Below are 56,785 nucleotides of genomic sequence, written 5' to 3'. Positions count from 1 at the left end.
CATGGCCTCGTTGGCCTGCGCGTTCCAGGTCTGCACCTCGGTCAACTGCGGCTCGGCGGAGCGCAGCTCCAACAGCATCCGAGCCTTGATCGCACGGTCGATGCCGTAGCCCTGGTGATCCTGCACCACGATCGTGTCGTACTGGTCGGCACGGGTCGGATGCTGAGCCGGCACGACCACCTCGGTCAGGCCGGCCACCTCACCGGTCTGCTCGTGCAGCGCGAGCACGATGTACGGCTTCATGCCCCGTCGGTGCAGGCAGTCGAGACTGTCCCGGAGCCGCTGCGGATCGTACGAGCTGGGTCGTAGCTCGCCGTCCTCGATGTCGCGGATCTCGGCCTTGGCCCGCGCGTACGCCTCGATCAGCTCGTCCGGCGGGCCGCCCGGGTGGAACTGGACGCGGTAGCCCGAACCGAGCCCGGTGGACATCTCCGCCAACTCGGCCCAGTCGACGCCGGAGAGGTCGAGGACGCTGCGGGTCTCGACGTACTCCCGGCTGAAGCCGAGCGATTCGTAGAAGGCGAGGGCAGGAGTGTCGCCGACCACCTCCACCCCGATCGACTCGAAGCCCTCCTGGTAGACGCGTCGGCCCGCCCGCAGGACGAGATCACGGCCCAGTCCACTGCGCCGCACGCTCGGGTGTACCAGGACCTCGAGCACGCCGATGTTGCCGAGCAGCAGCACGTGCACCTGACCGAGGATGGCTCCCGGGGTGCCGTCGGCAGCGGGATCCTCCTCGGCGATCCAGGAGATCCGCCGTTCGCCCGGCATCACCTCGGCGAGGTACTCCCGTAGGGAACTCTCCCGCCACGGCGGATCCTGCGGGAGATCGGCCGCCAGGACCGCGTTCAGCGTGTCCAGCAGCGACGCGATCTCGGCGGACGACGCGGTCCTGGGGTCCCACTCGCGCACCATCACCCGTCTAGCTTGCCGTTAACCGCAGCCGGGGGGAAGTGTCCAGTTCTCCAACGTACGCGGACGATCACTTCACGTGCGACTGGCCTGTCCGTACCGGTTGGCGGCGTCGAAGACATCCTGGGCGTACTTTCGGACGGCGTTGTACGACAGAATCGCGTTCCACCAGTCACCCGGAATGGTGAGGTTCCGGCCGCCCTTGCACAGGTACATGCCGGCGGCGAGCGCGGCGTCATGGATGTTGTGCGGGTCCTTGCGGCCGTCGTTGTCCGCGTCGGCGCCGATCTCCGCCCAGGTGGTCGGAATGAACTGCATCGGCCCGATCGCCCGGTCGTAGGTGGTGTCGCCGTCCAACTCGCCCCGGTCGGTGTCGGCGATCCGCATCCGGTTGCCCGCACCGTCCAGCGGTAGACCGATGATCTCCGGGACAGCCCGGCCGTCCGCGCCGAGCTGGGCGTTGTTGGCCTGGCCGTGGCGGGACTCGACCAGACCGATCGCGGCCAACGTGGTCCAGCTCAGGCCGCAGGCGCGATCGGTCTCGGCGAGCACCAGCTCGGCGTAGCCGTACGCCTGCATGGCGATCGGATCGATACCGACCTTGGCGCCGGTGTCGCGGGCCCAGCCGGCCAGGGCGTCGGACGGGCGTCCACCGACCGGCGCGGCGGTGCCCGGTGGGGTTGCGCCCGGCGGAAGGGTCGCGGTGGGTGGCGGGAACTGCCCCGGTGGCGGTACCGCGCCGGACGGCGGCAGGTCGCTGGGCAGCGCGTCGGGCACGCCGGCGGTGGCGTCGACCGCCACCGGACGCTGTGCACCAAGCGTGGCCGGCACCAGCAGCGCGCCGGCCGTGGCAGTCGCGGCGATCAGGGCCAGCAGGAACACGCCAGGCAGCGTCAACCGACCACTGGGCCGGCGCGACCAGTCGCGGGTCGCCCGGGCCGCGTCACGCGGCGCCGGCAGGCGTACGGCGTGCACGAAGCGGACCCGGCGACGCCGGGCTGCCGGTGCGCCGGACTCCGGAGTGGACTCCTCGACAGTGGTCTTCGGTGTCGACTCAGGAGCCGCAGGGCCCGTCGACGTGCCTGCGGCGTTGTCGACGGCCGCTGCCGGGTCCGACCCGGCGGTGGATGATTCCGGTGCCGCGTCGTCGGCCGGCTTGGGGGCCGCGTCGTCGGCGGGCTTGGGGGCCGCGTCCTTTGCGGGCTTGCCGGAACTGAGCCAGGGTCGGCGGGGCCGGGGCAGCCTGGTCGCCGGCCCGTCCGGGCCGGCACCGGAGTCGGCGCGCGGCGTGGCCGATCGGAGGGGCCGAAGGGTGCTGCGCTCTTCGCCGTCTGCCACCCGTCGAGTATCACCCATGTCCCCGCCGACGTCAGGTCCGGTCGTAGGCTGATGTCATGCCCCGGTACGAGTTCCGTTGCCGCGCCTGTGGCGCCACCTTCGAGGTCAACCGTCCGATGGCGCGAGCCGGTGAGCCGGCGCCCTGCCCGCAGGGGCACGCCGACACGGTGAAACTGCTCTCCACGGTCGCGGTAACCGGGCGCGGCGGAGGCGGATCCAGTGCCGCGTCCGCTGCCGCCGGTGGCGGCTGCTGTGGTGGCGGCTGCGGCTGCTGACCGCGCCGGCAACGGTCGTGGATGGGTGGTACGGGTGATGCCGGCCTTGCCCGGACGCAGGGTCCGATGGCACCTTGGGTCGGAGTCTCGGCCGACCGTTCTCACGATGCGTGATGATCCGGTCTCGGGAAGTATGGTGCCGAGACCAGGGGGGAGGTTCCACGCATGCCGCCACGGATCCACCTCCCGACCGGCTGGGTGACCTTTGTTTTCACCGACATTGAGGGCTCCACCCGGCTGGCACAGCTGCTCGGGTCGGGCTATCGGCCGGTGCTGGCCGAGCATCGACGGCTGCTGCGCGGCACGATCGCGGCGACCGAGGGGGCGGAGTTGCTGACCGAGGGCGACTCGTTCTTTCTGGCCTTCGACGACGCCAGCGCGGCCCTGACCGCCTGTCTGACCGCCCAGCGGGCGCTCGGTGAACACGACTGGCCGACCCCCGAGGCGACCCCCCGGGTCCGGATGGGACTGCACACCGGTTGGGCGGAGCCACGCGACGGCGAGTACGCCAGTCCGGAGGTGCACCGGGCAGCCCGCGTCGCCGCTGCGGCGCACGGCGGGCAGATTCTCTGCTCCGGCGCCACGGCGCGGCGGGCCCGTCCACTGCCGGCCGGCGCCTGCCTACTCGACCTCGGGCTGCACCGGCTGCGTGGCTTCGACGACCGGGAACGGCTCTTCCAACTCGTCGCACCCGGTCTGGAGCGGCAGTTCCCGCGACCGCGCACCGCCGACGCGGTGGCGCACAACCTGCCGATCCAGGTCACCACGTTCGTCGGTCGGCAGACCGAACGCGCCGAGCTGAGGCGACTCGTGGCCCGGCACCGGCTGGTCACCGTGCTGGGCGCGGGTGGCACCGGCAAGACGCGGCTGGCCGTGGAGTTCGCCATCGGCCTGGTGGACGAGTACCCGGACGGCGTCTGGTTCGTCGACATCGCCGCGGTCACCGATCCCGGGCTCGTCGCCTTCGCGGTCGCCGCCGTGCTCGGGCTGCGTCCGGAGCCGGGCCGCCCGATGGTCGACACGCTTGTGGAGTACGCCGCTGCCCGCCGGATGCTGATCGTGCTCGACACCTGCGACGCCCAGCCGGCGTCCTGCGCCGAGGCGGTATCCCGGTTGCTCGCCGGTGGCGGTGGGGTGCGGGTGCTGGCGACGAGCCGGGAACGGCTGGGGCTGCCGGGCGAGGTGGTGTGGCGGATCCCGCCGCTGTCCGTCGACCCGGCGCCCGACGGCACCGAGAGCGACGCGGTGGCGCTGCTGCTGGATCGTACGGCGGCGGCCCGGGGCGGGCGGCAACCCGACCCGTCCGAGTCGGCCGACATCCGGCGGGTGGTGCGCCGTCTGGACGGGTTGCCACTCGCCATCGAATTGGCCGCGGCTCGGCTGCGGGTGCTCTCGGTCGGTCAGCTCGCCGAGCGTCTCGACGACGTGCTCGGCACGCTCGACGCCGGCCGCGCGGATCCGCTGCCACCACCGGGCGATCCGGGCAACACCGGCAATCAGCGAGACACGGTCGATCTGGCCGCGGCGGCCACCGGCGTCGACCCCTCGGCCCCGGCGACCCGGGCGGCGGCCCGTTCAGCGGTCGAACGACACCTGACCATGCAGGCCACGGTGACCTGGTCCTACCGGACCCTCGGGCCACGAGCCGCGCGACTGCTGCGCTGGCTGGCGGTCTTCGCCGGCCCGGTCGACCTGGCGACGGTGGAATGGCTGCTCGACGACGATCCCCTCGATCCGCTGTCGGTGCTGGTCGACAAGTCCATGGTGTTGGCGGAGCCGTACGCGGCGGGCTGCACCTACCGGATGCTCGACCCGATCCGGGCGTACGCGGCGCGTCGGCTCGCCGAAGCCGGCGAGGAGCGGGCGGCCCGTGACCGGCACGTGGCCTGGTCAACGCACGCCCTGGAGCGGGCGCACCTCGGCCCGGACGGGCAACCGGTGACGCTGTCGCTGTACGCGCTGGATCCACTCGCCGGTGAGCTGCGTGCCGCGCTGCGCTGGTGCGCCACAGGTGGCAGTGCCCGGGTCGGCCTGCGGCTGGCCGGCGGGCTGGACCAGTGGTGGCGTGAGCGCGGACTGGCCCGGGAAGGGCGGCTCTGGCTGTTCCGGCTCTACGGCCGCCTGGCCGAGACCGGTGAGGTGATCCCGGAGGACGAGCTGGCGGCGGCCTACCACATGCATTCGCTGCACGCCGGTGGCGACGGCGAGTTCGGCGAGGAACTGCGCTACTCGCAGCGGGCCGAGGCGGCGGCCCGCCAGGCCGGGGACGCCGGTCTGCTGGCCCGGGTGCTCGCCGGCCGTGCCGCCCCTCTTGTCGATATGGGACAGTTCGCCGAGGCGGAGCGGGTCTGCCGGGAGGTCATCGACTGGGCGCAGGACCAGGGGGTCGAGTCGGAGGCGTTGTTCGCCGTCTTCCGCCTGGCCGAGTTGCTCTGGCGGCGGGGCGCGCTGAGCGAGGCGGCGGATCTGCTCGGTGCGGCTCGTCCGGTGGAGGCGTCCCGGCCGGTCGACCGGGGGCGCCGCTCGGTGGACATGCTGCTCGGCATGGTCGCGCTGGCGCGGGGTGACCTGGTGGCCGCGCACGAGCACCTGCTGGTGGCGCTTCGCTCGCGGATGAATCACGGCTTCCACGGTCGGGCCTGCGACACCTTGAACGCGGTCGCGGTGCGTTGCGCGGTCGGTGACCAGCCGCTGACCGGTGCCCGGCTCTTCGGCGCCGCCCAGGCGACCCGGGCGGGCCTGCGGTCGACGCCGGGCATCTTCGAGGCGTACTGGACGGAGCGGCAGGCGGCGCTGCGGCGGGTGTTGGACGACGCGGCCTTCGACGAGGCGTACAGCGAGGGCGCCGAACTGGGGCTGGACGAGGCGGTCGCGTTGGCGCTCGGTGTCGAGCATCCCGACCTGGCGGCCGATTCGGGACGGTTCGCCTCGGGAGCGGGCCGCTCCGCGTCGCCCCGGCCCAGCACGATCGACCGGCACACCGAGCACGCCTGAGACCCTCGGGAGTCCGCGCGCGGTTCCCGGCGGCCCTGAGCAGCGGGACGCCCGACGCCGGTCGCTGCCGGGCGTCCGTCACTGTTCGTCAGGCGCGGGCGCGGGCGCGGCGCTCGGCGTCGGCCTTCATCCGGGCGGCCCGGTCGATGTCGGACTGCTGGACGGCGGCCACCGACCCGAAGATGGCGACGGCCTGGTAGTAGGTCCACGCCAGGCTCAGGCAGGCCGGCCGGACGATGGAGTTGTAGGTGGCGCAGGACCGCTTCAGGTCCGCGTAGAAGGCGCTGTCGAGGCGCGGCTTGTTGGCACTGAACTGGCCGACCGCCTTGTAGTTGCGGTAGCCGAAGTCGTGGCGGGCGCAGGAGAGGCTGAACTTGAACCCGAGCGGGTTGTCCGGGCTGGACGAGCAGTAGTCGGTGGACCAGTCGAAGTTGTACTCGGACCAGGGCGCGCGATTCTGCCGGGCGGAGTACCAGGCGTTGTAGCTGCTGGCGCTGGTCTGGGTCCAGTTGGACAGGACCGACAACTTCTGCTGTGGAGTGACGGCCGCCGTGGCGGGGGAGGCCACGGCGAGAGCGGTGAGCAGCGCGAGTACGCCCGAGGTGAGGATGGTGGCGAGACGTCTGGGCATGGTGGTACCTCCGCGGGGGTGGGCGGTTGAGCGAGTTGTTACCGGCGAGTCATCGGAGTTCGATCAGTCTCGATCGATGGCCCGGCCTGCCGGTGTTTCCCGCGAGAAATATTGGTGACCTGTGCCCAAACAGACGAATGTCCTGGACACCAGCGGTGTCCAGGACACTTCGTCGAGCGGACTTGCCTAGTCGAAGAAGCGGGCCAGGTGGATGGCGCTGGGACCGTCGTCCTCCGGTCCCAGCGGGGTCAGGTCGGCGAAGATCGACGCGCCGTCGCTGCCGGCGTGCAGCGGATACCAGCGCGGGGTGCCGGGTGGTCTCATCACGCAGATGCCCTTGACGGTCTGCACGTCCAGCAGCCGCACGTGGGTCGGGTCGGCCACCGCGTTCACATGCCCCCACCACGGGCTCATCACATGCAGCACGCCCCCGGGGCGGAGCACCCGGTGACACTCGTCCAACAGGGGCAGGAAGTCGATCAGGTGCTCCAGGATGTGCACCGCGAACAGCACGTCGACCGAGTCGTCGGCCAGCGGCAGGGAGCCGGAGAGATCGGCGACCGCGTCCACCCCCTGGGCGGGGAAGATGTCCAGCCCCAGATTGCCCGGCCACTGCTTGGTGGCGCCGCAACCCAGGTCGACCACCACCGGGTCGTGCCCGCCGACCCGTACCCGGCACCAGACGCCGAAGACGCCGGCCAGCCGGCCGACCTGCTCGCGGACCAGTCGCAGCTGTGCCGGCTCGTCGACCTCGCCGGTCAGGTGGGCGATGCCCCGGTCGAAGCGGACCTCGACACCGAGCGGGCGCAGCCGCTCGTCGTGGCGGACCTGGTCCAGCCACGCCTCGCTGAGGAACCCGTCCACCGCCCGCAGCCGCTCGGCGGAGGACGGAGTGTGTGCCAACGCGACCATGGCGGCCACCTCCGGCCGGCCCGTTACCCGGATAGCTGCCCGGTATGCGCCGGTTGTCCCTGAAACTCGCGCCAGGTCAACGCGCGATGGGCCGTCGAGGACGCCCCGTACGCATCCGCTGCCGCGGTGCGGGCGCCGTCCGTGGTCGCTTCAGGTGGTAGCGGTGCAACTCGTTGTTCCCCGGCAGGGACGGGTCCTCGCTCATCGCGACCAACTCCCAGCCCTGGTCGCCGGCCCGGTTGAGGTGGGCCAGCGCGGTGTCGCCGTACGGCGTGACGTCGATCATGGAACCGTCGGGGCCGTACCAGGAGAAGATGACCTCGAACCCGAGGTCGTTGGTGGCGGCCTGGCGGCGGCGCACCAACAGGGCGTACTCCCACCTCAGCATGGGGTCATTGTCACCCCGCCGTCCGGATTCCGCCGGATCAAAACTCGGTGATCCGCCCGGCGTCCACCCGCAACCGCCGGTCGAGGCGTACCGCCTCCAGCATCCGCCGATCATGGGTCACCAGCAGCAGCGTGCCCGGGAAGCTGGCCAGTGCGGACTCCAGTTGCTCGATCGCCGGCAGATCAAGGTGGTTCGTCGGCTCGTCCAGCACCAGCAGATTGACCCCGCGCCCCTGCAACAGGGCCAACGCGGCCCGGGTCCGTTCGCCCGGGGAGAGCGTCGCGGCCGGTCGCAGCACGTGCTGCGCGCGCAGGCCGAACTTGGCCAGCAGAGTACGCGCGTCCGCCGGAGACACGTCCGGCGCCGCGGCCCGGAACGCGTCCAGCAGCGGCGCGTCACCCAGGAACAGTCCCCGGGCCTGGTCCACCTCGCCGACCACCACGCCCGGCCCCAGCGCGGCCTGGCCGGCGTCCAGCGGCAACCGGCCGAGCAGGGCAGCCAGCAGGGTCGACTTGCCGGAACCGTTCGCCCCGGTCACCGCCACCCGGTCCGCCCAGTCGATCTGGAGGTTCACCGGGCCGAGGACGAAATCCGCCCGGCGTACCACGGCCTCGCGGAGCGTGGCCACGACGGCGCCGGCGCGAGGCGCGGCGGCGATCTCCATCCGCAGCTCCCACTCCTTGCGTGGCTCCTCGACCACCTCCAGGCGTTCGATCAGCCGCTCGGTCTGCCGGGCCTTCGCCGCCTGCTTCTCGGACGCCTCGGACCGGACCTTGCGGCCGATCTTGTCGTTGTCGGTGGTCTTGCGCCGGGCGTTGCGGACCCCCTTCTCCATCCACGACCGCTGGGTATGCGCCCGTGCCTGGAGCGCGGCCCGGGTGTCGGCGTACTCCTCGAAGTCGGCGCGCGCCTGGCGGCGGGCCACCGCCCGCTCCTCCAGGTACGCCGCGTAGCCACCGCCGAAGTGGTTCACCTGCTGCTGGTGCAGGTCCAGCTCCAGCACCGAGGTCACCGTGCGGGCCAGGAACTCCCGGTCGTGGCTGACCAGCACGGTGCCGGCGCGCAGCCCGGTCACGAAGTTCTCCAGCCGGTCCAGCCCGGCCAGGTCGAGATCGTTCGTGGGCTCGTCGAGCAGGAAGACGTCGTACCGGCTGAGCAGCAGCGACGCCAGGCCGGCGCGGGCGGCCTGGCCGCCGGAGAGGCTGGTCATCTCCTGGTCGAGATCGACGGCGAGGCCGAGTTCGGCGGCCACCTCCTCGGCCCGCTCGTCCAGGTCGGCGCCGCCGAGCCCGAGCCAGCTCTCCAGCGCGGCGGCGTACGCGTCGTCCGAGCCCGGGGCGCCGGCGGTCAGCGCCTCCGTCGCCGCGTCGAGCGCAGCTTGCGCCCCGGTCACGCCGGTGCGGCGGGCCAGGAACGCCCGGATCGTCTCCCCGGGGCGGCGCTCCGGCTCCTGGGGCAGGTGCCCGACGCTCGCGCCGGGCGGGCTCACCGCGAGGCTGCCGGCCTCGACCGGCAACAGACCGGCGAGCGTACGCAGCAGCGTCGACTTGCCGGCCCCGTTGGCCCCGACCAGGCCGACCACGTCGCCGGGCGCGACCACGAGGTCCAGGCCGGTGAAGAGGGTGCGTTCCCCGTGCCCGGCGGCGAGGTCCCGGGCGATCAGCGTGGCGCTCACAAGCAGCCGAGCCTACCCGTCGTCGCGCGGCGGACCCTGCGACGAGGCAGACTCACGTGCGTGTTGACCACTCTGGCGATCGACTGCGGGGGCGGCGGGATCAAGGCGTCCGTCCTCGACGGCGCGGGCACTATGCGGGCTCAGCCGATGCGGGTGCCGACGCCGTACCCGCTGCCGCCGGACCTGTTCGTCCGCACGCTCGTGGAACTCGGCGGTCGGTTGCCGGCACCCGGTCGGGTGACGGTCGGTCTGCCTGGCATGATCCGGCACGGGGTGGTGGTGGCCACCCCGCACTACGTGACCCGTTCGGGCCCACGTAGCCGGGTCGACCCGGCGTTGCTCGCCGAGTGGTCCGGGTTCGACGCCCGCAGCGCGCTCTCGGCCGCGTTCGGCCTGCCGGCGCTGGTGCTCAACGACGCCGAGGTGCACGGTGCCGGGGTGGTCGCCGGCACCGGCTGCGAACTCGTGCTGACCCTCGGCACCGGGCTGGGCAGCGCCCTCTTCGACGGTGGGGTGCTCGCCCCGCACCTCGAACTGTCCCATGCCCCGGTGCGTTGGGGCACCACCTACGACACGTACGTCGGCGAGCCCGAGCGCCGCCGGCTGGGCGACGCGTTCTGGTCCCGACGGATCCGGCAGGTGGTGGAGGGGCTGCGTCCGGTGTTCCGCTGGGACCGGCTCTACCTCGGTGGCGGGAACTCGCGGCGGATCCGGCCCGAGCAGCTCAACCGGATGGGTGACGACGTGGTGGTGATCCCCAACAGCGCCGGCATAGTCGGCGGCGTCCGCGCCTGGGACCTCGCCACCGTGTAGGCAGGAGAAGCCACCGGGAACAGTCGCGGTACGGCCGGTGTTGTGCCAGCGTCGGAGCAGTGGTGCGACACGGAGGGGGTGGCGGCATGGATCTGCTGGCCGAGTACCGGCGGGCGACCCTGTTCTTCGAGGCGGGCGACCCCAGCAGCGCGGCCCGGCTGCTCGAACCGATCATCGAGGCGGAGCCGGACAACGCCTCCGTACGCCAGTTGCTGGCCCGGGCCTACTTCCTGTCGGCACAGCTCAACCGGGCCGAGGAGCAGCTGCGGGAGCTGGTCGACCGCAACCCCAGCGACCACTACGCCCACCACGTGCTGGGCCGGACGCTGGAGCGGCTCAACCGCTACCCCGACGCGCTGCGTCACCTGCGCATCGCGGCGGCCATGCACTCGTCCAACGACGACTACACGACGGCCCTGCGTCGGGTCGAGACCCGGGTCGGTGGCCGCTGATCCCGGACGCGTGTCGAGAGGGCAGCCCGACCGGGCTGCCCTCTCGACGTCTGGTGCCGACCGGCGACCCGCCTACCATGAGCCGCATGGCGGCCGAGCGGACGGTGGACGTGGCATGAAGCTGAAGCTGGACCTGCACGACATCTTCAACAAGGGCCACGACATCGACCGGGCGCTGCGCGGGATCATGGACGAGGCGGTGGCCAAGAAGGCCACCCTCGTCGAGATCATCCCGGGTAAGGGCTCCGGTCAGCTCAAGAAGCGGGTGCTGCGCTTCCTCGACCAGAAGGACGTCAAGCAGCTCTACCACCGGGTCGAGAAGGACTCCAAGAACTTCGGCCGCCTCTTCGTCCACTTCCGGTGGAAGTAGCTCCTCACAGTGGGTAGGTGCGGGCGACGGCGAGCATTTCGGAGGTGTGGGAGCCGGCGACGCCGACGTCCGGTGGGCGGGGGCGGAATCCGGGCAGCGCGTCGAGGCCGTCGCTGGCGTCCATCGCGCGCAGCGCGACCCGGTCCGCCTTCGGCGTGACGGTCAGCGTGACCTCGATCCCTTCGGGCGGTGGGGCGTGGAAGACCACCCCGAACCCCCAGCGGCCGTCGCGGGCCTCCACCGGGACCGGCCGGCCGGCGACTTCGGCCCGCCGCACTTCGGCGGTGTTCGTGTCGACGTGCAGGGTGGCCAGGCGTACCTGACGCTGTGGGGTGAGCCGGAGGGTCAGTGTGCGTTCGCCTGCGGCGGTGGTGTCGGTCAGCACGTCCAGCCGGGGCGCGGGCAGGTCCGCCGGCTGTGCCGGGCCGCCGAGCAACTCGTCGCCGCCGATTCCGGGGAACTCGTCGGCGACCTCGACCGGGCCGTCCACGTACTCGTCGGTCCAGGGCTGCGGATCGCTCTCGTGGCTGAGCCAGCGGGCCTGGCCGGTGCCGGCGTCCAGCGCGTACATCAGGTGGGTGGGTGCGGGATGCGTGGCGTCGAACCGGTCGACGGCGATGCCGACCCCGGCGAGGACCACCACGGCCAGCGCGGCGGCCCCGGCCGGCAGGGTACCGAGTCGGCGCGCCCGCAGCGCAGTCGTGCCCCGCTGACCGCCGGCCTGCGGGTGCAGCAGGTCGATCACGGGCAGCGCGGCGAGACCGAGCAGCACCGCGAATAGCGCCGCGACGCCGCCCATCGCCATGCCCAGCGCCGGGAAGAGCAGCACGACGGTGGGGAGCAGCAGGAGCACCGCGACCGCGGCCGCGACGGTCACCGCGATCACCGGTACCGGCCCGTCGAGGCGGGTGGCCAGCGCCACCAGCCCGCCGAGCGCCCCGGCCAGGGCGGGCAGGGTCGCCAGGTAGGCCCCGCCGGGCGCCAGGAACGCCAGCAGTACGCCGAGCAGCGCCAGCCAGCCGAGCCCGCCGATCGCCAGCGCGGCCGGGCCGATCCGCCGTCGGCTCAGCGCGTACCAGGCGAACACGACGGCGGCGGCGAGCGCCAACACGGCCAGCCGGTACCAGGTCGGCCGGTACGGGTCGAGCAGTTCGGCGTTGCCCGGCCGGAGCGCGACGATCACCGCCCAGAGGAACTGGGCGCCCAGCGGTGCCACCACGATCGGCACCAGGGCCAGGCCGAAGCCGGCGGCCAGCCGACCGGTGGTGACCCGGTTCCGGCGTCGCGCCAGCCAGCCGAGCACGACCACGCCGGCCAGCGCCAGGAGCGCCAACGGCAGCACCAGCCAGCCGGGATAGCGGGCGAGGCCGCCGGGCACGGGGAAGTAGGTGGCGTCGTGACCGGCGCGTAGGTCACCGAGGTCGATCCGACCGAACTCCTGGGCGACACCGAGGGTGTTGTCACCGTGGTGCTGAAGGCTGGCCCGGTCCATCGAGGCGGGGGTGTCCAGCGGCGTGTGGTAGATCGCACCGCCATCCAGGTACGCCGAGTTCAGCCCGAGGAACCCCTCGTCGAGGAAGGCGGTGAAGTCGGTGTCGTTGGGCAGCGCGCGGTACACCTCCACCGCGAATGAGGTGCCCACCGGGTGCGGTGCGGCCCGGCCGAAGACCTCGACCAGGCGCGCGTTCTCCGGCGACGTCTCGAACATGATCACCGGACCGGTGCGACCCCTTGCCTCCAGATTCAGCACCACGCCCTTGCCGACGGCGAGCGGATGCTCGGAGGCGAACGTCGAGGCTCCGCAGAGGCACGCCTCCTCGGCGTCGGTGAGCACGAGAACGATGTCGTTGCGGGGCGCCGAACCGTCGGTCAGCGCACGGGCCACCTCCAGGACGGTCGCGACCCCTGCGGCGTCGTCGTTGCCGCCCGGCCCGGTCTGCACCGCGTCGTAGTGGGCGACCAGGAACACCGTCCCGGTGGGGGCGGTGCCGGGCAGCCGCGCCACCACGTTGCGGACCCGGGCCAGGGTGGCGCCGCCCGCCGCGCCGCTGAGCTGCCCGGCCTCCTCGGCGACCGTGTCCTGCACCTGCGTCTCCCACCCGAGATCACGCAGCACGCCTTCCAGGTAGCCGCGGACCTCGTCGTTGGCTGGGCTGCCCGCGACGTGCGGCCGCCCGGCAACCTGCGTCACGTGCGGGTACGCTCGTGCCGCGCTGAACTCGCCGGTCGGCGTGTCGGCCGGGCGAGGTGCCGGAGGACGCAGGTCGAGCAGGGCGCTCGCGCCGACGGCGACGAGCGCGACGAGTGCCGCCAGCGCGGCGAGACAACGTCGACGTGGCCGGGTGAGGGCGCAGTCGGTGACGGGACTGGGGGGTGCGCCCACGGGTGGCTCCTTGCGAGGGGGTGGTCCTGGGGTGGACATCATCCTCCATGCCACCTGAGGGTGGCCCGTCGTGTTGTGTGCGAACGTTGTCTAATACAGGATCAGCAGGGCACTCGGAAGGAGCCCGACATCACCAGCGATCAGCCGCCAGTCGCGGCGGTGACCCGGCCGGTCCGGGGGACCGGTACGACCGGTCCCTCCGTCGTGTCGTGGCCGTATCCGCAGGGCGGGCTGGGTGGCAACCCGAACCTGCCGCCCGGGGAGCGGCTGAGCGTGCTGCTGGTGGAGGACGACGAGGGTGACGCCTTCCTGGTCGGCGAGTTGCTGGCCGAGACGAACTCCGGGATCGACCTGCTGGTGGCCACCAGCCTGAGCGAGGCCCGCCGACGGATCGCGGGGGTCGACTGCGTACTGCTCGACCTGGGGCTGCCCGACGCGCAGGGGCTGGACGGGCTGCGGCAGGTGCTGGAGATGTCCGGCAGCGCGGCCGTATGTGTGCTCACCGGCCGCACCGACGAGCATCTGGGCATCGTGGCGGTTGCCGAGGGGGCACAGGACTACCTGGTCAAGGGTCAGGTCGACGGGGTGCTGCTGACCCGGGCGCTGCGCTACGCGGTGGAGCGTAAACGGGCCGACGAGAACGCCCGCCGGCTGCGTGAGGTGGAGCTGCGCCAGGCCGAGTCGGCCCGGTTGGAGCGCGGCCTGCTGCCCCAGCCGCTGATGTCGACCGATCAGATCGCCGTACACACCTTCTACCGGCCCGGCCGGCACGCCGCCCTGATCGGCGGGGACTTCTACGACGTGGTGCAGACCCGTCCAGACCGGGTGGATCTGATCATCGGTGACGTCTGCGGACACGGCGTGGACGAGGCGGCCCTCGGCGTCGAACTGCGGGTGGCCTGGCGGGCGCTGATTCTCGCCGGAGTGCCGGACGACGAGGTGCTTCCCGCGCTGGAACAGGTGCTGATGAGCGAGCGCCGGCTGCAGGAGATCTTCGCGACCGTGGCGACGGCTCGGCTGGACCTGAAGGCCGGCCGGGCGACGGTGCGGCTGGCCGGCCATCCGCCACCGGTGCTGCTCGCCGGGGGGCAAGTGACGCCGGTGCCGGCGCCGGGTGGTCTGCTGCTCGGCGTGCGGCCACGCCGGCCCGTCGCCTTCGACCTGAAGTTCGACACCGAGGACTGGTCTCTGCTGATGTACACCGATGGTCTGATCGAGGGCCGGATGGGCGCGGGCGACGAACGGCTCGACGTGCCCGGCCTGACCCGCCTGCTGGCCGAGCCGGACAGTCGGGCGGTTGCGCTGTCCGATCTACCGGCCTGGCTGGTCGGGCGGGCCGAGCAGCTCAACGACGGCCCGTTCGCCGACGACGTGGCGATGCTGCTGATCACGCGGGGTGGTGGCCGGTGACCACCACGGGTGCCGGCTGGAACCTGCGCGGCCGGCTGGCCGTGCTCGTCGCGGTCGTCGGGTTGCTGTTGCTCGGGGTGGCCGTCGCGGAGGCGGTGGTCGCCACCCGCAACCGGGCGCACATCGACGCGCTGCTCAACCAGACCGGTCCGCTGCGGGTCCAGTCCCAGGAGTTGCTCGCGGTCCTGGTCGACCAGGAGACCGCGATCCGCGGGTACGCGCTGACCGGCGAGCGGGAGGATCTCGTCCCGTTCGACACCGGCCGGCAGCGCGAGCAGGAGCTGGCCGCCTCGATGGACCGGCTGTTGACCGGCTACCCGGAACTGCGCGACGAGTTCGACACGGTGCAGCAGCGGGCGGAGCAGTGGCGGCAGGCGGTCGCCCTGCCGGTCATCGGCGCCATCGAGGACGGTGGCGCCGTGGCTGGCCAGCAACTGCTCAACGACCGGTCGCGGCAGCAGTTCGACCAGATCCGGGTCGCCGTGGACGTGCTGCAGAACGGCATCCTCGAGCTTCGCGACGAGGCCGCCGCGAAGGTACGCAGCACCAGCAACCTGCTGGTGCTGCTGCTGGTCATCGCGGCGCTCGTGGTGGTCGTCGCCGGATTGGTGCTGATCACCTCGCTGGAGCGGATGGTGATCCGCCCGCTGACGAGCCTGGCCGGGCAGGTCCGGGAGGTCGCCGTCGGCGACTACGGCAACGGCATCACCGGCACCGGTCCGCCGGAGTTCCAGCGTCTCGGCGAGGACGTCGACGCCATGCGGCAGAAGATCGCCGCGGATCTGGCCGAGGTGCGGGAGGCGCGGGAGCGGATCGAGTGGGTCAACACCCAGTTGCAGAAGCAGGCCGAGGAGCTGACCCGGTCCAACCGTGACCTGGAACAGTTCGCCTACGTCGCCTCGCACGACCTGCAGGAGCCGCTGCGCAAGGTGGCGAGCTTCTGCCAGCTGCTCCAACGGCGCTACGCCGGGCGGCTCGACGAGCGGGCCGACCAGTACATCGCCTTCGCGGTCGACGGCGCGCAGCGGATGCAGCGGCTGATCAACGACCTGTTGGCCTTCTCCCGGATCGGGCGGCTCACCACGGGCTTCACCGAGGTCGACCTGAACCGCCTGATGGCGGAGGTGGCGGCACAGACCGAGCCGGCCCGGCAGTACGCCGACGCCGAGCTGACCTGGGGCGAGCTTCCGGTGATCCGCGGCGAGGATCCGCTGCTGACCAACCTGCTGGTCAACCTCGTCAGCAACTCGGTGAAGTTCCGTCGGGCGGATGTTCCGCCGAAGGTGCACGTCTCGGCCCGGCTGATCGGCGAGGATTGGGAGATCACCTGCCAGGACAACGGCATCGGGATCGAGCCGGAGTTCGCCGACAAGATCTTCGTCATCTTCCAGCGACTGCACGCCAAGGATGCCTATCCGGGCACCGGGATCGGGTTGGCGATCGTCAAGAAGATCGTGGAGTACCACGGCGGTCGGGTCTGGGTGGACACCGACGTGCCCGAGGGGACGGCGATCCGTTTCACCCTGCCCGCGCTGCCCGCCGACGTCGAGGACGCCAAGAGCACCACCGGTGCGGACGGGGACGCGGCGGACGGACCCGATCCGGCGGAGGTCGGAACGGACGCGGCGGTGGGTCGGGCCGATGACGAGGTCCCGGCGGGTGACGGTACCGTCGGCGCCGAGGCCGGCGGCGGATCGGAGCGCCCCTCGGCCGTCGCCGGCCTGTCACAGGCCGGCGATGAGGCAGGTGGCATGAAGGAGGCGGTGGGATGACCGCACCGGCGGACGGCAACAGCCCGATCGAGGTGCTTCTGATCGAGGACGACCCGGGCGACGTGTTGATGACCCAGGAAGCGTTCGAGGAGCACAAGCTGCGCAACCGGCTCAACGTCGTATCCGACGGTGCCGAGGCGCTGGCCTACCTGCGTCGCGAGGGCCAGTACGCGGACGCCGAGCTGCCGGACCTGATCCTGCTCGACCTGAACCTGCCCCGGCGGGACGGCCGGGAGGTGCTGGAGGAGATCAAGAACGACGAGCAGCTCTGCCGGATCCCGGTGGTGGTGCTGACCACCTCCCAGGCCGACGAGGACATCCTGCGCAGCTACCAGCTGCACGCGAACGCGTACGTGGCCAAGCCGGTCGACTTCGAGCAGTTCATCACGGTGGTTCGGCAGATCGACGAGTTCTTCGTCAGCGTGGTGAAGCTGCCGCCACGTGGTTGACACCCTGCTCGACGACGTCGCCGGGCTGCTGCGGGAGACTGCCGACCGCGTCGTGCTGCCCCTGTTCCGCCATCTCGACGCCGCCGACGTGAGCGAGAAGGCCCCCGGTGAGGTGGTCACCGTCGCTGACCGGCGGGCCGAGGAAATGATCAGCGCCCGGTTGCTCCGGCTGCGTCCCGGTTCGGTGGTGGTCGGCGAGGAGGCGGTGGCCGACGATCCCGACCTGCTGCGTCACCTGCGTGCCTCGGGGGACGTGTGGCTTGTCGACCCGGTCGACGGCACCGCGAACTTCGCCGCGGGCCGCCGCCCATTCGCGTTGATGGTCTCCCTGCTCACCGATGGTGAGCCGGCGGCCGCCTGGGTGTTCGACCCGCTGGCCGACGCGCTGGCGACCGGCCGTACCGGCGAGGGCACGTACCTGGACGGTCGGCCGTTGCGCTTGCCCGACGGGGCGCCGCCGACGGGTGAGCTGCGGGGCACCGCGATGACGAAGTTCCTGCCGGGGCCGTCCCGGCGCACGGTGGAGGCGGGCGGTGCGCGCCTCGGTGAGCTGCTGCCGGGGCAGCACTGCGCGGGTCGCGAGTATCTCGACGTGCTCACCGGCCGACAGCAGTTCGTGCTGTTCTGGCGGACCCTGCCCTGGGATCACGGCCCGGGCACCCTGCTGGTGCGGGCCGCAGGCGGCGTCGCCCGCCGGCTCGACGGCACGGACTACCACCCCGCCGACACCGAACACGGCCTGCTGATAGCCGCCAACCAAGACATCTGGACCAAGGTCCAAACCACCCTCCTCCCCACCTGACCCCCACCCCCACCTGACCCCCACCCCACTGCCGCGTTGATCATGAGGTTGACGGCAAGTTTGATCTCAGAAGCTGCCGCTAACCTCATGATCAACGCAGGGTGGCCGGGCTGGAGTGGGCGGAGGGTGAGCGGGCGGTCGCGGAGGGTCGAGGGTTGTCGGGGTTGTGGGGTCGGTGGGCTGGTCGGGAGGGCCGGTTCCGGTATCCTGACCGGCGGCCTTCCGCCAGCAGGCCGCCGACCGGCGCCGGCGGGGGTTGTCGCCGCGCATTGGTGTTCATCGGGGCCGGCGGCCGACGAAAGGATGCTTTCGTGCGCAGGTACATGCCCGTCCGGCGGTACGCCCACCGGCCGCTGATCGCCCTGCTCGCCGCCGTGGCGCTGCTGCTCGGGGTGGGTGCCGTGCCGGCGTACGCCGAGCCCAACGAGGGTGGCAGCAAGAAGCTGCGGGACGCCCTGGAGGCCACCGCCAAGGCGCACATCAACGCCAAACGCGAGCTGGACGGTTCCAAGAAACGGCAGAAGCAGATGGCCAAGGAGTTGTCCGCGATGGAGGGCCGGCTGGACGAGCTGACCTCCATGGTCGGCGAGGTGGCCGCGCAGTCCTACCGGGTCGGCCGGCTCAGCCCGGCAGCCGTACTACTGGACAGTGCGACGCCGGAGGCGTTCGTGCAGCGGGCAGCCAACCTCGACATTATGGCCCAGCGGGACGGTCGGCGGATCCGAGAGCTGACCGAGGCCCGGGAGCAGGCCCGGCAGACCAAGTTGGCGATCAATGCTGAGGTGCGCGAGCAGACCAAGCAGTTGGCCGTGATGGCGAGGAAGAAGAAGGAGGCCGAGGCGGCCCTGGCGGCGGTCAGCTCGGGTAGCGGCGGCGGGTTCAGCGGTGGCAGCTCCACCTCGGCGAGGCCGGCGCCGCGCAACTCCGACGGCTCCTGGCCCGGCGAGTCGTGCTCGGTGAACGACCCGACCACCTCGGGCTGCATCACGCCCCGCACCCTGCACGCGCTGAAGCAGACCCAGGCCGCCGGCTACAAACGGCACGTCTCCTGCTACCGCAGCGGCGGCTCCGGCGAGCACCCCAAGGGCCGGGCCTGCGACTTCTCCGCCGCCACGAACGGCTTCGAGGACCGCACGGCGACCGGTGGCGACAAGTCGTACGGTGACAGCCTGGCCGCCTGGCACGTCCGCAACGCCGAACGGCTCGGCGTGCTCTACGTCATCTGGTACCGCCAGATCTGGCACCCGGGCACCGGCTGGCGGGCGTACAGCGGTAGCGGCAGCCCGGCCGCCGACCACACGAACCACGTTCATCTCTCGATGTACTGACCCGCCGGCCCGGGGCCGCTGCGTACCATCGCCACGATGAACTCTCCAACGCCTGACGTGGCGGCCCCGGCCGCGCCCTCTCGGCCGGAGGTGCCCCGGGCCCTGCCCAACGGGCTCGCCGCGTTCCTGGTCTTCTACTCCAGCGGTGCCGTCCTGGTGCTGGAGACCGCCGCGTTGCGCCTGGTCGGACCGTACGTGGGGGTCACCCTTCAGGTGACCAGCTCGGTCATCGGCATCGCGTTGGCGGCGATCGCGTACGGCGCGTGGGCGGGCGGCTGGCTGGCCGACCGGCGCAACCCCCGTACGCTCCTGGCCCCGGCGCTGGTGCTCTCCGGCATCGCCACCGCGATCACCCTGCCGGCGGTGCGGTACGCCGGTGAGGTTTTGCGCGGCGGCGCGGCCAGCACGGTCCTGCTGCTGGTCGCGGTCGCCGTGTTCGCGCCCGCGATGCTGCTCTCGGCGGTCAGCCCACTGGTGATCAAACTTCAGCTCGCCGACCTGCGCCGCACCGGCCAGGTCGTCGGCCGGCTCTCCGGCATCGGCACCCTCGGTGCCGTCACGGCCACCCTGATCACCGGGTTCGTGCTGGTGGCCGCCCTGCCCAGCACCGTCATCCTGTTCGGGTTGGCCGCCTCCCTCGGCATCACCGGTATCGCGCTCGGGGTGTACCTGCACCGGCAGGACCGGGCCGCCCTGCCCGGCCCGGCCCGGGTAAAGGCCGCCCTGGCGGTGCTCGGCCTGGCCGGGGCCGGGCTGACCATGGTCGCCCCGAATCCCTGCGACGTCGAGACGGCCTACCACTGCGCCCGCGTCCAGGCGGATCCGGGGCGGTCCAGCGGGCGGACGCTGTTGCTCAACTCGGCCCAGCACTCGTACGTGGACCTTGCCGACCCGACCCACCTGGAGTACGCGTACACCCGGTGGATCGGGGCGGTGGCCGACGTGATCGCACCGGAGGGGCAGCGGCTCGACGCGCTGCACCTGGGCGGCGGCGGGTTCACCGTGCCGCGATACCTGACCGCCACCCGGCCCGGCACCGACAACCTGGTGTTCGAGATCGACGGCGGGCTGGTCGAGCTGGGGGAGCGGCGGCTCGGCGTACGCCAGGGACCGGACCTGCGGGCGGTGGTGGGCGACGCCCGGATGCTGGTGGCCGACGGGGCGACCGACAGCCGGGACTTCGTGGTGGGCGACGCCTTCGGGCACCTGGTGGTGCCCTGGCACCTGGCCACCAGGGAGATGGCCGCCGAGATCCGCCGGGTGACCCGCCCGGGAGGGGTGTACGTGCAGAACGTCATCGACTACCCGCCGCTGCGGTTCATCCGCAGCGAGGTGGCCACCGTTGCCGCCGAGTTCGGCCACGTCGCCCTGATCGCTCCGCCCGAGGCATTGGCCGGTGAGCGGGGTGCCAACTTCCTGATCGTCGCCTCTGACGTACCGCTGCCGCTGGCCGCGGTACGGGCCCGCCTCGACGATGTCAACGACCCGGCGAGCCTGATCAGCGGCGGTGACCTGACGGACTTCGTCGGCGACGCGCTGGTGCTCACCGACGACTATGCTCCGGTGGACCAACTGCTCGCCACCGCCTGATTGGGTGAGATCCGTGACCGAATCAGACCAGGAAGGTGTAGGCGGCTTCATGTCGGGCAACAACGCGAACCATGGGTGATGCGGTGAGCAGAGGCGCGCAACTGCTCGGTGAGCGGTACCGGCTCATCGAACAGCTCGGCGCGGGCGGCATGTCGGTGGTCTGGCGGGGCTACGACGAGGTGCTCGGCCGGCAGGTCGCGGTAAAGGTGCTCGCCTCCCGGCTGGCCAGCGACCGGGCGTTTCGGCACCGGATCCGGATCGAGGCTCAGGCCTCCGCCCGGCTCTGCCACCCCAACATCACGAACGTGTACGACTACGGCGAGTCCGTGCAGGTCGGGTTGACCGTGCCGTACGTGGTGATGGAACTGATCGACGGTGGTCCGCTGACCGCGCGGTTGGCCCGCGACGGACGTCTGCCGTGGCGGGAGGCGGTGACGGTGGCAGCCGAGGTCGCCTCCGCGCTGGCCACCGCGCACGCCAGGGGTGTGGTGCACCGCGACGTGACCCCTGGCAACGTGATGCTCACCGCGACCGGGGTGAAGGTGGTCGACTTCGGAATCTCGGCACTCGTCGGTGAGAGCGAGAAGGGGCCCGACGGCACCCTGCTCGGGACCCCGGCCTACCTCGCTCCGGAACGGCTCGACAACGGCCAGGTCAGCCCGGCCACCGACGTGTACGCGGTCGGCCTGCTGCTGTACCGGATGCTCACCGGTCGGCTGCCCTGGCAGGCCGACACCACCACCCAGATGCTGCGCGCCCACATGTACCGCGAGCCGGAACCGATGCCCGACCTGCCGGGCCTGCCTGGCGGCGTCGTCGACCTCGTCCAGCGCTGCCTGGCGAAGCGACCGGCGGATCGGCCGGGCACCGCCGAACTGGCCCGGGTCCTCGCCGAGGCGGCCGGCAAGGTGCCGACGGTGCCGGCGGGCACCGGTGTGGGTGACACCGACCCGTCGTCGCTGGCCGAAGCCGGAACCACGATCCTGCCCTGGTCCGCGGCGACCGATGCGCTGCCCCTGGCCGGCCTGCGCACCCGTCGCCGGCTGAACCGTCGGCGTCGGATCGAGGCGGTGACGGCCGCCGCCGGGCTGATGGCGGTCACGGCGGCGGTCTGGGGGGTCACGTCGCACAGCCCCGCCAGCGGCGGGATCGACCAGCCGACCCAGGCGCGCATCGGCGGCGAACAGGAGATTCCCTGCCAGGTGACGTACGCGCTGCGCAAGGATTCCGGCAAGGACTTCTCCGCGGAGCTGAGCCTGACCAACACCGGGGAGCGCGAGCTGCGCGACTGGACCATGAGTTTCGCGTTCCCCGGCGAGCAGCAGGTGACCGGCGCGACTCCCGCGCCGGTACGGCAACAGGGTCGGTCGGTGGCGGTGCAACCGGTCCCGCAGCGGCCGGCGCTGGCGCCAGGCGCCACCGAGAAGGTGAACCTGACCGGGCGGTACTCCGGGACGAACCCGCTGCCGGTGGAGTTCCGGGTCGGCACGGCGGTGTGCGGGGTACAGGTCTCCGGCGTTGCCGGCACCGCGCCCACCACCAAGCCTGCACCCACCAAGCCTGCACCCACCAAGCCGGCACGTACCAAGTCGGCTACGGCCAAGACGGTGAAGGCAACCGCCGGCAAGGCCGGGTCGGGCGGCTCCGAACCGAAGGCGAAGGAGCCCAAACCTGAGAAGGCCAAGCCGGACAAGGGCAAGGGCGGCGGGAAGCCGCAGCCGGGTAAACCCGGCAAGGGCCCCGGCCGGTGAGCTGATCGGTCAGGACAGCGTGGAGAAGCGCTGAACCTGTTCTATGGTCCCCTCCACGATGAGAATCGTGTCATCGGCGAGTTGCATGTCGTCCGAGAAGTACCGGTACCGCTGCTCGCTGGAGCGCTTGATGCCGATCACCCGTACGCCGTAGCGGTCCAGCAGTTGGATCTCGCTGGTCGGGCGACCCGCGAGCGACCGCGGAACGCGGATCCGGGCCACCGCGAAGGCCTCGTCGAACTCCACGAAGTCAATCATCCGACTGATGATCAGGTGGGCGAGTCGCTCGCCGGTCTCCGCCTCGGGGAAGATCACGCGGTGCGCCCCGACCGAGGAGAGGATCTTCGCGTGCTGCCCCGAGGTCGCCCGGGCCCAGATCTGCGGTATGCCCAGCTCCACCAGGGCGAGCACGGTGAGCACGCTGGCCTCGACGGAGGCGCCGATGGCCACCACCACCCGGGGGAGGTCGGTCAGGCCGAGCTGGCGCAGCGCGCCCTCGTCGGTGGCGTCGGCCTGCGCTACCTGGTCGAGCATCGACGACCACTTCTGCACCTGCTGGGCGTCCCGGTCGACGGCCACCACCTCGCGGCCGAGCGCGGAGAGCGATTCGGCCAGATGGCTGCCGAACCGGCCGAGGCCGATCACGGCGATGCCGCCCGGGTCCGATGTCCTATCCGACAATGGGTTGCTCCTCTGGGTAGCGGTAGAGCCGGCGTCGGGTGTTCAGCGCGATCGCCGAGCCGAAGGTGAGCGGCCCGACCCGGCCGACGTACATGAGCACGATCAGCAGCAACTGGCCACCGTCGGACACGGAGGACAGGACGCCCACCGAGAGCCCGGTGGTGCTGAACGCCGACGTGACCTCGAACAACGCGGCGTAGAACGGAAGCTTGTCGGTCATCGCGATCAGGGTGGCGGTCCCGCCGGCCACGATCGCGACGCTGAGCAGCGCGACGGTGAGGGCCTGCCGCTGGCTGGCGGTGGCGATCCGACGGTGACCGACCGTGACGTCCGGCTCGCCCCGGACCTCAGCCCAGATGACGAAGGCGAGCAGGAAGAAGGTGGAGACCTTGATACCGCCGGCCGTGCTGGCGCTGCCGCCACCGATGAACATCAGCCCGATCAGCAGGATGTGGCTCTCCTCCCGAAGCAGGTCGGTCGGCACCACCTCGAAGCCGCCGGTGCGGGACAACGCGATCTGCGCGAACGCGGCCACCACCTTGCCGGGTACGTCGTACTGGCCGACGGTCCACGGGTTGGCCCACTCGGCGGACAGGAACGCGACCGCACCGAAGGCGACAAGTGCCGCGCTGCCCCAGATGGTCAGCTTGGTGGCGGCCGCCCAGCGGGCCGGCTGCCGCCATCTCCGGACGGCCTCGAACATGGCCGGAAACCCGAGTCCGCCGATGATCGCGCCGAGGGCCAACGGCAGGCTGACCCACGGGTCACGGGAGAAGGCCAACAACCCATCGGGGTAGAGAGAGAATCCGCAGTTGTTGAAAGCCTGGATGGAGTGGAACGCGGCGGACCAGAGGGACCGCCAGAACGGCTGTTCGTAGCCCAGCCAGAGCCGGCCGGTGACGAGGACGGTCATCGCCACCTCGCAGGCGAAGACCGTGGTGGCGATGCGCAGCAGCAGCCGGCGCACGTCGCCGATCCCGTACTCCGCGGTCTCGGCCTGCACCAGCAGCCGGTTGTGCAGCCCGAGCCGCCGGGACACGGTGAGGATCACCAGCGCGGCACCGGTCAGGATGCCGAGCCCACCCAGCTGGGTGAGCACGGTGATGAGCACCAGCCCGGAGCCGGACCAGTAGCTCGGGGTGTCGGTGAGGGTCAGGCCGGTGACCGAGATGGCCGACGTCGCGGTGAACAGCGCGGTCATGAACGGAGTGTGCTGGTACTCGCTCGTCATCGGCCGCAGCATCAACAGCCCGGTGCCGATCAGGATCGCCACCAGGAAAACCAGCGGCACGAGCCGCACCGGGTGACGAAGAAACCGACGCACCAGACAATCTTCCGATTCTGCGCGGCTTCGCGGGCGTGAACCGACATCCCGACGCCCCTCGTCGCCGGCCTGCCTTGCTCTGCTTCACCGGACGCAACGGCGGAGGATTCACCGGATTGTCAGGCGCGGACCAACTGCCGGTCAGCCCGGGCGGGTCTGCTGAGGCGGTCCCCCCGACGAGTCAAGGAGACCGCGTTGCGACGTACCCTTTCCGCCCTCGGTGTGTCGGTGACCCTGCTCGCCGCCGCCCTGGCCACACCCATGGTCGCCACGGCCAAGCCGGACGGCACGGACCCGGCCCGCGTCGGCGACCAGCCCATCGTCATCGGTCACCGGGGCGCCAGCGGCTACCGGCCGGAGCACACGCTGGAGGCGTACCGGCTGGCGATCCGGATGGGTGCCGACTACATCGAACCGGATCTGGTGTCGACCGCCGACGGTGTGCTGGTCGCCCGGCACGAGAACGAGATCAGCGGTACCACCGACGTGGCGGCCAAGCCCGAGTTCGCCGATCGCCGGACCACGAAGACCATCGACGGGGCGTCGGTGACCGGCTGGTTCACCGAGGACTTCACCCTGGCCGAACTGCGGACGCTGCGGGCCAAGGAGCGGCTGCCCCAGGTACGAGTGACGAACACCGCGTTCGACGGCAGGTTCCAGGTGCCGACCTTCGAAGAGGTGATCGACCTGGCCCGGGTCGAGGGCCGGACGCGTGGCCGAGTGATCGGTGTCTACCCGGAGACCAAGCACCCGACGTACTTCGCCTCGATCGGCCTGCCGCTGGAGGAGCCGCTCGTCGAGACGCTGCGCCGGAACAAGTTGACCAAGCGGAACGCTCCGGTGATCGTCCAGTCCTTCGAGACGGCCAACCTGCGGCGGCTGGACCGGATGATCGACGTGCGGCTGGTACAGCTGCTCAACGCCGCCGGCCAGCCCTACGACTTCACCGCGGCCGGGGACACCCGCACGTACCGCGACCTCGCCGCCCCCGCCGGCCTGCGCTGGATCTCCCGGTACGCCGACGGCGTCGGGGTACACAAGGACCTGATCGTGCCGCGGAACTCCACCGGTGGCCTGCTCGCCCCGACCACCCTGATCAGGGATGCGCACCGGGAGAAACTGATCGTGCACGCCTGGACCTTCCGGGCGGAGAACCAGTTCCTCCCGGCCGACTTCCGGATCGGCACCGACCCGAACGCCCGCGGCGACATCCAGTCCGAGTACGAACTGTTCTACCGCCTCGGCCTCGACGGCGTCTTCACCGACCAACCCGACACCGCGGTCGCCGCCCGCGCCGCTCTCCCTCGGCACTGACCCCGACCGTCACACCACCCGCGCCGATCGGCCCGCCGTCCACCCCGGCCGGCGGGCCACACCCACACCCACACCCACACCCCGCCTGCCTGTCCCGCCTCCCGGCCTGCAACTTCGGGGACGTTGCTGTCCCCGCGACCACCACCATTCCCGGAGTGCTGCGGGGCACGGGATCGCCGGTCGCGGGCGTAGAGTCGGCGAGGCGGGTGGACAGGCTGCGGAGGACCGTCGGGTTGGGGTGCTGATGATCACGGATGCGACGTTGGTCCGCATCGGCCACGGGGTCGAGTTGCACCATCAACAGGGCCAGCGGGAGGCCGCCCGCGACGTGTTCGCGCAGGTGTGGGACGAAATCGGCGGGGAGCGGGGCGATCCGCTGCACGTCTGCGTCCTCGCGCACGCGATGGCCGACGTGCAGGACGACGTCCACCAGGAATTGGTCTGGGACCTGCGGGCGCTGGCCGCGGCCGAGCTGATCACCGACGCCGACGTCGCGCGGGCCGGGGTACCGATGTCGGTGGCGAGTCTGTATCCGTCGTTGCACCTCAACCTCGGTGAGTGCTACCGCAAACTCGGAGATCTCGAACGGGCCCGCGAGCATCTTCAGCATGCGCGGGCGGCAATCGGCGCGCTCGGCGACGATCCGTACGCGCAACTGATCAAGGGCGGCCTGGACCGGCTCGCGCGGCTGTTGTCAGGCGAGTAGGCGAGCGCTGTCGCAGACCTAACCGCCCGGGTCCGTCGTGCGCGGGATGCCGCAACTCGCGCCTGAGCTTCCGGTCAATGTTGGTCGCCCAGCGCGGGGCGGGAGGCCCGGGATGTACCCGGGTTGCCGGCGAGAACCGCCCACCCCGCGACCGGACTGCGTCAGCCGCGCAGGTCGCGTCGACGACGCAGCGTCAGAAGACTTACGCCGAGCACGATCGTGCCCAGACCCAGGGCAGTGATCATCAGGAGACCGTTGCCTCCGGAGCTGCCGGTGATCGGCAACTTCGAGCCGGTCGGTGTCACCGTCGGGCTTGCGGTGGGACTGCCGGTCGGTGTCGGTGTGGGGCTTGCGCTGGCGGCGCAGGTATGGGTGAGGACGAACTGTAGGCCCGGCTCGGCTTCCCCGGTCACCACTGCGGTGGCAGTGATCAGGGTCCGGCCTGCAGGCAGGATCACCCACGCCTTGCTGGTGCCGATCCGGACGATGGCGCTGTCCTCCGCGTCGGGGATGGTCACGTCGACCATGCCGTCGTCGGGCACGCTGAAGGTCGCGGTGACGGACACGAAGTCCCGCTGTACGGACGGCAGGTTGAACACCCAGACGTCCCGGTTCGGGTAGGGCCCGCCGCCGAGGTTCGGGTCGCACTCCTGCTCGAAGTCGGCCGCCGTGGTCGGGACGTTGCCCGGGTTGATGTCGATGGTGGTCTCCTCGACGGGCTGTACCGCCGCCGACCGTAGGGTTTGGGCGAGGGCCGGGCCCGAAGCCATTGCCAACACGATGCCCACCGCCACAATGACGGAGGCCCTCGAAACAGTTTCACGATCTTCCCCGTGGTGAAGAGTAGGTATTGCTGGACATGAGCCAGATTAGTGAGTAATGACAGTATTTGTCCGAAAAATCCCCTCTGGCCAGGATGTCGAGTCGTGGGTCTCGCCTACACACACGCCGGCGCGGATGTGCGCCACGGTGCCGAACCGCCGTTCGCGGGACCGCCTCGTTCCGTCTGAGGTGATGCCAGAGCCATTGCTGACGAGTTACTTGTGTGTTTCACCCACATAGCCCGTGGGTGACGTCACTTCTAGCGTGAGCCGACACATAAGGTTCCTCCCTCTGAGTCCTCACGTGGAGTCGCAATGACGGTCCGGACGACACGGCGGGTGTTCCTCTCCGCCGCCACGATGATGGCCGCGGCGATCGCCGCCACGGCCTGTGGCAGCCCCCAGGACACCGCCAACGGTGGCGGCGACAGCGCCGCGCCGGTGAAGGTTGGTCTGGTCTACTCCCAGTCGGGAGCGCTGGCCAGTTACGGAAAGCAGTACATCGAGGGGTTCAGGGCCGGCCTGGACTTCGCCACCGACGGCACCAACAAGGTGGGTGACCGCGCGATCGAGATCACCGAGGTCGATGACGCGGGTGATCCGGCGAAGGCGGTCTCCGCGGCCAAGGACCTGATCGGCAAGGGCAACAAGATCATCGCCGGTTCGACGGCCTCGGGCGTGGCGCTCCAGGTGGCACCGATCGCCGCGCAGAACAAGGTGCTGTTCATCTCCGGGCCGGCCGCCACCGACGCGCTGACCGGCGCCAACAAGTACACGTTCCGTTCCGGCCGCCAGTCGTACCAGGACGTGGTGACCGCGAAGTCGTTCATCGGCGACCCGGCCGGCAAGAAGGTCGTGGTGTTCGCCCAGGACGGCGCCTTCGGCGACGCCAACGAGGCCGCGGTCAAGGCCGTCATCGGCGGAGCCGGCGCGAGCGTCAGCGCCGTCCGGGCGCCGGCCAGCGCGACCGAGTTCACCCCGTTCGCCAGCCAGATCAAGTCCGCCAAGCCGGACCTGCTCTTCGTCGCCTGGGCCGGCACCACCGCCCCGGCCATGTGGCAGACGCTGGACCAGCAGGGCGTGCTGACCTCCACCACCGTCGTCACCGGCCTCGACATCCGCGCCTCGTGGCCCACCTTCGGCGCCGCCGGAAGCAAGATCTCCTTCCTGTCGCACTACTTCGACGGCGCCAGCGACACCGAGGCGGGCAAGGCCGCGAAGGCGAAGGTCCCCGGCGGCACGCTCGACCTGTTCCACCCGGACGGCTTCGCCGCCGCCCAGATGGTGGTCCGCGCCGTGGCCGAGGGTGGCGACGACGTCGAGAAGATGGTCGCCGCGCTGGAGGGCTGGAGCTTCGAGAGCGTGAAGGGCAGCATGACCATCCGCGCCGAGGACCACGCGCTGCTCCAGCCGATGTACCAGGCGAGCCTGACCGGCAGCGGCGACACCTTCACCGCGACCGCGCAGAAGGCGCTCACCGCCGACGAGACCGCACCGCCGGTCCAGGCGATGAAGGGCTGAGGCGGAAATGCTCACCACCCGCGGTCTGACCTGGCGGATCGGTGAGGTGTCCATCGTCGACTCCGTCCACCTGGACCTGGCACCCGGGGAGTTCCTCGGCGTGATCGGCCCGAACGGTGCCGGCAAGACCTCACTGTTCAACCTGATCACCGGCCTGCGCCGGGCCACCGAAGGTCGAGTGACCCTGGACGGCAAGGACGTCTCCGACCTGCCGCCGTACCGGCGGGCCCGACTGGGCCTGGGCCGTACCTTCCAGGCGTCCTCGGTGTTCGGCTCGCTGAGCGTGCTGGAGAACGTCCGGCTCGCCGTGCAGGCACACCGCGGGGGTTCGCTCAAGTTGTGGCGGCGGGCGGCGGCCGACCGGGAGGTCGCCGCCGCCGCCGACGCGGCGCTCGACCGGGTCGGCCTGGCCCACCGGGGTACGGCGCTGGCCGGCACCCTCGCACACGGCGAGAAGCGGAAGCTGGAGATCGCCCTGCTGCTGGCCGGTGAGCCACGGGTGATGCTGCTCGACGAGCCGATGGCCGGGGTCAGCGCCGAGGACGTGCCGGAACTGGTCCAGGTGATCCGTTCGTTGACCGGGGACAGCGGCCGGGCGGTGCTGATGGTGGAGCACCACATGGACGTGATCCTCGAACTGGCCGACCGGATCGCCGTGATGCACCACGGCGCGCTGCTGGCCTGCGACACACCGGAGACGGTGATGGCCAACCCGACAGTACAAGAGGCCTACCTCGGGGAGTCGCTGTGAGCGAACCCGTATTGACCGTGGAGGAACTGTCGGTCCGGATCGCCGGGCTGCACATCCTCCAGGGAGTGTCGTTCACGGTCGCGCCGACCGGGGTCACCGTGCTGCTCGGCCGCAACGGGGTCGGCAAGACCACCACGCTGCGCGCGGTCGTGGGGCTGACCCCACGCAACGGCGAGGTGCACGGCACGGTCCGGATGGGTGCCCAGAGCCTGCTGTCCCAGCGGACCCACCGCCTGGTCCGCGGTGGGCTCGGCTACGTGCCGGAGGACCGCTGCGTCTTCGCCGGGCTCACCGTCGCGGAGAACCTGCGGCTCGCCGAGCGGCGCGGCACCACCCCGGCGTACGACCGGGTGTTCGCGCTCTTCCCCGAGCTGGACCGGCGTTCCCGGCAGCGGGCCGGCTCGCTCTCCGGCGGGCAGCAGCAGATGCTCGCCATCGGCCGGGTGCTGCTCAACGACAACCGGCTGCTGCTTGTCGACGAGCCGACCAAGGGCCTGGCGCCGAAGGTGGTGACCGAGGTGGCCGAGGTGCTGGAACGGGTCGCGGAGTCCGTGCCGGTGCTGCTGGTCGAGCAGAACCTGGCGGTGGTCCGGCGGCTGGCCCGCGACGCGGTGGTGCTCGCCGCCGGGCGGGTCGCCTGGACCGGCGACGCCCAGGAGCTGTTGTTGGAGACCGCGCTGACCCGGTCCCTGCTCGGCGTCGGCTCGGCCGAGGGCCACCAGCCCGCCGGGCCGGCGACCGACCAGCCCGTTGGATCGGCAACCGACCGCGTCGCCGGTCGGCGGGCCGCCGCCGCGTCGGCCCCGGAGGACGGTAGCTGATGGACGCGATCATTCTGTTGACGCTCACCGGCCTCGGCCTGGCCGCTCTGTACTTCCTGGTCGCCTCCGGGCTGTCGCTGGTCTTCGGTCTGGCCGACGTGCTCAACTTCGCCCACGGGCTCTTCCTCGGCGTCGGCGCGTACGCCACCTGGTGGGCGGCGGGGAACCTGCCCGGCGCCGGCCCGGACGGCCTCGGCTTCGTGGTCGCGGTCGCCTTCGGGGTGGCCGCCGGCACGCTGATGGCGGTGCTGGTCGAGTTGGTGCTGATCCGGCCGCTCTACTCGCGCACCATCGAGCAGGTGCTGGTCACCGTCGGTCTCTCGCTGGCCGGCGTGGCGCTGTTGCAGGCCACCTGGGGTGCGGACGCACGACCGTTCCCGCGCCCGGCCTGGACCCGCGAGGTGACCTCGATCTTCGGCGCGCAGGTGCCAAACGGAGGTCTGCTGCTGATCGTCGCCGCGGCGCTGGTCCTCGGCGCGATCCTCGCCTTCCTCCGCTGGACCCGCTACGGCCTGATCATCCGGGCCGGAGTGGAGAACCGGGAGATGGTGACCGCGCTCGGCATCGACGTACGCAAGGCGTTCACCCTGGTCTTCGCCATCGGCGGGGCCGCGGCGGCGCTGGCCGGGGCGCTGGGCAGCGTCTATTTCGGCACCGTCTCGCCACAGCAGGGCGGCTCGCTGCTGATCTTCGCGTTCATCGTGGTGGTCATCGGCGGCATGGGCTCGGTGGTCGGGTCCGCGTACGCGGCGGTCGCGGTCGGGCTGCTGCAACAGTTCGTCAACTACTACGGCACCTCCGGGCTGGGTGACATCTGCGTGGTGGCGCTGCTGGCCGTGGTGCTGCTGTTGCGCCCACAGGGCATCGCCGGAAAGGCGGTTACGGCATGACAGAGGTCAAGAGCCCCGAGGTTCCCGCGCCGCCGGCGACGGTGCCCGACGAGTTGACCGGGCAACCGGGCCGCTGGGGTCGGCTCCGGCCGTTCCTGCCGCTTGTCGCGCTGGCGGTGGCGGTGATCCTGCCGTACTCGACGGTGCACCTGCCGGGCATCTTCGAGGGCGCGCTGAACTCGCCGGGCACCCTGCAACTGCTCGCCGTGTGTCTGATCTTCGGCGGTCTGGCGGCCGGTTACGACCTGCTGTTCGGCCGGACCGGGATGCTCTCGTTCGGTCACGCCCTCTACTTCGCCGCCGGTGTCTACGGCACCGACATCCTGATCACCCGGGCCGGGCTGCCGCTGTGGCAGGCCGCGCCGCTGGCCATCGTCGGCGGAACCATCCTCGCCGGGCTGCTCGGCGCGGTGGCGCTGCGTACGGTCGGCATCGCCTTCGCCATGGTGACGCTGGCGTTCGCGCAGGTCGGGGCGATCCTGGTGGCCCGGGACTTCGGTGGGCTCACCGGCGGTGAGGAGGGGCTGCCGCTGGACGTCGCCGGGCTGCCGGACGGGCTGGTCGGTGTCACCAACACGGTCAACCTGTACTGGTTCGCGCTGGCGTATCTCGTGGTGGTGGTGTTCGTGGTGCACCGGGTCAGCGGCTCGCCGACCGGGCGGGTGCTGGCCGGGGTACGCGACGACGAGCGCCGCATCGGCGTGCTCGGGTTGGATCCGTACCGCTTCAAGCTTGTCGCCTTCACCCTGGCCGGCGGTCTCGCGGCGGCCGGCGGGGTGGTCTACTGCCTGATCGTCGGTGGTGCCTCGCCGCACATCACCAGCAGCGAACTGACCCTGTCGCTGCTGGTGATGGTGGTTCTCGGCGGGCCGGGTACCCGGTGGGGCCCGGTGCTGGGCGGCATCCTCTACATGTACCTGGACCACCGACTGGTGTCGTTCGGCACCTCCGACGCGGTGAACGCGCTGCCGGCGTTCCTCAGCCGGCCGCTGTCCCAGCCGCTGTTCGTGCTCGGCACGGTCTTCATCCTGGCCGTCTACTTCTTCCCCGGCGGCCTGGCCAGCCTCGCACCTCGCCTGACCCTGCTCCGTGACTCCCTGCGTCCCGGCTCCCGGCACCAGGGTTGATCACGAGGCCGGCGGGACGGCACGGACGGCGTGCCGTCCCGCCGCGCTAGCCTCAAGATCGGTGCTCCGGTCCAGTCCGACCTCCGGGCGGCCATCGTCGCTTCGGAACGGCGGCGGATCCGGACGGGAGCGTACGGGACAAGTGGTGACGGGAAGGACGGCATGAGCGAGCGGTTGGCCGTGGTCAGCGGCGGTGGCACGGGGATCGGAGCGGCCGTGGCGCGGGCGCTCGTCGTGGACGGGTGCTCGGTGCTGGTCGTGGGCCGGCGTGCGGAGGTGCTCACGGCGACCACCGAGCGGATCGGTGCCGAATGCGGCCGTCCCGACGCGATCCGTGCCGTGACGGCGGACCTCACCGACCCCGACGAGGTGGTGAAGGTGGTCGAGGCGGTCGGTGAACGACCGGTCGACGTGCTGGTCAACAACGCTGGCGGCTACCACAGCGCGGACCGGGACACGCTTGCCGGGATCGCCGCGAACTGGCGGGCGACCCTGGACACCAACGTGCTCACCGCGGTGCTGCTCACCGAGGCGTTGCGACCGGCACTGCGCCGGCCCGGCGGGCGGGTGATCCTGATCAGCTCCATCGCCGCGCAGCGCGGTGGCGGCGACGCGTACTCGGCGGCGAAGGCGGCGCTGCACGGGTGGGCGTACAGCCTCGCGGCCCAGCTCGGGCCGGACCAGATCACGGTCAACGTGGTCAGCCCGGGCTACGTCGCCGAGACCGAGTTCTTCGCCGGCCGGATGACCCCCGAGGGCCACGCGCAGCGGGTGGCCGCGACCCTGGTCGGCCGGGCCGGGGTGCCGGACGACGTCGCCGAGTCGGTGCGCTACCTGGCCAGCCCCGCCGCCGGCTACGTCACCGGCCAGGTGCTCGGGGTCAACGGGGGGTCGGTGCTCGGCCGCTGACCGATCAGTCGTTGAGCATGTCGTACGCGGCGGAAGGGGCTGACTGGGCCTGCTCATCGGTGAACGCGACGACCGCCGGCGCCGCACCGAAGTCGAAGTACTCGACCACGTACTCGGACGCCTTCTTCTTGCCGGCTGCCGGAAACTCCAGCGTCAGCGAGGACAGGTTGCCGTCCGCGCCGACCACCGCGCTGAGCGGGAGCTGCTCGTCGGCGTCGCCGAGCGCGGCCGCCAGGGCGTCCGCCAGCTCCGGCACGGCGGACAGGTCCACCACGCCGGTGTACGTCCCGGGCTCACCGGTCTGGACGTCGGTGGCCGCGCGGATGATCGCGTCGGTGTTGCCCGGGTCGGTGCCCTCGTAGGTGGGCAGAGAGTCCGGCCCCTCGATCTTCGCCGGATCCAGTTCCATCCACTTGGTGGGCAGCTTCATCAGCTTCTGGATGTCCTTGGCGCCCTTGAAGTTCACCTTCATCCAGGTGCGTGACTCGACCATCCGGAAGGACATCTCCAGCGTGAAGTCCTTGTCCTTGCTGACCGTGTCGATGTCCATGCCCCGGTTCGCCGGATCGACCACACCGGAGACGTCCCCCGAGGAGTCGCTGGTGGTGAAGCGGAAGGCCGGGTCCTGCTCGCCTGGCACGGCCGCCAGCAACTCCTGCTTCGGGTCCGGCGGTGGTGGAGCCGCCTCCGGGGTGGCCTCGTCGTCGCAGCCGGCAACCAGGGTCGCGGCCATCAGGGCGGCGGCCACGGCCGCGAGACGGCGGGTCGTGGCGGTGGTGCCGGTTCGCTGAGTCATCTCGTCTCTTTCTGCGGGATCGAACGGGAATGGTAGAACACACTTCCGGCCGCGGTGCGGCTCTGCCGCCGCACCGCTGGTAGAAACGTCGGATGGGCCAGGAACGGACGGCGGTACGGCAGCGGGCCGAGGCGGTGCTGCAGCGGCTGGCCGGCGCGCAGGCCCGGCTCCGCGAGGACCAGTGGCGGGCGATCGAGGCGCTGGTGGTGGATCGGCGTCGGGTGCTCTGCGTACAGCGCACCGGGTGGGGCAAGTCGGCCGTGTACTTCGTGGCGACCGCGTTGCTGCGCGACCGCGACGGTCAGGGCGCCGGCACCGAATCCACCGGCCCGACGGTCATCGTCTCGCCGTTGCTGGCCCTGATGCGTAACCAGGTCGACGCCGCGGCCCGCGCCGGCATCCGGGCCCGCACCATCAACTCGGCGAACCTGGACGAGTGGGACGCGATCACCGCCGAGATCCACGCCGGCACGGTGGACGTGCTGCTGATCAGTCCGGAACGGCTCAACAATCCGGACTTCCGGGACACCGTGCTGCCGAAACTGGCCGCCACCACCGGTCTGCTGGTGGTCGACGAGGCGCACTGCGTGTCGGACTGGGGGCACGACTTCCGGCCGGACTACCGACGGCTGCGCACCTTCCTCGGTAACCTGCCGGACCGCACCCCGGTGCTCGCGACGACCGCCACCGCGAACGCCCGGGTGACCCGGGACGTGGCCGAGCAGCTGGGCACCGAACCGACCGCGGCGACCGGGCCACGACCGGACGTCCTGGTGCTGCGCGGCAGCCTGGACCGGGAGTCGCTGCGGCTGGGCGTGCTCGACCTGCCGAGCCCGGCGCACCGGCTCGGTTGGCTCGCCGACCACCTGGATCGGCTCCCCGGCTCCGGCATCGTCTACACGCTGACGGTGGCCTCGGCGACCGAGACCGCCGAGTTCCTCCGCTCGCGCGGTTGGGCGGTGGCCGCGTACACCGGACAGGCCGAGGATGCCGACCGCCGCGCCGCCGAGCAGGACCTGCTGGACAACAAGATCAAAGCGCTGGTGGCCACCAGCGCGCTCGGCATGGGTTTCGACAAGCCGGATCTCGGCTTCGTCGTGCACCTCGGCGCACCGCCGTCGCCGATCGCGTACTACCAGCAGGTCGGCCGGGCCGGGCGGGCCGTCGAACACGCCGAGGTGCTGCTGCTGCCCGGCGCCGAGGACGCGGCCATCTGGCGGTACTTCGCCTCACTGGCCTTCCCGCCCGAGGAGCAGGTCCGCGCGGTGCTGGCCGCGCTGCACACCGACCGGCCGCTGTCCACGCAGGCCCTGGAGCCCCTGGTGGATCTGCGTCGGGCCCGGCTGGAACTGATGCTCAAGGTGCTCGACGTGGATGGCGCGGTCCGCCGGGTACGGGGGGGCTGGCTCGCCACCGGCGAGCCCTGGACCTACGACGAGGCCCGGTTGCGTCGCGTCGCCGCTGCCCGCACCGCCGAACAACAAGCCATGGTCGAGTACGCGGCGACCACCGGCTGCCGGATGCGCTACCTGCGCGAATGCCTGGACGATGCGGAGGCGGTCGACTGCGGCCGGTGTGACCGCTGCGCCGAGCCACTGTTCCCGCCCGAGGTGTCGGCGGCCGCGCTGACCGCCGCGCAGACCTTCCTCGGCCGCCCCGGGGTGCAGGTCGCGCCGAAGAAGCTCTGGCCGACCGGGCTGGAGTCGGTCGGCGTGCCGTTGAAGGGGCGCATCGCCCCGACGGAACAGGCGCTGCCCGGCCGCGCCGTCGGCCGGCTGTCGGATCTCGGCTGGGGCGGTCGGCTGCGCGGGCTGGTCGGCCCGGACGCGCCGGACGGCCCGGCGCCCGACGACGTGGCCGCCGCCGTCGTCGAGGTGCTCAAGGCATGGGCGCACGGTGACGACCCGTGGCCGGACCGCCCGGCCGGGGTGGTCGCGGTCGGCTCCCGAACCCATCCGGAACTGGTCGGTTCGCTCGCCGAACGGATCGCCGCCGTCGGCCGGCTGCCGCTGCTGGGCCAGGTGATCACCGGCGGGTCGGTGGCCGCCGACGGTCCGCGTGGCAACAGCGCGCAGCGGGTACGCGCCCTGCACGGCACCCTCACCGTCCCCGCCGATCTCGCTTCCGCCGTCGCCGACCTGGACGGCCCGGTGCTGCTGGTGGACGACCTGGTCGACTCCGGCTGGACCATGACGATGGCGGCCCGGGAACTCCGCCGTGCCGGTGCCACCGGCGTGCTGCCGCTCGCACTCGCGGTCGCCGGCTGAGGATGCGACCGGAGCCACGATCCGGTCGACCCGCCGAGTGCCCGATCGGCCCGGCGGTACGGTGGGCGCATGGCTGACCAGGCACCCGACGCGCCCGCGCTCGGGTCGGTACGCACCGCCGAGCGACCAGTCGCCGGCCAGGAGTCAGGCGCGACTCCGGCCGGTCAGGCGCCTGGTGCGGCCTCGGCCGTGCCGGACCGGGCCACGCTGCGGTTGGCCCTGGTGATCGGCGGGCTCGTGCTGGCGGTGCTGCTCGGGTTCGGGCTCGGTCGGCTCAACGGGGGCGGTGGCCCGACGGCGGCCGGCGACACCGACAGCGCGTTGGCCGACCACTCCCACGCCCCCGGTGCCGGTGCGCACTCGCACGGCACCGACCAGAACGGGGCGGCCGAGGCCGGCGGTCTGGCGGTCAGCCGCGACGGCTACACCCTGACCCCGTCGACCGCCGAGTTCACCGCCGGGAAGGCGGGTGAGCTGCGGTTCCAGATCCGGGACGGGCAGCGTCGGGCGGTCACCCGGTTCGCGGTGGTGCACGAGAAGCCGATGCATGTGATCGTGGTGCGTCGGGACCTGTCCGGCTACCAGCACCTGCACCCGACCATGGCGGCGGACGGCACCTGGTCGGTGCCGCTGGCGCTGCCGTCGCCCGGCATATGGCGCGCGTACGCCGACTTCACCGCCGTCGCCGGCGACGGCCGGCAGACGGCGACGACGCTGGGGGTGGACCTGGTCGCGCCCGGCGGCTACACGCCCCGTGAACTGCCCACTCCGGCGACCACGGCCCGGGTCGACGACTTCACCGTCACGTACCAGGGCATTCCCCAGCCCGGGCTCACCGTGCCACTCGACTTCCGGATCACCGGGGCGGACGGCGCGACCCCGGCGCTGGAGCCTTACCTCGGCGCGTACGGTCACCTCGTCGCCTTGCGTGAGGGTGACCTCGGCTACCTGCACGTACATCCGGAGGCGGAGCTGGTCGACGGTGCGATCCGGTTCTGGCTCACCACACCCGCGCCCGGGCGGTACCGGCTCTACCTGGACTTCGCGACCGGGGGAGAGGTACGCACGGCAGAGTTCACGGTGTCGGTGCCCTAACGGCTGGGTCAGCCCGCCGTGCGGCGCATCGGTGCGGCGGTGGGGTCCGCCGGCCGGCGGACCGGGCGTCGGGCGAGGTAGCGCAGCAGGTCGCGGATGTGGTGTTTCTCCTCCGCCGGCACCGCCGGATCCGCCAACCGTTGCAGGATCACCCGCACATCGGCCTCCACCGGGCCGTCGTCGCCGCGTCGCCACGACCCGGGGCCCGCGTCGGGTAGGCCGAGGGCACGGAAGGCAGCCGCCACCGGCAGGTCGAGCGCGGCGCAGAAGCCGCGAACCTTGGCCAGCTCGGGATAGTCCTGCCAGTCGCCGGCGAGCCAGCGGAAGACGGTCGAGCGACCGACGCCGGTGTGGGCGGCCAGGTCGGTGACGGTCCAGCCGCGTTCCTCGCGGGCGTTGTCGATGGCCCGGCGCACGAAACGCGCGAAGGCCATCTGCGGCGAAACCTCTGCCGAACCCATTCGGTGGGTCTACCCTCCCGACCGGCACCCGACGGTGCGCTCTTCGAGGGTAGTACGGGAACGGCGCTCGACAACTGACTGATCGACCAGACGATTCCGGTGGTGAGCCGCGCACCCGTCACACCGTCGACGAAGCCTGCGTGAGCAGCGTCTCCAACCGGGGTGTGACCTGCCACTGGGCGACCAGGTCCCGGTACTCCGTGCGCTGGGCGGCGGTCGGGTCGGCACCGGTTCGTCGGGCCCGGATGAGCAGGTTTCGGGGGGTGTGCGCGGAGTCGACGAACTCGACCACCTCGGCCCGGTAGCCGTGCAACCGCAGCAGCCCGGCACGCAGCGCGTCGGTGAGGACGTCCGCGAAGCGCTCCCGCAGGATGCCCTGCCGGGTGAGCAGGTCGTACGGCCCCGGTGCCGGCCGGTTACGCAGCTGCGTAGCGACGTCGTGGTGGCAGCACGGCGCGGCGAGCACCCAGCGGGCGTGCCAGCCCACCGCCCGGGCCAGCGCCTCGTCGGTGGCGGTGTCGCAGGCGTGCAGTGCGAGCACCAGGTCGGGCGGCGGTTCGACAGCCGCGTCGGCGATCGTGCCGGCGACGAAACGCACCCGCCCGGCCCAGCCCAGCCGCTCGGCCAGCTCGGTGTTGCGGCGGCGCTGGTCGTCGCGCACGTCCACACCCACCAGCTCGACGTCGAGACCCGACCGGGACAGATAGCGGTACGCGGCGAAGGTCAGGTACGCGTTGCCGCAGCCCAGGTCCACCACTCGCAGCGGTCGGTCCAACTGCCCGGCCAGCCCGTCCGGAAGGGTGGCGGTCAGCGCCCGTAGGAACGCGTCCACCTGCCGCCGCTTGGCCGCCGAGCCGCCGATCTCGGCGAAGAGCGGATCGCCCGGATCGAGCAGGTAATCCTTGGCCCGGTCGTGCCCGGAGGCTGCCGCTGGAGCAGCAGACCGGCTCGCCGTGCTGCGGTGCACCTGGGCCTCGCCCGACTTGGTGACCCGCAGTTGCAGGGTGGCCTCGGCGGTCTCCACATGCCAGTTGCCGAACGGCTCGGCCAGCAGCGCCTCCACTGCGGCGTCCGCCTCGGCTCCCGGGCTCAGGTTGCAGGTGTGTGGCCGGGCCCCGTCGGAGGTGGAGATCTGCAGCCGCTGACCGGCCTTGAGGGCGACGGGGCGCAGCTCGGCCCGGATCACCGAGGGGCGCTGGCCGCGCCGCCGTCCGGCCGCCACGGCCCGGGTGAGGGCCGGTCCGAGCAGCATCGAGCGAACCTCGGCCAGGGCGGAGTCCAGTGGTTCGGGCATCGCTCCATCTTTCGGCACACTTCGGCGGCATCGTCAGCTGGCAGGCGGCAAGTGACCGCCTTGCGCACACCATCCGGCAGCTCTGCTTCAACCGGCGCACAGGTTTCGGCGCGTAGCCGGTGCGTGGAGTGAAGCAGAGCAAAGGGGGCGGACAGCAAGCACCGCCCGGGCGGCGACGGGTCGGTCAGCGGCGCTGGCCGCTTTCCGCCGCCTCGGGCGGTACGTCCGTCAGTCGGTGGTCGCCTCGGCCGGCGTACCGCTGTCGGCTGCGGCACCACGGCGGCGCCGGCGGCGACGCGGGCGCGGAGTGGCCTCACCGGCGCCGTCCTCGCCGCGGTCGGTGACCGCCTCAGCGGGCCCGCCGTCGACGGCCGTCGACGCGTTCTCGGCACCTGCCACCGCCTCGCCGGCCCGGCGACGCCGGCGACGTCGGGGGGTACGGGTGCCTTCCTCGGCGTCACTCGCGGTGGCGTCGGTCGGCGTGGTGTCGGCACCGTCCCGCCGGCGACCCCCGCCGCCGTGTCCACGGCCGCCCTCACCACGGCCGCCCTCACCACGGCCGCCCTCACCGCTACCACGGCGGCGGGTACCGCGCGGCTCGCCCCGCCGGGAGCGGCCACCACCCAGGTCCTCCTCGACCTCGGCGGCCAGTCCCGCACGGGTGCGTTCCGCGGTCGGCAGGGTGCCGGTGACCTCGGTGGAGATGTGCAGGTCGGTGTAGACATGCGGCGAGGTGTGGTACGTCTCCGGCGGCTCGGGCATGTCCAGGCCGAGCGTCTTGTCGATGATCCGCCAGCGGGGCATGTCGTCCCAGTCGACGAAGGTCACCGCGACACCGCTCGCGCCGGCCCGACCGGTCCGGCCGATCCGGTGGGTGTAGGTGTCCTGGTCTTCCGGACAGTCGTAGTTGATCACGTGGGTGACGCCGCTGACGTCGATACCCCGGGCTGCCACGTCGGTGGCGACCAGGGTGTCGATCTTGCCGGCCCGGAACGCCCGCAGGGCCCGCTCACGGGCACCCTGCCCCAGGTCGCCGTGCACCGCCGCGACCGCGAAGCCACGGAAGTCCAGGTCCTCTGCGACGCGGTCGGCGGCCCGCTTGGTCCGGGTGAAGATGATGGTCAGCCCGCGGCTGTCCGCCTGGAGGATCCGGGTCACGACCTCGATCTTGTTCATCGAGTGGGTGCGGTAGACGAGCTGCTCCGTCTGCGGTGACGGGCCCGTCTCGGCCGTGTGCCCGGCGTGGATGGTGATCGGGTGACGCAGGAAGCGGCGGGACAGCGTCACGATCGGATCCGGCATGGTCGCGGAGAAGAGCATGGTCTGCCGATCCTCCGGCAGCATCGCCAGGATCCGCTCGACGTCGTCGAGGAAGCCGAGGTCGAGCATCCGGTCGGCCTCGTCCAGCACCAGTGCGCGTACCCCGTGCAGGCGCAGATGCTTCTGCTTGGCGAGGTCCAGCAGCCGCCCCGGAGTGCCGACGAGGATCTCCACGCCCTTGCGCAACGCCTCGATCTGCGGCTCGTACGCGACGCCGCCGTAGATCGGCAGCACCCGTACGCCCCGGGTGCGGCTGGCGGCGGCGATGTCCTTGGCGACCTGGATGCCCAGCTCGCGGGTTGGTACGACGACAAGTGCCTGCGGCAGCCCGTCGCCACCCTCGTCGGGTGCGAAGACCCGCTCCAGCAGCGGTACGCCGAAGCCCAGCGTCTTGCCGGTGCCGGTCGGCGCCTGCCCGATCAGGTCAGCTCCGCGCAGCGCGATGGGCAGCGCATACTCCTGAATGGCGAAGGCGCGGGTGATGCCGGACGCGGCCAGCGCGTCGACGGTCTCGGCGCGGGCGCCGAGCTCGGCGAAGGTCGGTGCCTCCGGTCGGACCGGAGCGGTCGGGGCCAGTTCCTGGCCGTCGATGAGGTCTTGAATCGGCTCACTCATGTGGATTTGGGGGTGCCCTCTCGTGGGTGCGCCCCGTCATGTCCTCAGGGCGCGTTCGGTATGGCGCGGGCCACACGGTCGGCGGCAGAGAGCCGGGCGGACCGGGCCGCACGCGCGCCGTGGGTCGGACTTCGACCGGATCGGAGTTGACTCCGGCCGGATCGGCGCCTACGGCAACTGCTCCATGCTACCTGAACGGGCCAAACAGCGTCCCGATTCCGCAGGGGTCGGTGGCGACGCAAAGGTTTGTAAGTGGCCCGCATCACATTTTGCTGGGGTGGGTGGTCCGCGCGGGCCTGCCGGTGCCCCGGCCGGACGGCAGCCTGCGCACGTCTCCGCCCCCACCCCGCCCGGCCACGCCGTCGGGTGGCCGACCGGCTCACCGCGCTCGGCACGCCGCCGGACGACGCGATCACCGACGACTTCCTCCGGGAGATCGCGATCGCGCGGGGTGGGCCCGACCGTCAGCTGGTCCTCGACGTGCTGCCCGAGTCGCGGTACGCGGAGTTCGCCGCCGCGCCGAGATTCGGCTCGCCATCGAGGCCGACCCAGCCTGGCGGGCCGGCTGTCGATGTGGACCCGACGTCTGGTCGGCGAGGCGCTGTCCCGGGCGGGGCGCGTCGCCGCCGCCGACCACGGGGCACTCACCGCGCTGATCGCCGCGCACACCGCGCGGATGGCCGCCGTCGGGCTCAACAACTGAACAGGGACCGGCAACAGGCGGTGTGGCGAGGCGCCCCGCCCCGCCGGTCCTGTCGCCGGTCCGGCAGAACGTCAGCGGACGGTGAAACCCACCGCCCGAGGCGACGCCTCGGCGATCTCGACGTAGGCCACCTTGCCGACCGGCACGATCACTCGCCGCCCCTTCTCGTCGGTCAGGGAGAGAGTGCCCTCGCCCCTGGCGATGGCGTCGGTCACGATCTGCTCGATCTCGGCCGGCGACTGCGCGCTCTCCAGGACCAGCTCGCGCGGCGCGTACTGCACGCCGATCTTGACCTCCACTGTGCCTCCTCCATCGGGCGAAATGGCCGCCCTGCGAAGGCTATCCGATCACAAGGTCGAAGGTCAGGCTGACTCACCTTGCAGCGGGAAGCTGGCGATGCCCCGCCAGGACAGCGCCGCGACCAACGCCTCGGCCTCGGCCTTGGGCACCTGGCGACCGCCGGCCAACCAGAACTGCGCGGCGGTCTCGGCCGCGCCCACCAGGCCCGAGGCGAGCAGCTCGGCGTGCGCCCGGCTGACCCCGGTGTCAGAAATGATCGTGTCGGTGATCGCCGCGATGCAGCCCTGCCCGACCCGCTCCACGCGCTGCCGCACGGCCGGCTCGTTGCGCAGATCCGACTCGAAGACCAGCCGGAAGGCCTCGCTCTCGTGGTCGACGAAGTCGAAGTACGCCCGCACCGAGGCGCTGACCCGCTCCTTGTTGTCGGTGGTGCTCCCCATCGCGTCGTGCACCTTGGCGACTATCGCGTCACAGTGCGTGTCCAGCAGCGCGAGATAGAGCTCCATCTTGCCGGGGAAGTGTTGGTACAGCACCGGCTTGGAGACCCCGGCCCGCTCGGCGATGTCGTCCATGGCCGCAGCGTGGTAACCCTGCGCGACGAACACCTCCTGAGCAGCGGCAAGTAGCTGCTTGCGGCGCGCCGAACGGGGCAGGCGCGTGGGTCGTCCGGCGGTCTGGGCGCCGTTCCCCACAGCGGTCATGGGAACCTCCGAGGTTGTCGTACGGGCCGGCATTTCACCCGAACCGGTCGGGGGCCCCTCGGCCCCTCGCGGAATTGGCCCGCCGCTGTAACTTATCGCCACTGTCGCCACACGGTAGCCTCAGCGGGGGCGACCAAGGAGCGCGCGGTGAGTGAAACAGGGCAACCCGGTGCCGCCACCCCGGGAGAGCACGGCGACGGGACGGGTCAGCGTGATGACCTGGCCCGTTCCGGCAACGGGTGGGCGCCGCCACCGGTCGACTGGTCGTGGGGTCCCGAGGTCGTGCCCGGTTCCGAAACGACCAGGCCGCGGCCGGAGTCCCCGTCCGGTTGGGCCATCGCCTCGTCACGGCACGCCGATCTGCCCGCTCCCGTCGGTGAGCAGGTGGAGTCGGAGCGGCCCGTGCGGGTCAACGGGAACCACGTCAACGGCCACCGGACGAACGGCACGCCCGTCGCGGACCAGACGCCGGCCAACCGGCACGCCCCGGTCAGCGCCCCGCCCGGCCTGCGTGGGCCGGCTCAGGAGCCCGGCAAGGACCGGCTTGTCGTACCGGCCCCCCGCCCGGCACCGTCCGGCGAGCCACCGGTGACCACCGGCACCAGCCTGCCGACCTCGTCGCCCCCGGCCGTGCAGGTGCCGCCCGTCGGCACCGCTCCCTCCGGCTTCGAGATGCCACCCGGCCTGCACGCACCCACCGCCGAACGGTCCGGTGAGGGCCCGACGGGTGGCCGGCAGCAGAGCTGGGACGACGGATTCCCGTCGGAGCCGGCCGGCGAGCCCTGGATGACCGCGCCGGTCGCCGATCAGGCCGCCGGGCCGAACGACCACCCTTCGGCCGGCAGCGACCAGCCCGCCCGCTGGTCGGACGCGTCGGGCGGCACCGAGCAGCCCGCCCGTTGGTCGCCTGCCGACCGGCCCGCCGGTGATGCGGACCGACCCGGCTGGGCCCAGCCCGGCCCAGCCCGCGACTGGGCGCCGCCGTGGGCACGCGACGATGGTGAGCCCGCCGACCGCCGGTCCCGCGAGGTGCCGGCCCGCAACTGGGCCAGCGAGCCCAGCCGCCCGTACGAGCCGGTCCGCGCCGAGCCGACTCGCCCGTACGAGCCGGTCAGTGCGGAGCGGCCCCGGTCGTACGAACCCCGCCGGGATGCCGAGACCGCCCCGGAAGGCGAGTCACCCGCCGCGCCCGATCCCGTGGACGAGTCGCCCGCCGTCGATCCGACCAGCGCGCCCCCGATCCCGCAGCCGCCCTCGTGGGCGCGGGCGTCCGAGGTGCCACCGGTCGAGCAGCGCCCGTCCTGGGCGCTGCCCCCGGCCAGCGGCGATCCGACAAGTGCCCGGCCGGCGCCCCAGCGGCCGTCGTGGGCGCGTGCGCCCGAGGTGCCGTCGGCGGAGGAGCGGCCGTCCTGGGCGCTACCGCCGGTCAGCGGTGCGCCGGCGAACGAGGGCCTGCCCTGGGCTACGCGGAACGAGGAGGCACCGTCCTGGGGTGGCCGGTCCGGTGGCCAGCCGACCGACGAGCGTCTGCCGTGGGCGCCGCATCCGGCCAGTTCTCCGCCGGCCGGCACGCCGTCCGGTGCCGTCGCTCCGATCAGCGCCCCACCGGCCGGAACCCGGTCGGCCGTCCCCACCGGCAGCGTGCCGCAGCCCGGCACGCCGAGCCGGCGGGAGACACCCGATCCCGGCGCCACGCCACCGTTCGCCGAGGCCCGGTCGGCCGCTGATCCTCCCGGGTATCGACCGTTCCGGCTGCGGCCGGTTCCGGACGAGCCGACATCCGTGCCCGCCTCGACGCCTGCCCCGCCGGACCCGACCACCGGGCCGGCCGCGACGGACCAGGTTCCGGGTGAGTCCGGTCGTCGCGAGCGCACCCCTTCTGCGCCCGTCCCGACGAGTGCAGTCCCCTATGCGGCACGCCGGTCCGCGCCCGATCCGGCGCCGCCGCCCGAGTCGGCCGGCGACCGATCGCAGGACAGCACCACGGCGGTGTTGCCGCAGCGCGTCCCTGCCGAACCGGACGTGCCCGTCGTGCCGGAGCCGCCTGCTGTGGAGCCACCCGCCGAAACCCCGGAACTCGCCCGGATCGCCACTCATCTCCGCCGTGACGACGAGCCGGCCACGCTGCGGGACCGGCCGGAGGGCTTCGACGTCAACGCGATCCTCGCCGCGGTCCGAGGAGTCGAGGGCGTCCGCGACGCCGCCCTGCGGCGTACCCCCGCAGGGGCGCACAGCCTGCGCCTCGACCTCGCCGACGGTGCCGACCCGGCCGAGGTGAGCCGCCATGTCGCTCGGCTGTTGCAGGAGCGGATGGGGCTCGCGGCGGCACCGCGCGGCCTGCCCGGAGTGCCCGCCACACCGGTGCGTCGACGCGCTGCGGAGAGCCGGACCGAGGCGGGTGAGACGCGTCCGGTCGTCGAGCCACGGCGGCCGTCCGCCCGACCCGGTGGCAGCACCCGGACGGAGACTCCGCCGAGCCGCCCGGAGACCGTGCCGGAGACCACCCGGCGGCGCCGGCAGTCACCGGCTCCGCACCGGGGCCGGGCGGTCGTGGACGAGGCGGGTGCGGCGGGCAGTCCGGCGACCCTCGGCGCCTCCTACTCCGGCGGCCAACTCACCACGACCGAGTCCGCGCCGTCGCGGCCGCTGGACACCGGCGGGGTGCCGGGTCCCCGGGTGGTGCTCGACCACGTCCAGGTGAGCACGTTCGGGCTTGACGCCAACGTCGAGGTCCGGCTGGTCGCGGGCGACCACAACGCCTCGGGGCACGCCACCGGACCGGCCGTGGACGGCTTCGTGTTGCGGTTGTGCGGCATCGCGGCGGCGGCGGCGATCGACGAGCTGCTCTGCGCCGCCGTTCCCACGGCGGAACGTGGACGCTGCTTCGTGGAGCACGCCGCGGTGGTGCCGTTCGGCAACTGCGAGGTGGCCACCGTGGTGGTGCTGCTGGTCTGCGACGGATGGGTCGAGCAGTTGGCCGGTTCCGCCCTGGTGGCCGGCGATCCCCGGCAGGCGGTGGTACGCGCGACCCTGGCCGCGGTCAATCGTCGACTGGAGGCGCTGCTGGCGTGAGCCGTTCCGGGCAGACTGGAACGGTGAAGCCTGCCACCCTCTGGCCCGAACGACTGTTGCCCGCGCACACGGTTCCGCCGCCCTGGCCGGGGCGCGAGGTGCGACTCGACGGAGCGGTCACCTACGTCCGGGAGACGCCGGCCACCGGACCGGACGCCGAACCAGCGTTGTACGTGCACGGCCTCGGCGGCTCGTCGCAGAACTGGACCGACCTGGCCGGCCTGCTCGCCGAGCGGCTGGATGGTCAGGCGATCGACCTGCCCGGCTTCGGCCGCAGCGAGCCCGGTCGGCGCTACACCGTGCCGGTCTTCGCCGACCGGGTGATCCGCTGGATCGAGTATTCCGATCGCGGGCCGGTGCACCTGTTCGGCAACTCGCTGGGTGGCGCGATCTCGGTACGGGTGGCCGCCCTCCGGCCGGATCTGGTCCGAACGCTGACCCTGGTGTCGCCGGCCCTGCCGTTCCTCGACTTCCGCCGGTCGTTGCAGGGCCGGATGCTGCCGTTGCTGGCGATCCCCCGGGGCGAACGGGTGGCCGCCTGGCGGCTGGCCCGGCTTGCGCCGGAGGTGATGGCCCAGCAGGCGATGGAGGCGTGTGTGGCTGATCTCAGCCGGATCTGCGATCAGCGTCGGCGTGAGGCGCTTGAGGAGATCCGGATCCGCTACGAGGCGGAGCACTACGCGGCGGCGTACGTGCGCACCTTCCGTGGCCTGGTATCCAGCTTCGTGCGGTCGTACCTGCCCGGGTCGGGCTCGCTGTGGCGGATGGCCGGCATGGTGCGTGCCCCGTCGCTGGTCATCGGGGGTCGGCGGGACCGGCTGGTCGATGTACGGGTCGCGCCACAGGCCGCGCGGGTCATCCCGGACAGCCGACTCATGATGATCAACGATGTCGGTCACGTGGCTCAGTTGGAGGTTCCGCGCCTGGTGGCCCGGGCGGTGTTGGGGCTACTCGCCGAGACGGGGGAACCCGCCCGCCGGGCCGACCTGGCAGGATGACCGGGTGCACAGCCCTGGTAGCCGTCGTCGACCGGCGCATTCCGTTGGCCGTCATGCCGCCCGGTGGGGCCGTGATGGTCGGGCGGCGGACCAGACCGTGTCCGCCGAGGGCGGGGGACGTCGTGGCCGGCCCGGAACGGGGGTCATGATCCGGGTGGCGGTGCTGGTGACCGCCGTCGGTGCCGCGGCGGCGATGGTGGCCGGCGGTGCCGGAGTGGGCTCGGGTGCGGCCGGCGAGGTCGACCCGGTGTTCCTCGAGCCGGCCGTGACCCTGACGCCCGTCACGACGCCGTCGCCGGTGTCCCGGTCGCCTGCGGTGAGGTCACCGTCGCCGACGGCGCCCGTCCTCCAGGAGCCTGGTGCGATCCCGTCGACCGGCCCGGGTCGGTTCGGGTACGACGACCGGACCGGCCCGGTGCTGGGTACGGCCGGTGACCTCCGGCGCTACCGGGTGGCGGTGGAGTCCGGCTCCGGCGTGGACGCGGGTGAGTTCGCCCTGGCGGTGCGCGCTGCGCTGGCCGGCCCGGGCAGTTGGGTGGACAGCGGCCGGCTGCGGCTGCGGCAGGTCGGGGGCACCGCTCGTCACGACTTCACCGTGTACCTGGCCACGGCCGGGACGGCGGGCCGGATGTGCGCCGCCGGGGGGGTGGACATCCGGGTCGGTGGTCGGCCGTACACTTCCTGCCGCGCGCCGGGAAAAGCGATCATCAACCTGGACCGCTGGCGGTTGTCGGTGCCGCATTTCGTCGAGGCCGACGTGCCGCTGTCGCTGTATCGGACCTACGTGGTCAACCACGAGGTCGGTCACGAGTTGGGTAACCGGCATGAGCGCTGCCCGGGCCGTGGCGAGCCCGCTCCGGTGATGATGCAGCAGACGCTTTTCCTCAAGGGGTGCGTCGCGAACCCGTGGCCGTACCTGGACGGCCGGCGGTACGCGGGCCCGCCGCTGTGAGCGCATGCACCGTGAACGGCACCCGGTCGATCAAAACGCGGTGATGTGCCGCAATAGGGTGCGACGATGACGCCATGCCCTCTTTGCCCCTTTGGTGTGCCTACCGCCGCGCCAAGCATTCGCCGGAGTCCGAAGACCGGCACCGTAGGCCGGTGGTCCCGCACCGGGTGGTCGTGACGCTGGGCATGGCGCTGGTGCTGGCCGCCACCGCGACGGTGCTGCTGCCCGGGACCGGACAGCGGGTGCCCGCCCCGGACCAGGGCCTCGGAAACCGGATCGCGTCCGGAGCGGGAGGCGACGACCGGGTCGAACCGAGCCGGTATCCATGGGCGGGCGTCGGCAGCTTCACGGTGGCCGGCGGCCACTCGCCGGTGCACGGCGAGGACGGTCCGGTGGCCCGCTACCGGGTCGCCGTCGAACAGGGCACCGGCCAGAACCCGGCCGCCTTCGCCGCCGCCGTCGACAAGGTGCTGGCCGACCCGCGCAGCTGGATCGGCACCGGGCAGCTGAGCGTGCAGCGGATCGAAGAGGCGGAATCGGCTGATTTCACCATCTACCTGGCCACTCCGCGCACCTCCGAGGTGATGTGCGCGGAGGGAGGACTGAGCACCGAGGGCTACACCTCGTGCCGGCTACCCGGGCAGGTCGTCATCAACCTGGCCCGCTGGCTTGAGGCGGTGCCGGACTACGGCGCACCGCTGGAGGTCTACCAGGCGTACGTGATCAACCATGAGGTCGGGCACGAATTCGGGGAGGGACACGAGGCATGCCCGGCGCCGGGCGACCCGGCACCGGTCATGCAGCAGCAGACGTACGGCCTGGACGGCTGTCTGCCGAACGCCTGGCCGATCCTCGACGGGCACCGGTACGCCGGCGAACTGGACGGTTGACCACGGCGGCGGCGAGCGACGCCGACGCGGCCGGTATTCCCGCTCCCGCATAGCGGGCGACGTGTCCCTGCTCATGGTCGATGGGTGCGTCGGCGAGCGACAATGGCCCGGTTGCCCACCATCGATCCCGGGGAGTCCACCGTGTCGCTGCCCCCGCTCGTCGAACCCGCCGCCGAGCTGACCGTTGACGAGATCCGCCGCTACTCGCGTCACCTGATCATCCCCGACGTCGGGGTCACCGGTCAGAAGCGGCTGAAGAACGCCCGGGTGCTCTGTGTCGGCGCGGGTGGCCTCGGTTCGCCCGCCCTGATGTATCTGGCTGCCGCCGGTGTCGGCACGCTGGGCATCATCGACTTCGACACCGTCGACGAGTCCAACCTCCAGCGCCAGATCATCCACGGGGTCTCCGACGTCGGCCGTTCGAAGGCCGAGTCGGCCGCGGCGAGCATCCGCGAGATCAACCCGCTGGTCAACGTGGAGATCCACAACACCGCGCTGGACCGGGACAACGTCCGCGACATCTTCGCCCAGTACGACCTCATCGTCGATGGCACCGACAACTTCGCCACCCGTTACATGGTCAACGACGCGGCGGTGCTGCTCGGCAAGCCGTACGTCTGGGGGTCGATCTACCGCTTCGACGGCCAGGCGTCGGTGTTCTGGGCCGAGCACGGCCCCTGCTACCGCTGCCTGTACCCGGAGCCCCCGCCGCCCGGCATGGTCCCCTCCTGCGCCGAGGGCGGCGTACTGGGCGTGCTCTGCGCCTCGATCGGCTCGATCCAGGTCAACGAGGCGATCAAGCTGCTCGCCGGCATCGGTGACCCGCTGGTCGGCCGGCTGATGGTCTACGACGCGCTGGAGATGAGCTACCGCAAGATCAAGGTCCGCAAGGATCCGAACTGCGTGCTCTGCGGTGAGAACCCGACGCTCACCGATCTCATGGAGGACTACGAGGACTTCTGCGGCGCGGTGTCGGTGGAGGCCCAGGAGGCGGTCGTCGACGCGACCATCACCGCATCCGAGCTCAAGGAGTGGCAGGACGCCGGCAAGGACGTCTTCCTCGTCGACGTCCGGGAGCCGGCCGAGTACGAGATCGTCCGCATCCCCGGTGCCACCCTGATCCCGAAGGGCGAGATCCTCTCCGGTGAGGCGCTGTCCAAGCTTCCGCAGGACCGGCAGATCGTGCTGCACTGCAAGTCCGGCGTTCGGTCCGCGGAGGCGTTGGCCGCATTGAAGGCGGCTGGTTTCCGCGATGCGGTGCACGTGCAGGGCGGGGTGCTCTCCTGGATCAAGCAGATCGATCCGTCGCTACCCGCCTACTGATCCGACGGCGAGGGATCCCGCAGCCAGGACCATGGGGCACGGGCCCCCTCGCCGCTACCCTGCCGTTGGTCGGATCTCACCTATCCGTCCTCCTGAGGCGAGATCACGTCTGCGTCGGTAGCGTGGCCGCCGTGGTCGACATCGACGCCGCGACCGGGTTTGTGGTGGCTCACGGAGACGGGGTGGAGCGTGCCCGCCTGTCCTGGCTGCGTACCGGCACGCAGCCACCGCCGGAAGTGCTCGACAGCGCCGAGGTGGGGCAGACACTTGGCGGCGGCTGGCCGGCGTCCTGGGGCGACGAGGTTGCTTCGGTCGACGCGACCTGCTTCCGCCTCGCGGAACTGGACGACCTCGGCGCGCTGGGCCGCCCGAGCGCCCGCCGGGCACTGGACTGGCTCGCCGCCGGCCAGCAGCGTGACGGCTGCTGGGAGGAGGATAAGGCCCTCGCGGACTCCGCTCCCGAGTGGGCCCGTCCGGGTGACCCGGAGGCGCGGCTGTATCTGACCGCCAACGCCGCCTTCTGGCTGACGGTGGCGGGCCTGGACGCGCGGGCCGCCGGGCCGTTGGACCACCGGGTCGGTGGGGCGTACGCCGGGGTGGTGCATGCCGCCAGCCAGGCGCTCGCCACTCAACTGCGCCCCGACGGGAGTTGGCCGTCCTTCCTGGCCGCCGGATGGCTCAGCGCGGCAGTCCTGCACCGGCAGCAGATGTTCTACGAGTCGGCGCAGATAAAGGCGGTGTTGGCGGAGCGGTTGCCGCGGGCGTCGGCGGCCGACGCCGCCTGGCTCGCGGTGACGCTGCGCCGGGTGGGCGTCGATCATCAGGAGTGGACACTGGTGGCCGCCCGACGCCGGCTCACCGAGACCCAGCGCAGCGACGGCGGCTGGAGCAGTGACGACGGCCACCAGTTCGACGTGCACGCCACCCTCGCCGTCATCCGCGCCTTCCGCTGACCCCAACCGGCGTGCCCGGCCCCGGGTTGATCATGAGGTTAGCGGTCCCGGTAAGCGCCTTCCATGCCGCTAACCTCATGATCAACAAGGTGGGGTGGGGTGGGGGGTTAGGGGCGGAGGTGGCCGGTGCCGGTGACGACGTACTTGGTGCTGGTCAGTTCGGGGAGGCCCATGGGGCCGCGGGCGTGCAGCTTCTGGGTGGAGATGCCGATCTCGGCACCGAAGCCGAACTCGCCGCCGTCGGTGAACCGGGTCGAGGCGTTGACCATCACGGCCGCCGAGTCGACCCGGGCCACGAACTCCCGGGCGGCCGACTGCGAGTCGGTGACGATCGCCTCGGTGTGGCCGCTGCCGTACCGCCGGATGTGCGCGACCGCCGCGTCCAGCGAGTCCACGACGGCGGCGGAGATGTCGGCGGCGAGGTACTCGGTGCCGAAGTCCTCGTCGGTGGCCGCAACCACGGCCTCGGAGTAGGCCGCGACCCGCTCGTCGCCGTGCACGGTCACCCCGGCCTCGGCGAACGCGGCCAGCATCGTCGGCAGGAATGCGTCGGCGACGTCGGCGTGCACCAGCAGCGACTCCGCGGTGTTGCAGGTGGACAGGCGCTGCGTCTTCGCGTTCAGGGCGATCGCGACCGCCATCGCGACATCGGCGGCGGCGTCCACGTAGACGTGACAGTTACCGACCCCGGTCTCGATCACCGGCACTGTCGACTCCTCGACCACCGTGCGGATCAGCGACGCACCGCCGCGCGGGATCAGCACGTCGACCAGGCCCCGAGCCCGCATCAGCTCCTTGACGGAGTCGCGGGTGCTGGCGTCGACCAGCTGCACCGCGTCCGCGGGCAGCCCGGCCCCGTCGACGGCATCGCGTAGCACCGTCACCAGCGCCGCGTTGGAGTGCGCGGCGGAGGAGGAGCCGCGCAGCAGCGCCGCGTTGCCGGCCTTCAGGCAGATCCCGGCGGCGTCCACGGTCACGTTGGGCCGCCCCTCGTAGATGACGCCGACCACCCCGAACGGCACCCGGATCTGCCGCAGCTCCAGCCCGTTGGGCAGGGTCGAGCCGCGGACCACCTCGCCCACCGGGTCGGGCAGCGCGGCCATCTGGCGCAGCGCGTCGGCGATGCCGGCCACCCGCCCCTCGTCGAGGGCGAGCCGGTCCAGCACGGCCGCGCTCAGCCCGGCGTCCCGCCCGGCCGCCAGGTCCGCGGCGTTCGCGGCCAGGATCTCCGGCGTACGCGCCACCAGCGCGTCGGCCATCGCGTGCAGCGCGGCGTCCTTGGCGGTACGCGTCGTCACCGCCAGCGTCTCCGCCGCCGTGCGCGCCCGGCGGGCCTGCTCGCTCACGTTCATCTCCCCACTCCTTTCAGCTCTTCCACTCACAGCAGCACCAGGTCGTCGCGGTGGACGACCTCCCGTTCGTACGCCGGGCCGAGCGCCGCGGCGAGGTCGGAGGTCGACCGCCCGAGCAGGCCGGGCAGCTCGATCGCGTCGTAATTGACCAGCCCCCGGGCGACCGGGGCGCCGGAGGTGTCGACGAGGTCGACCGGGTCGCCGGCGGTGAAGGCGCCGTCCACGGCGGTGATCCCGGCGGGTAGCAGCGACTTGCGTCGCCCCACCACCGCGGCCACCGCACCCGGGTCGAGGTGCAGCCGACCCCGGGGCGCGGTGGCGTGGGCGAGCCAGAACAGCCGGGCCGCGGGTCGCCGGAGGCTGGGGTGGAAGAAGGTGCCCACCGGCTCACCGGCCAGCGCGGCGACCGCCTGGGTGGCGGAGGTGAGCACCACCGGGATGCCGAAGCCGGTGGCGATCCGGGCCGCCTCGACCTTGGTCAGCATGCCACCGGTGCCGACCCCCGCCCGGCCGCTGCCGCCGATCTCGACACCGACGAGGTTCGCGTCGTCGCGTACCTCGGGGATGCGGCGGGAGCCGGGTCGGGTCGGGTCACCGGTCCAGAGCGCGTCGACATCGGAGAGGAGCACCAGCAGGTCGGCGTCGACGAGCGCGGCCACCAGCGCGGCCAGCCGGTCGTTGTCGCCGAACCTGATCTCCTCGGTGGCGACCGTGTCGTTCTCGTTGACGATCGGCACCGCCCGCAGGTCGAGCAGCTTGCGTAGGGTGCGGTACGCGTTGCGGTAGTGGACCCGCCGGGTCACGTCGTCGACGGTGAGCAGCACCTGGCCCACGGTGCGGCCGTGCCGGGCGAAGGCGGCCGCGTACCGCCCGATCAGCAGGCCCTGGCCGACGCTGGCGGCGGCCTGCTGGGTGGCCAGGTCGCGCGGTCGGCGAGCCAGGCCGAGTGGGGCGAGGCCGGCGGCGATCGCGCCGGACGAGACCAGCACCACCTCGCGGCCTTCGGTGGCCCGTAGACCGAGGGCGTCGACAAGCGCGTCCACCCGCCCGTCGTCCAACCCGCCGGTGGCGGTGGTCAACGAGGAGGACCCGATCTTGACAACGACCCGCCGGGCCGCCGTGACTGCGTCGCGCACCCGCCCATTCTGCGCTGTCGTCGCGGCGCGGCCCGCCGCCGTTCCCATAGTCTGGCCGCTTGTGACACCTGACGAGTACGTCGAGGCGGTGCTGGCACTGGTCGACCGGATCCCACCCGGCCGGGTGATGTCGTACGGGGCGGTGGCCGACGCGTTGGCGGAGCGCTCCGGGCGGACGTCGGCGCGGCTGATCGGGGCGATCATGGCGCGCCACGGTGGCGGGGCACCGTGGCACCGGGTGGTGAACGCGTCCGGTGGACTGCCGCCCCGGCTGGCCCGGGAGGCGCGGGCACGTTGGCTCGCCGAGGGGACGCCGCTGGGCGGTACCGGGGTGGACATGCGGACGGCCGCGTGGTGGCCCGGGCAGGGGATGTGACCCCCGCCATAACGTGAGTAATATTCGGCCCCATGACCGCGCCGCCGGGTGGATCCGGCCCACCGCCCACCCCCGGACAGCTCGCGCAGAGCCCAGCCCCACCGGACGTGCTGCCCCGGGAGGTGCACGCCGGCTACGCGCTCGGCTCGCTGGCGACCGGGGCATTCGGCACCGTGCCGGGTCTGCTGCTGTTGCCCTATCTCACCGACACCCTCGGGGTGGCGGCAGGCGTGGCGGCCCTGCTGGTGCTGCTGCCGAAGGCATGGGACGTGCTGGTCAACCCGGTCGCCGGGCGGATCTCCGACCGCACCAGGTCCCGTTGGGGTGCCCGCCGTCCGTACCTGCTCTTCGGTGGGCTGGCACTGGCCGTGCTCTTCGGGGCGATCTTCGCCGCGCCGTTCGGTGCCGGTCCCGCAGCCGGGGCGTACGTCGCCGTCGCCTTCCTGGCCACCGCCACCGCGTTCGCCTTCTTCCAGGTGCCGTACGTGGCGATGCCGGCCGAGCTGACCAGCGACTACGCCGAGCGAACCCGCATGATGACCTGGCGGATCGCGGTGCTGGCGCTGGCCATCCTGATCGCCGGTGCGGTGGCGCCGCTGGTGCGCGACGCGGCCGGCGGCGGTGTTCCCGGACACCGCTGGATGGGTGTCTTCGTGGCCGCCCTGATCGCGCTCGGCGCCGTCGGCGCCTTCCTCGGCACCCGGTCCGCCCCGCAGGGCGCGGTCGGCGAGAGCGAGCCGAGTCTGCGCGCCCAACTGACCGTCGCGGCCCGCAGTCGGCCCTTCCGGGCACTGCTGCTCTGCTTCGTGGTGCAGTCCGCCGGGGTGGCCACGATCCTCGCCGGGGTCCAGTACTTCGCCGACCACGTGCTGCGGGACTCGGCGACCGGTCCGACCGTGCTCTTCGTCTGCTTCGTCGGCCCGGCGCTGGTGGTCATGCCGCTCTGGTCCCGGGTGGGTGCCCGAGTGGGCAAGCTTGCCGCCCTGGTCGCCGCGTCGCTGATCCTGTCGGCCGGCGGACTGGCGCTGGTCGCCGCGCCGGTGCTGCCCACCGCCGTGGTCTACCTGCTGGTCGCGTTGCTCGGCGTCGGGTACGCCGGGCAGCAGGTGTTCGCGCTGGCCATGCTCCCGGACTGCATCGCGTACGACACGGTGCGCACCGGGCGTCGGCAGGCCGGCGTCTTCACCGGTGTGTGGACGGCGGGCGAGACCTTCGGACTTGCCCTGGGCCCCGGCGTCTACGGACTGGTCCTCGCCACCACCGGCTACGTCTCCTCCACCACCGGTACCGCCGCCACCCAGTCCGACACCGCCCGCCTCGGCGTCCTGCTCGGCTTCACCGTCCTCCCCGCCCTGCTCATCGGCCTGGCCACCCTCCTACTCCGCCCCTACGATCTGACCCCCGCCCGCCTCTCCACCCCCACCCCAGCCACCACCGATCATGCAGTTGGGGCAGGAACAAAAGCCGCTGAAACCGATGGAAAGGGTGCCACAACTCCATGATCGACGAGAATCGGCCGGCCGGGATGGCGGCGGAGCAGGTGTTGGCGGAGATCCGGCAGTTGCGGGCGATGGATCGGCCGACGCACGGGGGGCGGCTGTTCGCGTACGTGTACGACCCGGCGGTGCCCGGGCTGGACGCGCTCGCCGCTGCCGCTCACGCCGAGAGCGCCCACGTCAACGGGCTCGACCCGACGGCCTTCCCGTCCCTACTGGCAATGGAGAACAAGCTTGTCGCGGCGGCGGCGCGGATGCTCGGCGGCGGGCCGGGCACCACCGCTCCGGACGTCGTCGGCAGTGTCACCAGTGGCGGCACCGAGTCGCTCATCCTGGCCGTGAAGACCGCCCGGGACGCCCGGCCGGACATCGCGGCGCCCCGGATCGTGGTGCCGGCCAGCGCCCACGCCGCGTTTGCCAAGGCGGCCCACTACCTGCGGGTGGAACTCGACACGGTGCCGATCGACCCGACCACGCTGCGGCCGGCGGTCAACGACGTGGCCGCCGCCGTCCGGCCGCAGACGGTGCTGGTGGCCTGCTCCGCACCCTCGTACGCACACGGCGTCGTGGACCCGGTCGAACAGATCGCCGAGGCGGCCGCCGCCGCCGGGGTCCGCTGCCATGTGGATGCCTGCTTCGGCGGCTGGACGCTGCCGTACCTGCGTCGTCTGGGCCTGCCGGTGCCCCCGTTCGACCTGGCCGTACCCGGGGTCACCTCGATCTCGGTGGACCTGCACAAGTACGCGTACGCGCCGAAGGGAGTGTCGGTGCTGCTGCACCGCGACCCGCAACTGCGCGCCCCGCAGTACTTCGCGCACGCCGACTGGCCCGGCTACACGATGATCAACCCGGTGATCTCCTCCACCCGTTCCGGTGGCCCGATCGCCGCCGCGTACGCCACCCTGCGGCACCTCGGCGACGACGGATATCTGGAGTTGGCCCGCCGCACCTGGGAGGCGGTGGGCACGTTGGCGGACGCGGTAAGCGCCACCGACGGGCTGCGGCTGGTCGCCGAGCCGGAGTCCACGGTCGTCTGTTTCACCGCCGACGACCCCACGCTCGACCTGTTCCTGGTGGTGGACGAGCTGACCGCGCGGGGTTGGCACACCCAGCCCCAGCTCCGGTACGCCGACCTGCCGGCCAGCGTGCACCTGACGGTGACCGCAGCGGTGGCGCCGCGGGTGGCCGAGTTCGGTCCGGCGCTGGCCGACGCGGTCGCCGCGGCCCGCGCCGCCGGGCCGGTCGAGCTGCCGCCCGATCTACTGGCGATGGCCGGCAGCCTCACTCCGGAGGCGCTCACCCCCGAGCTGGTGGCGGGGCTGGCCGAAGGGCTCGGCCTGGGCGGTGACGCTGGTGCTCCGGACCGGATGGCGGTGGTCAACACGCTGCTCGACGCCGCTCCGGCGGCGGTGCGGGAGCGGCTGCTGGTGGAGTTCGTCGGGCTGCTGCAACGCCCCACCTGGTAGGTCGGGCACGCAGACATCCGAACAGGTTGGACCCGCAGTTCTTGGGGGGGGGGGGGGGGGGGGGGGGCGCGCCGCGATGGGGGCGGTTGTGGGGGCTCCGTTCGGGCGG

Annotated in this window: 48 protein-coding genes and 2 pseudogenes (1 of these 50 cut by a window edge); 32 read left to right on the top strand and 18 right to left on the bottom strand. The window is 72.2% G+C overall.

Annotation, left to right across the window (positions count from 1 at the left end):
* Both AC2CHE_RS13240 and AC2CHE_RS13235 read right to left on the bottom strand, forming a co-directional pair.
* Positions 1–915 carry the 5' portion of a GNAT family N-acetyltransferase gene (locus AC2CHE_RS13240; RefSeq protein WP_484505230.1) on the bottom strand. 102 nt of this gene lie to the left of the window's left edge, so 915 of the gene's 1,017 nt are visible here — the first part of the coding sequence; it begins with the start codon at positions 913–915; its stop codon lies off the left edge, out of view.
* 72 nt (positions 916–987) lie between these two features.
* A complete protein-coding gene (locus tag AC2CHE_RS13235) occupies positions 988–2,250 on the bottom strand; it encodes a lytic transglycosylase domain-containing protein (protein ID WP_484505206.1) in 1,263 nt (420 codons plus the stop codon).
* Positions 2,251–2,306: 56 nt separating this feature from the next.
* Here AC2CHE_RS13235 and AC2CHE_RS13230 point away from each other — a divergent pair, with 56 nt between their 5' ends.
* Together AC2CHE_RS13230 and AC2CHE_RS13225 are read left to right on the top strand one after the other, a co-directional pair.
* Positions 2,307–2,525, top strand: a complete 219-nt coding sequence (locus tag AC2CHE_RS13230; RefSeq protein ID WP_484505204.1) for an FmdB family zinc ribbon protein — start codon at positions 2,307–2,309, stop codon at positions 2,523–2,525.
* 165 nt (positions 2,526–2,690) lie between these two features.
* Positions 2,691–5,519, top strand: coding sequence for an ATP-binding protein (locus AC2CHE_RS13225; RefSeq protein ID WP_484505203.1), 2,829 nt, complete (start codon positions 2,691–2,693; stop codon positions 5,517–5,519).
* Between the two features lie 88 nt (positions 5,520–5,607).
* Here the strand turns inward: AC2CHE_RS13225 and AC2CHE_RS13220 are convergent, their stop codons facing one another.
* The 4 genes and pseudogenes from AC2CHE_RS13220 to AC2CHE_RS13205 form a co-directional block, all read right to left on the bottom strand.
* A complete protein-coding gene (locus AC2CHE_RS13220) occupies positions 5,608–6,150 on the bottom strand; it encodes a phospholipase (protein WP_484505202.1) in 543 nt (180 codons plus the stop codon).
* 186 nt (positions 6,151–6,336) lie between these two features.
* Positions 6,337–7,062, bottom strand: coding sequence for a methyltransferase domain-containing protein (locus AC2CHE_RS13215; protein ID WP_484505201.1), 726 nt, complete (start codon positions 7,060–7,062; stop codon positions 6,337–6,339).
* A gap of 136 nt (positions 7,063–7,198) precedes the next feature.
* Positions 7,199–7,450 (bottom strand): annotated as a pseudogene (locus AC2CHE_RS13210) (hypothetical protein); the annotation flags it as partial.
* A gap of 37 nt (positions 7,451–7,487) precedes the next feature.
* Positions 7,488–9,125, bottom strand: coding sequence for an ABC-F family ATP-binding cassette domain-containing protein (locus AC2CHE_RS13205; RefSeq protein WP_484505200.1), 1,638 nt, complete (start codon positions 9,123–9,125; stop codon positions 7,488–7,490).
* Positions 9,126–9,185: 60 nt separating this feature from the next.
* On the opposite strand from AC2CHE_RS13205, the gene AC2CHE_RS13200 reads away from it, so the two are divergent.
* From AC2CHE_RS13200 to AC2CHE_RS13190, 3 genes are all read left to right on the top strand, one after another.
* Positions 9,186–9,938 carry an ROK family protein gene (locus tag AC2CHE_RS13200; protein WP_484505199.1) on the top strand — a complete coding sequence of 251 codons (753 nt, stop codon included), beginning with the start codon at positions 9,186–9,188 and terminating at the stop codon, positions 9,936–9,938.
* 86 nt (positions 9,939–10,024) lie between these two features.
* The gene (locus AC2CHE_RS13195) at positions 10,025–10,390 is read left to right on the top strand and encodes a tetratricopeptide repeat protein (RefSeq protein WP_484505198.1); all 366 of its coding nucleotides are present in this window, start codon (positions 10,025–10,027) and stop codon (positions 10,388–10,390) included.
* Positions 10,391–10,505: 115 nt separating this feature from the next.
* Positions 10,506–10,760: a Smr/MutS family protein gene (locus tag AC2CHE_RS13190; RefSeq protein ID WP_013736060.1), complete on the top strand. Its 255-nt coding sequence runs from the start codon at positions 10,506–10,508 to the stop codon at positions 10,758–10,760.
* Positions 10,761–10,764: 4 nt separating this feature from the next.
* Here the strand turns inward: AC2CHE_RS13190 and AC2CHE_RS13185 are convergent, their stop codons facing one another.
* Positions 10,765–13,143 (bottom strand): M28 family peptidase, encoded by a 2,379-nt coding sequence (locus AC2CHE_RS13185; protein ID WP_484505197.1) that lies wholly within the window; start codon positions 13,141–13,143, stop codon positions 10,765–10,767.
* Between the two features lie 204 nt (positions 13,144–13,347).
* On the opposite strand from AC2CHE_RS13185, the gene AC2CHE_RS13180 reads away from it, so the two are divergent.
* The 7 genes from AC2CHE_RS13180 to AC2CHE_RS13150 all read left to right on the top strand — a co-directional run bounded on the left by AC2CHE_RS13180 (position 13,348) and on the right by AC2CHE_RS13150 (position 22,245).
* Complete coding sequence (locus AC2CHE_RS13180; RefSeq protein WP_484505196.1) at positions 13,348–14,553, top strand: PP2C family protein-serine/threonine phosphatase; 1,206 nt, start codon at positions 13,348–13,350, stop codon at positions 14,551–14,553.
* Positions 14,550–16,325: a sensor histidine kinase gene (locus tag AC2CHE_RS13175; protein ID WP_484505195.1), complete on the top strand. Its 1,776-nt coding sequence runs from the start codon at positions 14,550–14,552 to the stop codon at positions 16,323–16,325. Before AC2CHE_RS13180 ends, AC2CHE_RS13175 begins: the two co-directional genes overlap by 4 nt.
* Positions 16,322–16,774 (top strand): response regulator, encoded by a 453-nt coding sequence (locus AC2CHE_RS13170; protein ID WP_484505194.1) that lies wholly within the window; start codon positions 16,322–16,324, stop codon positions 16,772–16,774. Before AC2CHE_RS13175 ends, AC2CHE_RS13170 begins: the two co-directional genes overlap by 4 nt.
* Positions 16,767–17,576, top strand: coding sequence for an inositol monophosphatase family protein (locus AC2CHE_RS13165; RefSeq protein WP_484505193.1), 810 nt, complete (start codon positions 16,767–16,769; stop codon positions 17,574–17,576). Before AC2CHE_RS13170 ends, AC2CHE_RS13165 begins: the two co-directional genes overlap by 8 nt.
* Positions 17,577–17,899: 323 nt before the next feature.
* Positions 17,900–18,904: a coiled-coil domain-containing protein gene (locus AC2CHE_RS13160; protein ID WP_484505229.1), complete on the top strand. Its 1,005-nt coding sequence runs from the start codon at positions 17,900–17,902 to the stop codon at positions 18,902–18,904.
* Between the two features lie 36 nt (positions 18,905–18,940).
* Positions 18,941–20,494, top strand: a complete 1,554-nt coding sequence (locus AC2CHE_RS13155; protein WP_484505192.1) for a fused MFS/spermidine synthase — start codon at positions 18,941–18,943, stop codon at positions 20,492–20,494.
* A gap of 71 nt (positions 20,495–20,565) precedes the next feature.
* Positions 20,566–22,245, top strand: coding sequence for a serine/threonine-protein kinase (locus AC2CHE_RS13150; RefSeq protein WP_484505191.1), 1,680 nt, complete (start codon positions 20,566–20,568; stop codon positions 22,243–22,245).
* Between the two features lie 9 nt (positions 22,246–22,254).
* On the opposite strand, the gene AC2CHE_RS13145 is transcribed toward AC2CHE_RS13150, so the two are convergent.
* Together AC2CHE_RS13145 and AC2CHE_RS13140 are read right to left on the bottom strand one after the other, a co-directional pair.
* Positions 22,255–22,926: a potassium channel family protein gene (locus tag AC2CHE_RS13145; RefSeq protein ID WP_484505190.1), complete on the bottom strand. Its 672-nt coding sequence runs from the start codon at positions 22,924–22,926 to the stop codon at positions 22,255–22,257.
* Complete coding sequence (locus AC2CHE_RS13140; RefSeq protein ID WP_484505189.1) at positions 22,916–24,250, bottom strand: TrkH family potassium uptake protein; 1,335 nt, start codon at positions 24,248–24,250, stop codon at positions 22,916–22,918. Before AC2CHE_RS13140 ends, AC2CHE_RS13145 begins: the two co-directional genes overlap by 11 nt.
* A gap of 195 nt (positions 24,251–24,445) precedes the next feature.
* Here AC2CHE_RS13140 and AC2CHE_RS13135 point away from each other — a divergent pair, with 195 nt between their 5' ends.
* A complete protein-coding gene (locus AC2CHE_RS13135) occupies positions 24,446–25,564 on the top strand; it encodes a glycerophosphodiester phosphodiesterase (RefSeq protein ID WP_484505188.1) in 1,119 nt (372 codons plus the stop codon).
* Positions 25,565–25,808: 244 nt separating this feature from the next.
* On the top strand, positions 25,809–26,270 hold the full coding sequence (locus tag AC2CHE_RS13130) for a tetratricopeptide repeat protein (protein ID WP_484505187.1): 462 nt from the start codon (positions 25,809–25,811) through the stop codon (positions 26,268–26,270).
* A gap of 161 nt (positions 26,271–26,431) precedes the next feature.
* Here the strand turns inward: AC2CHE_RS13130 and AC2CHE_RS13125 are convergent, their stop codons facing one another.
* Positions 26,432–27,040 (bottom strand): hypothetical protein, encoded by a 609-nt coding sequence (locus AC2CHE_RS13125; RefSeq protein WP_484505186.1) that lies wholly within the window; start codon positions 27,038–27,040, stop codon positions 26,432–26,434.
* A gap of 366 nt (positions 27,041–27,406) precedes the next feature.
* Between AC2CHE_RS13125 and AC2CHE_RS13120 the strand changes: the two genes are divergently transcribed.
* The 6 genes from AC2CHE_RS13120 (at position 27,407) to AC2CHE_RS13095 (ending at position 33,110) form a co-directional block, all read left to right on the top strand.
* A complete protein-coding gene (locus tag AC2CHE_RS13120; RefSeq protein ID WP_484505185.1) occupies positions 27,407–28,612 on the top strand; it encodes a substrate-binding domain-containing protein in 1,206 nt (401 codons plus the stop codon).
* 7 nt (positions 28,613–28,619) lie between these two features.
* A complete protein-coding gene (locus tag AC2CHE_RS13115) occupies positions 28,620–29,363 on the top strand; it encodes an ABC transporter ATP-binding protein (protein ID WP_484505184.1) in 744 nt (247 codons plus the stop codon).
* Entirely contained in the window at positions 29,360–30,184 is an 825-nt protein-coding gene (locus AC2CHE_RS13110) for an ABC transporter ATP-binding protein (RefSeq protein ID WP_484505183.1), read from the top strand. The genes AC2CHE_RS13115 and AC2CHE_RS13110 overlap by 4 nt, the downstream gene beginning before the upstream one ends.
* Positions 30,184–31,074, top strand: a complete 891-nt coding sequence (locus AC2CHE_RS13105; protein ID WP_093403525.1) for a branched-chain amino acid ABC transporter permease — start codon at positions 30,184–30,186, stop codon at positions 31,072–31,074. The genes AC2CHE_RS13110 and AC2CHE_RS13105 overlap by 1 nt, the downstream gene beginning before the upstream one ends.
* Complete coding sequence (locus tag AC2CHE_RS13100) at positions 31,071–32,201, top strand: branched-chain amino acid ABC transporter permease (protein ID WP_484505182.1); 1,131 nt, start codon at positions 31,071–31,073, stop codon at positions 32,199–32,201. The genes AC2CHE_RS13105 and AC2CHE_RS13100 overlap by 4 nt, the downstream gene beginning before the upstream one ends.
* Before the next feature lie 162 nt (positions 32,202–32,363).
* Positions 32,364–33,110, top strand: a complete 747-nt coding sequence (locus AC2CHE_RS13095) for an SDR family NAD(P)-dependent oxidoreductase (RefSeq protein WP_484505181.1) — start codon at positions 32,364–32,366, stop codon at positions 33,108–33,110.
* Between the two features lie 4 nt (positions 33,111–33,114).
* Here the strand turns inward: AC2CHE_RS13095 and AC2CHE_RS13090 are convergent, their stop codons facing one another.
* Positions 33,115–33,906: a hypothetical protein gene (locus AC2CHE_RS13090; RefSeq protein WP_484505180.1), complete on the bottom strand. Its 792-nt coding sequence runs from the start codon at positions 33,904–33,906 to the stop codon at positions 33,115–33,117.
* Between the two features lie 92 nt (positions 33,907–33,998).
* Here AC2CHE_RS13090 and AC2CHE_RS13085 point away from each other — a divergent pair, with 92 nt between their 5' ends.
* On the top strand, positions 33,999–36,173 hold the full coding sequence (locus AC2CHE_RS13085) for a RecQ family ATP-dependent DNA helicase (protein WP_484505179.1): 2,175 nt from the start codon (positions 33,999–34,001) through the stop codon (positions 36,171–36,173).
* Positions 36,174–36,242: 69 nt separating this feature from the next.
* A complete protein-coding gene (locus AC2CHE_RS13080; RefSeq protein ID WP_484505178.1) occupies positions 36,243–37,268 on the top strand; it encodes a hypothetical protein in 1,026 nt (341 codons plus the stop codon).
* Positions 37,269–37,276: 8 nt separating this feature from the next.
* Here the strand turns inward: AC2CHE_RS13080 and AC2CHE_RS13075 are convergent, their stop codons facing one another.
* From AC2CHE_RS13075 to AC2CHE_RS13065, 3 genes are all read right to left on the bottom strand, one after another.
* Complete coding sequence (locus AC2CHE_RS13075; protein ID WP_484505177.1) at positions 37,277–37,729, bottom strand: helix-turn-helix domain-containing protein; 453 nt, start codon at positions 37,727–37,729, stop codon at positions 37,277–37,279.
* 118 nt (positions 37,730–37,847) lie between these two features.
* Positions 37,848–39,023, bottom strand: coding sequence for a class I SAM-dependent methyltransferase (locus AC2CHE_RS13070; protein ID WP_484505176.1), 1,176 nt, complete (start codon positions 39,021–39,023; stop codon positions 37,848–37,850).
* 228 nt (positions 39,024–39,251) lie between these two features.
* Positions 39,252–40,958, bottom strand: coding sequence for a DEAD/DEAH box helicase (locus tag AC2CHE_RS13065; protein ID WP_484505175.1), 1,707 nt, complete (start codon positions 40,956–40,958; stop codon positions 39,252–39,254).
* 571 nt (positions 40,959–41,529) lie between these two features.
* Between AC2CHE_RS13065 and AC2CHE_RS13060 the strand changes: the two genes are divergently transcribed.
* A complete protein-coding gene (locus AC2CHE_RS13060) occupies positions 41,530–41,661 on the top strand; it encodes a hypothetical protein (RefSeq protein WP_484505174.1) in 132 nt (43 codons plus the stop codon).
* Positions 41,662–41,732: 71 nt separating this feature from the next.
* On the opposite strand, the gene AC2CHE_RS13055 is transcribed toward AC2CHE_RS13060, so the two are convergent.
* Both AC2CHE_RS13055 and AC2CHE_RS13050 read right to left on the bottom strand, forming a co-directional pair.
* Positions 41,733–41,960, bottom strand: coding sequence for a DUF3107 domain-containing protein (locus tag AC2CHE_RS13055; RefSeq protein WP_484505173.1), 228 nt, complete (start codon positions 41,958–41,960; stop codon positions 41,733–41,735).
* A 63-nt stretch (positions 41,961–42,023) separates the two neighbouring features.
* Entirely contained in the window at positions 42,024–42,662 is a 639-nt protein-coding gene (locus AC2CHE_RS13050; RefSeq protein ID WP_484505172.1) for a TetR/AcrR family transcriptional regulator, read from the bottom strand.
* A 1,428-nt stretch (positions 42,663–44,090) separates the two neighbouring features.
* On the opposite strand from AC2CHE_RS13050, the pseudogene AC2CHE_RS13045 reads away from it, so the two are divergent.
* The 6 genes and pseudogenes from AC2CHE_RS13045 to AC2CHE_RS13020 form a co-directional block, all read left to right on the top strand.
* Positions 44,091–45,734, top strand: a pseudogene (locus AC2CHE_RS13045) (hypothetical protein); the annotation flags it as partial.
* A gap of 23 nt (positions 45,735–45,757) precedes the next feature.
* The gene (locus AC2CHE_RS13040; protein WP_484505171.1) at positions 45,758–46,732 is read left to right on the top strand and encodes an alpha/beta fold hydrolase; all 975 of its coding nucleotides are present in this window, start codon (positions 45,758–45,760) and stop codon (positions 46,730–46,732) included.
* A 145-nt stretch (positions 46,733–46,877) separates the two neighbouring features.
* Positions 46,878–47,684 carry a DUF3152 domain-containing protein gene (locus tag AC2CHE_RS13035; protein WP_484505170.1) on the top strand — a complete coding sequence of 269 codons (807 nt, stop codon included), beginning with the start codon at positions 46,878–46,880 and terminating at the stop codon, positions 47,682–47,684.
* 152 nt (positions 47,685–47,836) lie between these two features.
* Positions 47,837–48,574, top strand: a complete 738-nt coding sequence (locus AC2CHE_RS13030; RefSeq protein ID WP_484505169.1) for a DUF3152 domain-containing protein — start codon at positions 47,837–47,839, stop codon at positions 48,572–48,574.
* A 102-nt stretch (positions 48,575–48,676) separates the two neighbouring features.
* On the top strand, positions 48,677–49,897 hold the full coding sequence (gene moeZ, locus AC2CHE_RS13025; protein WP_484505228.1) for an adenylyltransferase/sulfurtransferase MoeZ: 1,221 nt from the start codon (positions 48,677–48,679) through the stop codon (positions 49,895–49,897).
* A 14-nt stretch (positions 49,898–49,911) separates the two neighbouring features.
* Positions 49,912–50,850 (top strand): prenyltransferase/squalene oxidase repeat-containing protein, encoded by a 939-nt coding sequence (locus tag AC2CHE_RS13020; RefSeq protein ID WP_484505227.1) that lies wholly within the window; start codon positions 49,912–49,914, stop codon positions 50,848–50,850.
* A 107-nt stretch (positions 50,851–50,957) separates the two neighbouring features.
* Here AC2CHE_RS13020 and AC2CHE_RS13015 read toward each other — a convergent pair whose 3' ends face one another.
* Together AC2CHE_RS13015 and proB are read right to left on the bottom strand one after the other, a co-directional pair.
* Positions 50,958–52,202 carry a glutamate-5-semialdehyde dehydrogenase gene (locus AC2CHE_RS13015; protein WP_484505168.1) on the bottom strand — a complete coding sequence of 415 codons (1,245 nt, stop codon included), beginning with the start codon at positions 52,200–52,202 and terminating at the stop codon, positions 50,958–50,960.
* 26 nt (positions 52,203–52,228) lie between these two features.
* Complete coding sequence (gene proB, locus AC2CHE_RS13010; RefSeq protein WP_484505167.1) at positions 52,229–53,386, bottom strand: glutamate 5-kinase; 1,158 nt, start codon at positions 53,384–53,386, stop codon at positions 52,229–52,231.
* A 13-nt stretch (positions 53,387–53,399) separates the two neighbouring features.
* Between proB and AC2CHE_RS13005 the strand changes: the two genes are divergently transcribed.
* The 3 genes from AC2CHE_RS13005 to AC2CHE_RS12995 are packed head-to-tail and all read left to right on the top strand — an operon-like array spanning position 53,400 to position 56,676.
* Complete coding sequence (locus AC2CHE_RS13005; protein ID WP_484505166.1) at positions 53,400–53,714, top strand: MGMT family protein; 315 nt, start codon at positions 53,400–53,402, stop codon at positions 53,712–53,714.
* 32 nt (positions 53,715–53,746) lie between these two features.
* The gene (locus tag AC2CHE_RS13000; RefSeq protein ID WP_484505165.1) at positions 53,747–55,216 is read left to right on the top strand and encodes an MFS transporter; all 1,470 of its coding nucleotides are present in this window, start codon (positions 53,747–53,749) and stop codon (positions 55,214–55,216) included.
* Positions 55,213–56,676 carry a pyridoxal phosphate-dependent decarboxylase family protein gene (locus AC2CHE_RS12995; RefSeq protein ID WP_484505164.1) on the top strand — a complete coding sequence of 488 codons (1,464 nt, stop codon included), beginning with the start codon at positions 55,213–55,215 and terminating at the stop codon, positions 56,674–56,676. The genes AC2CHE_RS13000 and AC2CHE_RS12995 overlap by 4 nt, the downstream gene beginning before the upstream one ends.
* Positions 56,677–56,785 lie beyond the last annotated feature (109 nt).

It is taken from the genome of Micromonospora sp. ATLC16 (assembly GCF_057196645.1).
This window is presented reverse-complemented; position numbering and strand designations above follow the sequence as displayed.

Excerpts from the sequence above, each read along its gene's own strand:
- AC2CHE_RS13230 (WP_484505204.1), top strand. The coding sequence starts at position 2,307 with ATGCCCCGGTACGAGTTCCGTTGCCGCGCCTGTGGCGCCACCTTCGAG.
- AC2CHE_RS13225 (WP_484505203.1), top strand. The coding sequence starts at position 2,691 with ATGCCGCCACGGATCCACCTCCCGACCGGCTGGGTGACCTTTGTTTTC.
- AC2CHE_RS13220 (WP_484505202.1), bottom strand. The coding sequence starts at position 6,150 with ATGCCCAGACGTCTCGCCACCATCCTCACCTCGGGCGTACTCGCGCTG.
- AC2CHE_RS13215 (WP_484505201.1), bottom strand. The coding sequence starts at position 7,062 with ATGGTCGCGTTGGCACACACTCCGTCCTCCGCCGAGCGGCTGCGGGCG.
- AC2CHE_RS13195 (WP_484505198.1), top strand. The coding sequence starts at position 10,025 with ATGGATCTGCTGGCCGAGTACCGGCGGGCGACCCTGTTCTTCGAGGCG.
- AC2CHE_RS13190 (WP_013736060.1), top strand. The coding sequence starts at position 10,506 with ATGAAGCTGAAGCTGGACCTGCACGACATCTTCAACAAGGGCCACGAC.
- AC2CHE_RS13170 (WP_484505194.1), top strand. The coding sequence starts at position 16,322 with ATGACCGCACCGGCGGACGGCAACAGCCCGATCGAGGTGCTTCTGATC.
- AC2CHE_RS13160 (WP_484505229.1), top strand. The coding sequence starts at position 17,900 with ATGCCCGTCCGGCGGTACGCCCACCGGCCGCTGATCGCCCTGCTCGCC.
- AC2CHE_RS13155 (WP_484505192.1), top strand. The coding sequence starts at position 18,941 with ATGAACTCTCCAACGCCTGACGTGGCGGCCCCGGCCGCGCCCTCTCGG.
- AC2CHE_RS13150 (WP_484505191.1), top strand. The coding sequence starts at position 20,566 with ATGGGTGATGCGGTGAGCAGAGGCGCGCAACTGCTCGGTGAGCGGTAC.
- AC2CHE_RS13130 (WP_484505187.1), top strand. The coding sequence starts at position 25,809 with ATGATCACGGATGCGACGTTGGTCCGCATCGGCCACGGGGTCGAGTTG.
- AC2CHE_RS13125 (WP_484505186.1), bottom strand. The coding sequence starts at position 27,040 with ATGGCTTCGGGCCCGGCCCTCGCCCAAACCCTACGGTCGGCGGCGGTA.
- AC2CHE_RS13120 (WP_484505185.1), top strand. The coding sequence starts at position 27,407 with ATGACGGTCCGGACGACACGGCGGGTGTTCCTCTCCGCCGCCACGATG.
- AC2CHE_RS13115 (WP_484505184.1), top strand. The coding sequence starts at position 28,620 with ATGCTCACCACCCGCGGTCTGACCTGGCGGATCGGTGAGGTGTCCATC.
- AC2CHE_RS13105 (WP_093403525.1), top strand. The coding sequence starts at position 30,184 with ATGGACGCGATCATTCTGTTGACGCTCACCGGCCTCGGCCTGGCCGCT.
- AC2CHE_RS13100 (WP_484505182.1), top strand. The coding sequence starts at position 31,071 with ATGACAGAGGTCAAGAGCCCCGAGGTTCCCGCGCCGCCGGCGACGGTG.
- AC2CHE_RS13095 (WP_484505181.1), top strand. The coding sequence starts at position 32,364 with ATGAGCGAGCGGTTGGCCGTGGTCAGCGGCGGTGGCACGGGGATCGGA.
- AC2CHE_RS13090 (WP_484505180.1), bottom strand. The coding sequence starts at position 33,906 with ATGACTCAGCGAACCGGCACCACCGCCACGACCCGCCGTCTCGCGGCC.
- AC2CHE_RS13085 (WP_484505179.1), top strand. The coding sequence starts at position 33,999 with ATGGGCCAGGAACGGACGGCGGTACGGCAGCGGGCCGAGGCGGTGCTG.
- AC2CHE_RS13080 (WP_484505178.1), top strand. The coding sequence starts at position 36,243 with ATGGCTGACCAGGCACCCGACGCGCCCGCGCTCGGGTCGGTACGCACC.
- AC2CHE_RS13075 (WP_484505177.1), bottom strand. The coding sequence starts at position 37,729 with ATGGGTTCGGCAGAGGTTTCGCCGCAGATGGCCTTCGCGCGTTTCGTG.
- AC2CHE_RS13070 (WP_484505176.1), bottom strand. The coding sequence starts at position 39,023 with ATGCCCGAACCACTGGACTCCGCCCTGGCCGAGGTTCGCTCGATGCTG.
- AC2CHE_RS13065 (WP_484505175.1), bottom strand. The coding sequence starts at position 40,958 with ATGAGTGAGCCGATTCAAGACCTCATCGACGGCCAGGAACTGGCCCCG.
- AC2CHE_RS13060 (WP_484505174.1), top strand. The coding sequence starts at position 41,530 with ATGTGGACCCGACGTCTGGTCGGCGAGGCGCTGTCCCGGGCGGGGCGC.
- AC2CHE_RS13050 (WP_484505172.1), bottom strand. The coding sequence starts at position 42,662 with ATGACCGCTGTGGGGAACGGCGCCCAGACCGCCGGACGACCCACGCGC.
- AC2CHE_RS13035 (WP_484505170.1), top strand. The coding sequence starts at position 46,878 with ATGATCCGGGTGGCGGTGCTGGTGACCGCCGTCGGTGCCGCGGCGGCG.
- moeZ (WP_484505228.1), top strand. The coding sequence starts at position 48,677 with ATGGCCCGGTTGCCCACCATCGATCCCGGGGAGTCCACCGTGTCGCTG.
- AC2CHE_RS13015 (WP_484505168.1), bottom strand. The coding sequence starts at position 52,202 with ATGAACGTGAGCGAGCAGGCCCGCCGGGCGCGCACGGCGGCGGAGACG.
- proB (WP_484505167.1), bottom strand. The coding sequence starts at position 53,386 with ATGGGAACGGCGGCGGGCCGCGCCGCGACGACAGCGCAGAATGGGCGG.
- AC2CHE_RS13000 (WP_484505165.1), top strand. The coding sequence starts at position 53,747 with ATGACCGCGCCGCCGGGTGGATCCGGCCCACCGCCCACCCCCGGACAG.
- AC2CHE_RS12995 (WP_484505164.1), top strand. The coding sequence starts at position 55,213 with ATGATCGACGAGAATCGGCCGGCCGGGATGGCGGCGGAGCAGGTGTTG.